The 49,646-nt window shown below is 71.1% G+C and carries 46 protein-coding genes; 33 read left to right on the forward strand and 13 right to left on the reverse strand.

The annotated features are described in order from the left end of the window. Positions 1–6: 6 nt before the first annotated feature. Positions 7–1,557, reverse strand: coding sequence for an FAD-dependent oxidoreductase (locus tag SNA_RS10240; RefSeq protein ID WP_030069155.1), 1,551 nt, complete (start codon positions 1,555–1,557; stop codon positions 7–9). A 72-nt stretch (positions 1,558–1,629) separates the two neighbouring features. Between SNA_RS10240 and SNA_RS10245 the strand changes: the two genes are divergently transcribed. Together SNA_RS10245 and uvrA are read left to right on the forward strand one after the other, a co-directional pair. Next, complete coding sequence (locus SNA_RS10245; RefSeq protein ID WP_030069158.1) at positions 1,630–2,364, forward strand: TetR/AcrR family transcriptional regulator; 735 nt, start codon at positions 1,630–1,632, stop codon at positions 2,362–2,364. Positions 2,365–2,628: 264 nt separating this feature from the next. Continuing rightward, positions 2,629–5,673, forward strand: coding sequence for an excinuclease ABC subunit UvrA (gene uvrA, locus SNA_RS10250; RefSeq protein ID WP_030069160.1), 3,045 nt, complete (start codon positions 2,629–2,631; stop codon positions 5,671–5,673). A 72-nt stretch (positions 5,674–5,745) separates the two neighbouring features. Here the strand turns inward: uvrA and SNA_RS10255 are convergent, their stop codons facing one another. Next, positions 5,746–6,708, reverse strand: coding sequence for a carbohydrate kinase family protein (locus SNA_RS10255; protein ID WP_044364430.1), 963 nt, complete (start codon positions 6,706–6,708; stop codon positions 5,746–5,748). Next, positions 6,705–7,802: a LacI family DNA-binding transcriptional regulator gene (locus SNA_RS10260; protein ID WP_030069163.1), complete on the reverse strand. Its 1,098-nt coding sequence runs from the start codon at positions 7,800–7,802 to the stop codon at positions 6,705–6,707. The genes SNA_RS10255 and SNA_RS10260 overlap by 4 nt, the downstream gene beginning before the upstream one ends. A 280-nt stretch (positions 7,803–8,082) precedes the next feature. Here SNA_RS10260 and SNA_RS10265 point away from each other — a divergent pair, with 280 nt between their 5' ends. After that, positions 8,083–8,496, forward strand: a complete 414-nt coding sequence (locus tag SNA_RS10265; protein ID WP_030069165.1) for a Rieske (2Fe-2S) protein — start codon at positions 8,083–8,085, stop codon at positions 8,494–8,496. 50 nt (positions 8,497–8,546) lie between these two features. Here SNA_RS10265 and SNA_RS10270 read toward each other — a convergent pair whose 3' ends face one another. Then, positions 8,547–9,485 (reverse strand): hypothetical protein, encoded by a 939-nt coding sequence (locus tag SNA_RS10270; RefSeq protein ID WP_030069166.1) that lies wholly within the window; start codon positions 9,483–9,485, stop codon positions 8,547–8,549. Between the two features lie 242 nt (positions 9,486–9,727). Here SNA_RS10270 and SNA_RS10275 point away from each other — a divergent pair, with 242 nt between their 5' ends. The 12 genes from SNA_RS10275 (at position 9,728) to pgi (ending at position 22,437) form a co-directional block, all read left to right on the forward strand. Continuing rightward, a complete protein-coding gene (locus SNA_RS10275) occupies positions 9,728–10,351 on the forward strand; it encodes a papain-like cysteine protease family protein (protein ID WP_030069168.1) in 624 nt (207 codons plus the stop codon). 4 nt (positions 10,352–10,355) lie between these two features. Further along, positions 10,356–11,243 (forward strand): hypothetical protein, encoded by an 888-nt coding sequence (locus SNA_RS10280; RefSeq protein WP_030069170.1) that lies wholly within the window; start codon positions 10,356–10,358, stop codon positions 11,241–11,243. Positions 11,244–11,364: 121 nt separating this feature from the next. Then, the gene (gene uvrC / locus SNA_RS10285; RefSeq protein WP_044364433.1) at positions 11,365–13,416 is read left to right on the forward strand and encodes an excinuclease ABC subunit UvrC; all 2,052 of its coding nucleotides are present in this window, start codon (positions 11,365–11,367) and stop codon (positions 13,414–13,416) included. Continuing rightward, the gene (rapZ, locus tag SNA_RS10290; protein WP_078969815.1) at positions 13,413–14,357 is read left to right on the forward strand and encodes an RNase adapter RapZ; all 945 of its coding nucleotides are present in this window, start codon (positions 13,413–13,415) and stop codon (positions 14,355–14,357) included. The genes uvrC and rapZ overlap by 4 nt, the downstream gene beginning before the upstream one ends. Then, positions 14,354–15,418: a gluconeogenesis factor YvcK family protein gene (locus SNA_RS10295; RefSeq protein ID WP_030069177.1), complete on the forward strand. Its 1,065-nt coding sequence runs from the start codon at positions 14,354–14,356 to the stop codon at positions 15,416–15,418. Before rapZ ends, SNA_RS10295 begins: the two co-directional genes overlap by 4 nt. Further along, entirely contained in the window at positions 15,409–16,398 is a 990-nt protein-coding gene (whiA, locus tag SNA_RS10300; RefSeq protein ID WP_018091880.1) for a DNA-binding protein WhiA, read from the forward strand. Before SNA_RS10295 ends, whiA begins: the two co-directional genes overlap by 10 nt. A gap of 246 nt (positions 16,399–16,644) precedes the next feature. Further along, the gene (gene gap, locus SNA_RS10305) at positions 16,645–17,649 is read left to right on the forward strand and encodes a type I glyceraldehyde-3-phosphate dehydrogenase (RefSeq protein WP_030069182.1); all 1,005 of its coding nucleotides are present in this window, start codon (positions 16,645–16,647) and stop codon (positions 17,647–17,649) included. A gap of 116 nt (positions 17,650–17,765) precedes the next feature. Next, positions 17,766–18,977 (forward strand): phosphoglycerate kinase, encoded by a 1,212-nt coding sequence (locus SNA_RS10310; RefSeq protein ID WP_030069184.1) that lies wholly within the window; start codon positions 17,766–17,768, stop codon positions 18,975–18,977. A 6-nt stretch (positions 18,978–18,983) separates the two neighbouring features. Then, entirely contained in the window at positions 18,984–19,760 is a 777-nt protein-coding gene (gene tpiA, locus SNA_RS10315; RefSeq protein WP_030069185.1) for a triose-phosphate isomerase, read from the forward strand. 112 nt (positions 19,761–19,872) lie between these two features. Continuing rightward, a complete protein-coding gene (gene secG / locus SNA_RS10320; RefSeq protein ID WP_030069187.1) occupies positions 19,873–20,109 on the forward strand; it encodes a preprotein translocase subunit SecG in 237 nt (78 codons plus the stop codon). 156 nt (positions 20,110–20,265) lie between these two features. Further along, positions 20,266–20,601, forward strand: coding sequence for an RNA polymerase-binding protein RbpA (locus SNA_RS10325; protein ID WP_016578660.1), 336 nt, complete (start codon positions 20,266–20,268; stop codon positions 20,599–20,601). 183 nt (positions 20,602–20,784) lie between these two features. After that, complete coding sequence (pgi, locus tag SNA_RS10330) at positions 20,785–22,437, forward strand: glucose-6-phosphate isomerase (protein WP_030069191.1); 1,653 nt, start codon at positions 20,785–20,787, stop codon at positions 22,435–22,437. 64 nt (positions 22,438–22,501) lie between these two features. On the opposite strand, the gene pgl is transcribed toward pgi, so the two are convergent. Genes pgl through tkt form a run of 5 tightly spaced genes read right to left on the reverse strand, consistent with a single transcriptional unit; the run spans position 22,502 to position 29,130 of the window. Next, on the reverse strand, positions 22,502–23,284 hold the full coding sequence (pgl, locus tag SNA_RS10335) for a 6-phosphogluconolactonase (protein ID WP_044364455.1): 783 nt from the start codon (positions 23,282–23,284) through the stop codon (positions 22,502–22,504). Further along, a complete protein-coding gene (gene opcA / locus SNA_RS10340; RefSeq protein WP_030069196.1) occupies positions 23,281–24,321 on the reverse strand; it encodes a glucose-6-phosphate dehydrogenase assembly protein OpcA in 1,041 nt (346 codons plus the stop codon). Before opcA ends, pgl begins: the two co-directional genes overlap by 4 nt. After that, positions 24,318–25,850, reverse strand: coding sequence for a glucose-6-phosphate dehydrogenase (zwf, locus tag SNA_RS10345; protein ID WP_030069197.1), 1,533 nt, complete (start codon positions 25,848–25,850; stop codon positions 24,318–24,320). Before zwf ends, opcA begins: the two co-directional genes overlap by 4 nt. Before the next feature lie 6 nt (positions 25,851–25,856). Continuing rightward, a complete protein-coding gene (gene tal, locus SNA_RS10350) occupies positions 25,857–26,999 on the reverse strand; it encodes a transaldolase (RefSeq protein ID WP_030069199.1) in 1,143 nt (380 codons plus the stop codon). Positions 27,000–27,033: 34 nt separating this feature from the next. Next, entirely contained in the window at positions 27,034–29,130 is a 2,097-nt protein-coding gene (gene tkt / locus SNA_RS10355; protein ID WP_030069200.1) for a transketolase, read from the reverse strand. 576 nt (positions 29,131–29,706) lie between these two features. On the opposite strand from tkt, the gene SNA_RS10360 reads away from it, so the two are divergent. The 3 genes from SNA_RS10360 (at position 29,707) to SNA_RS10370 (ending at position 32,207) form a co-directional block, all read left to right on the forward strand. Then, complete coding sequence (locus tag SNA_RS10360) at positions 29,707–30,564, forward strand: heme o synthase (protein ID WP_030069202.1); 858 nt, start codon at positions 29,707–29,709, stop codon at positions 30,562–30,564. 57 nt (positions 30,565–30,621) lie between these two features. Beyond that, positions 30,622–31,005 carry a hypothetical protein gene (locus SNA_RS10365; RefSeq protein ID WP_030069204.1) on the forward strand — a complete coding sequence of 128 codons (384 nt, stop codon included), beginning with the start codon at positions 30,622–30,624 and terminating at the stop codon, positions 31,003–31,005. Positions 31,006–31,139: 134 nt separating this feature from the next. Next, entirely contained in the window at positions 31,140–32,207 is a 1,068-nt protein-coding gene (locus SNA_RS10370; RefSeq protein WP_241779598.1) for an amidohydrolase, read from the forward strand. Here SNA_RS10370 and SNA_RS10375 read toward each other — a convergent pair. The 3 genes from SNA_RS10375 to SNA_RS10385 all read right to left on the reverse strand — a co-directional run bounded on the left by SNA_RS10375 (position 32,177) and on the right by SNA_RS10385 (position 35,109). Further along, positions 32,177–33,169, reverse strand: a complete 993-nt coding sequence (locus tag SNA_RS10375) for a COX15/CtaA family protein (RefSeq protein ID WP_030069208.1) — start codon at positions 33,167–33,169, stop codon at positions 32,177–32,179. The two genes, SNA_RS10370 and SNA_RS10375, sit on opposite strands and share 31 nt — an antisense overlap. Before the next feature lie 112 nt (positions 33,170–33,281). After that, positions 33,282–34,094 (reverse strand): ABC transporter permease, encoded by an 813-nt coding sequence (locus SNA_RS10380; protein ID WP_044364457.1) that lies wholly within the window; start codon positions 34,092–34,094, stop codon positions 33,282–33,284. 88 nt (positions 34,095–34,182) lie between these two features. Continuing rightward, positions 34,183–35,109 carry an ABC transporter ATP-binding protein gene (locus tag SNA_RS10385; RefSeq protein WP_044364458.1) on the reverse strand — a complete coding sequence of 309 codons (927 nt, stop codon included), beginning with the start codon at positions 35,107–35,109 and terminating at the stop codon, positions 34,183–34,185. A 179-nt stretch (positions 35,110–35,288) separates the two neighbouring features. On the opposite strand from SNA_RS10385, the gene SNA_RS10390 reads away from it, so the two are divergent. The 14 genes from SNA_RS10390 (at position 35,289) to SNA_RS10455 (ending at position 45,987) form a co-directional block, all read left to right on the forward strand. Then, positions 35,289–36,155, forward strand: coding sequence for a helix-turn-helix transcriptional regulator (locus tag SNA_RS10390; protein WP_030069217.1), 867 nt, complete (start codon positions 35,289–35,291; stop codon positions 36,153–36,155). After that, on the forward strand, positions 36,152–37,573 hold the full coding sequence (gene sufB, locus SNA_RS10395; RefSeq protein WP_030069218.1) for a Fe-S cluster assembly protein SufB: 1,422 nt from the start codon (positions 36,152–36,154) through the stop codon (positions 37,571–37,573). The genes SNA_RS10390 and sufB overlap by 4 nt, the downstream gene beginning before the upstream one ends. 87 nt (positions 37,574–37,660) lie before the next feature. After that, positions 37,661–38,845, forward strand: coding sequence for a Fe-S cluster assembly protein SufD (gene sufD / locus SNA_RS10400; RefSeq protein ID WP_030069220.1), 1,185 nt, complete (start codon positions 37,661–37,663; stop codon positions 38,843–38,845). Continuing rightward, a complete protein-coding gene (locus SNA_RS10405; RefSeq protein WP_030069221.1) occupies positions 38,842–39,159 on the forward strand; it encodes a non-heme iron oxygenase ferredoxin subunit in 318 nt (105 codons plus the stop codon). The genes sufD and SNA_RS10405 overlap by 4 nt, the downstream gene beginning before the upstream one ends. Before the next feature lie 7 nt (positions 39,160–39,166). After that, on the forward strand, positions 39,167–39,931 hold the full coding sequence (sufC, locus tag SNA_RS10410) for a Fe-S cluster assembly ATPase SufC (protein ID WP_030069223.1): 765 nt from the start codon (positions 39,167–39,169) through the stop codon (positions 39,929–39,931). Further along, entirely contained in the window at positions 39,928–41,184 is a 1,257-nt protein-coding gene (locus SNA_RS10415; protein ID WP_030069225.1) for a cysteine desulfurase, read from the forward strand. Before sufC ends, SNA_RS10415 begins: the two co-directional genes overlap by 4 nt. A gap of 53 nt (positions 41,185–41,237) precedes the next feature. Beyond that, entirely contained in the window at positions 41,238–41,696 is a 459-nt protein-coding gene (sufU, locus tag SNA_RS10420) for a Fe-S cluster assembly sulfur transfer protein SufU (RefSeq protein WP_030069227.1), read from the forward strand. Continuing rightward, positions 41,693–42,022: a metal-sulfur cluster assembly factor gene (locus SNA_RS10425; RefSeq protein WP_030069228.1), complete on the forward strand. Its 330-nt coding sequence runs from the start codon at positions 41,693–41,695 to the stop codon at positions 42,020–42,022. The genes sufU and SNA_RS10425 overlap by 4 nt, the downstream gene beginning before the upstream one ends. A 129-nt stretch (positions 42,023–42,151) precedes the next feature. After that, positions 42,152–42,472: a DMT family transporter gene (locus tag SNA_RS10430; RefSeq protein ID WP_030069230.1), complete on the forward strand. Its 321-nt coding sequence runs from the start codon at positions 42,152–42,154 to the stop codon at positions 42,470–42,472. Continuing rightward, positions 42,472–43,014, forward strand: coding sequence for a TetR/AcrR family transcriptional regulator (locus SNA_RS10435; RefSeq protein WP_030069231.1), 543 nt, complete (start codon positions 42,472–42,474; stop codon positions 43,012–43,014). Before SNA_RS10430 ends, SNA_RS10435 begins: the two co-directional genes overlap by 1 nt. Before the next feature lie 159 nt (positions 43,015–43,173). Next, the gene (dapD, locus tag SNA_RS10440; protein WP_030069233.1) at positions 43,174–44,178 is read left to right on the forward strand and encodes a 2,3,4,5-tetrahydropyridine-2,6-dicarboxylate N-succinyltransferase; all 1,005 of its coding nucleotides are present in this window, start codon (positions 43,174–43,176) and stop codon (positions 44,176–44,178) included. Between the two features lie 231 nt (positions 44,179–44,409). Further along, positions 44,410–44,592 (forward strand): hypothetical protein, encoded by a 183-nt coding sequence (locus SNA_RS10445; RefSeq protein ID WP_030069235.1) that lies wholly within the window; start codon positions 44,410–44,412, stop codon positions 44,590–44,592. After that, positions 44,589–45,188, forward strand: coding sequence for a hypothetical protein (locus tag SNA_RS10450; RefSeq protein WP_052808895.1), 600 nt, complete (start codon positions 44,589–44,591; stop codon positions 45,186–45,188). The genes SNA_RS10445 and SNA_RS10450 overlap by 4 nt, the downstream gene beginning before the upstream one ends. A gap of 10 nt (positions 45,189–45,198) precedes the next feature. Further along, the gene (locus SNA_RS10455) at positions 45,199–45,987 is read left to right on the forward strand and encodes an EI24 domain-containing protein (protein ID WP_044364460.1); all 789 of its coding nucleotides are present in this window, start codon (positions 45,199–45,201) and stop codon (positions 45,985–45,987) included. A gap of 76 nt (positions 45,988–46,063) precedes the next feature. Here SNA_RS10455 and SNA_RS10460 read toward each other — a convergent pair whose 3' ends face one another. Beyond that, positions 46,064–47,902 carry an endonuclease/exonuclease/phosphatase family protein gene (locus tag SNA_RS10460; RefSeq protein ID WP_044364462.1) on the reverse strand — a complete coding sequence of 613 codons (1,839 nt, stop codon included), beginning with the start codon at positions 47,900–47,902 and terminating at the stop codon, positions 46,064–46,066. Positions 47,903–48,122: 220 nt separating this feature from the next. Between SNA_RS10460 and SNA_RS10465 the strand changes: the two genes are divergently transcribed. After that, positions 48,123–49,604 (forward strand): hypothetical protein, encoded by a 1,482-nt coding sequence (locus tag SNA_RS10465; RefSeq protein WP_030069244.1) that lies wholly within the window; start codon positions 48,123–48,125, stop codon positions 49,602–49,604. Positions 49,605–49,646 lie beyond the last annotated feature (42 nt).

The raw sequence follows: 49,646 nt of genomic DNA on the forward strand, positions 1-49,646 counted from the left end.
CCCAGGTCAGACGGCCGTCCCGTCGGGCGCCCCGAACCACCGGTGCAGCGCGGCGTCCAGCCCGTCCGGCGTCTCCCCGGTGTCGGCCGCCCAGGCGGCGGTGCCGTCCGGGCGCACCAGCAGCGCCGCCAGGCCGGGCCGGTCCGGGCAGGCGGCGGTGTGCACCGCCACCCGGCCGTCGTAGCCGTCGGCGCGTTTGCGCAGCTCGGGGTCGTCGGCGAGATCGAGCAGCAGCGCCCGCCCGCCGTGCAGGTGGTCCGCGAGCCGGGTGCCGTCGGACAGCTCCAGGTCGGGCGCGCTGCGGCCGGTCAGCGGATGGTCGCCGGGCAGGTCGTAGCGCTGCCGGACGCCGGAGATCTTCTTGACGAAGAAGGTCGTGGCGTCGGGCGTCCCGGACAGTTCGGCGATCACCTCGCGCAGCGCCTGGGCATGCGACTCCGGCCGCATCAGCGCCACTTGGGCCCGCGTCCACTCCAGCACCCAGGCGCCGATGGGGTGCCGCTCGGCGGTGTACGTGTCGAGCAGGCCCTCGGGGGCCCGGCCCTTGACCGTGGCCGCCAGCTTCCAGCCCAGGTTCATCGCATCACCCAGGCCGAGGTTGAGCCCCTGGCCGCCGAACGGGGAGTGCACATGTGCCGCATCGCCGGCCAGCAGGACACGTCCCGAGCGGTAGTCGGGCACCTGGCGGGCGTTGTCGGTGAAGCGGGTGGCCGTGTGGACCTTGGTGATCGTCACGTCCGGCACGCCGGAGACCCGGCGCAGCGAGGTCTGCAACTCCTCGGCGGTGATGGGGGCTTCGCGGTCCTTGGGCGGGCCGTCGAACTCCACGGTGAGGATCCGGCCGGGCATCGGCCCGTGGACGTACGTCCCGGTCTTCGTCCAGTTCCAGCCCGCCCCCAGGGCCTTTGAGCCGGTCATCTCCACGAGGGCCTGGTGGCCGGTGATCCCCGGATCGGTGCCGGGGAACGGGAATCCGGCGAGCCGGCGCACCGTACTGCGGCCGCCGTCGCAGCCCACCAGCCAGCCGGTGCGCAGCGATCCCCGGGAGGTGTGGACGTCGACGCCCTCGTCGTCGGCGTCGAGGCCGGTCACGGTCACCCCGCGGCGCAGGGAGACGCCGAGTTCGGCGGCGCGGGCGGCGAGCACCCGTTCCAGGGCCTCCTGGGGGATGAGGCCGAGTTCGGCGGCCGGGCCGCTGGTGCCGAAGTCCGGGTCCGACTCGTCCAGGAGGTCGCCGCGGAGCATGATGCCCGCGAAGTGCCCGGCGAACCTCGGCGCCGCCTTGATGCCCGAGGCGCCGGCGGCCTGCCGCTGCCGCATGAACGAGCTGAACCGCTCCGCGGCGGCGCGCTGCACCTCCATCAGGGCGGGCAGCATCCCGCGCCGGTAAAGGGCCTCCGCGCTGGGGGAGTTGATCGCTCCCGCCTTGATCGTCGTGTCCACCTCGGCCAGCCGCTCCAGGACGACGACCGTTACGTCTGCCAGGGCGAGTTCGCAGGCGAGCATCAGCCCCACCGGGCCGCCCCCTGCCACTACTACGTCTGCGTCATGACTCATGTGCGGAACTATAGTCACTAAAAATTTGTGGCGAGTAAAAATTAATGCCCGGAGGTGCCTAAGATCCCGGGTATGGCGAAAAGGGAGCGCACAGGCCGCGAGGAGACCGGGTCGGCGGAGGAGGCCGGGTATGCGGCGGGGGCGGGGCATGCGGAGGACGACGGACGGCTGACGCTGCGCGAGCGCAAGAAGCTGCGGACCCGGCAGCGGATCTCCGGCGAGGCCACGCTGCTCTTCATGGAGCGCGGCTTCGACAACGTCACGGTCGCCGAGGTCGCCCGCGCCGCCGAGGTGTCCACGATGACCGTCTTCAACTACTTCCCGCGGAAGGAAGATCTCTTCCTCGACCGGATCCCCGAGGGGCACGAGCTGATCACCCGGGCCGTACGGGACCGCGGGGCGGACGAGACGCCGCTGGCCGCGCTGCGCCGGCTGACCCTGGAGCTGCTGGCGCAGGGGCATCCGCTGGGCGGGGTGGGGGAGGGGTTCGAGCACTTCTGGCGTACGGTGCTGGACTCGCCGGCGCTGCGGGCGCGGGCGCGCGAGGCGGTCGAGGAGATCGAGCACACGCTGGCCGGGCTGCTGGCCGAGGCCGCGGGCGAAGAGGCGGGGCGCCCCGGTCGCGGCTCCCGGCTGGCCGCGGCGCTGATCATCGCCGGGATCCGGGCGGCCCATGTCGAGGCCGCGGGCCGGCAGCTCGCGGGCGACCCGGCGGGTGAGGTGGCGGCGGGGCAGGAGGAGGTCCTGCGGCGGACCTTCGACGCGCTGGAGCGGGCGCTGCCGGACGGGGGGCTGGGCGGGAGCTGACGGGGACCCGGGTGGCGTCATCGCTGGTCGGCGGGGGTGGGAAGGTTTCGGGGCCGCCACACGTTTGGGTGAACTGGGCTTGCGCATGCCGTAAATCGAATGCACGTGCTATACGCTCGTTATGGCATCACAAAGACAGTGCCGCGGCGGTCCCCATACCCTGGGGCGGGGGCTCCGCTCCGCGCCAGCCGCCTCTGCTCCATCACCGTGCGGCGGACGCAGAGCCGCGGCTTCCGCCCCTCTCCAAGAAAGGTGCCGACCGGCGTGGCCGACCGTCTCATCGTCCGTGGCGCTCGCGAGCACAACCTCCGCAACGTCTCGCTCGACCTCCCCCGCGACTCCCTGATCGTCTTCACGGGGCTCTCCGGGTCGGGCAAGTCCTCGCTCGCCTTCGACACGATCTTCGCCGAGGGGCAGCGGCGCTATGTCGAGTCGCTCTCCTCCTACGCCCGGCAGTTCCTCGGGCAGATGGACAAGCCCGATGTGGACTTCATCGAGGGGCTGTCCCCGGCCGTCTCGATCGACCAGAAGTCGACGTCCCGCAACCCCCGCTCCACCGTCGGCACCATCACCGAGGTCTACGACTACCTCCGCCTGCTGTTCGCCCGGATCGGCAGACCTCACTGCCCCGAGTGCCGGCGGCCCATCGCCCGGCAGTCGCCGCAGGCCATTGTCGACAAGGTGCTGGAGCTGCCGGAGGGCAGCCGCTTCCAGGTGCTCTCCCCGCTGGCGCGCGAGCGCAAGGGCGAGTTCGTCGACCTCTTCTCCGACCTCCAGACCAAGGGCTACAGCCGGGCCCGCGTGGACGGCGAGACCATCCAGCTCTCCGAGCCGCCCAAGCTGAAGAAGCAGGAGAAGCACACCATCGAGGTGGTCGTCGACCGCCTTACCGTCAAGGAGAGCGCCAAGCGCCGGCTGACCGACTCCGTCGAGACCGCCCTGGGTCTGTCCGGCGGCATGGTCATCCTCGACTTCGTCGACCTCGATCCGGACGACCCGCAGCGCGAGCGGATGTACTCCGAGCATCTGTACTGCGCCTACGACGACCTCTCCTTCGAAGAGCTCGAACCGCGCTCCTTCTCCTTCAACTCCCCCTTCGGCGCCTGCCCCGACTGCACCGGCATCGGCACGCGGATGGAGGTGGACCCCGAGCTGATCATCCCCGACGAGGAGCGCTCGCTGGACGAGGGTGCCATCCACCCCTGGTCCGGCGGACACACCAAGGAATACTTCGGCCGCCTGGTCGACGCCCTGGCCGACGCCCTCGGATTCCGTACGGACATCCCCTGGGCCGGCCTTCCCGCCCGCGCCAAGAAGGCCCTGCTGCACGGCCACAAGACCCGTATCGAGGTGCGCTACCGCAACCGCTACGGGCGTCAGCGGGCCTATACCACGCCCTTCGAGGGCGCGGTGCCGTTCGTCAAGCGGCGCCACAGCGAGGCCGAGAGCGACAGCAGCCGGGAGCGCTTCGAGGGCTATATGCGCGAGGTGCCCTGCCCCACCTGCGAAGGCACCCGACTCAAGCCGATAGTGCTCGCCGTCACGGTCCAGGAGCGCTCCATCGCCGACGTCGCCGCCATGTCGATCAGCGACTGCGCCGACTTCCTGCGGCAGCTCACGCTCAACGCCCGCGAGAAGAAGATCGCCGAGCGGGTCCTCAAGGAGGTCAACGAACGGCTGAGGTTCCTGGTCGACGTCGGCCTGGACTACCTCTCGCTGAACCGCGCGGCCGGCACCCTCTCCGGCGGCGAGGCCCAGCGCATCCGGCTCGCCACCCAGATCGGCTCCGGCCTGGTGGGCGTGCTCTACGTCCTGGACGAGCCCTCCATCGGCCTGCACCAGCGCGACAACCACCGGCTGATCGAGACCCTGGTACGGCTGCGCGACCTCGGCAACACCCTGATCGTGGTCGAGCACGACGAGGACACCATCAAGACCTCCGACTGGGTCGTCGACATCGGCCCCGGCGCGGGCGAGCACGGCGGCAAGGTCGTGCACAGCGGCCCGTTGAAGCAGCTGCTGACCAACAAGGAGTCGATCACCGGGCAGTACCTGTCCGGCAAGCGCGCCATCGCCACGCCCGACGTCCGCCGGCCCGCCGACCCGGCCCGCCGGCTGACGGTGCACGGCGCGAAGGAGAACAACCTCCAGGACATCGACGTCTCCTTCCCGCTCGGTGTGCTGACCGCCGTCACCGGCGTCTCCGGCTCCGGCAAGTCGACGCTGGTCAACGACATCCTCTACACCCACCTGGCGCGCGAGCTGAACGGCGCCAAGTCGGTCCCCGGGCGGCACACCCGCGTCGACGGCGACGACCTCGTCGACAAGGTCGTCCATGTCGACCAGTCGCCCATCGGCCGTACGCCGCGCTCCAACCCGGCGACCTACACCGGCGTCTTCGACCACGTCCGCAAGCTGTTCGCGGAGACGATGGAGGCCAAGGTCCGCGGCTATCTGCCGGGGCGCTTCTCCTTCAACGTCAAGGGCGGCCGCTGCGAGAACTGCTCCGGCGACGGCACCATCAAGATCGAAATGAACTTCCTGCCGGATGTGTACGTCCCGTGCGAGGTCTGCCACGGTGCGCGCTACAACCGCGAGACGCTGGAGGTCCACTACAAGGGCAAGTCCATCGCCGAGGTCCTGGACATGCCCATCGAGGAGGCGCTGGACTTCTTCGAGGCGGTGCCCACCATCTCCCGGCATCTGAGGACGCTGCACGAGGTCGGCCTCGGCTATGTCCGCCTCGGCCAGTCCGCGCCGACCCTCTCCGGCGGTGAGGCCCAGCGGGTGAAGCTGGCCAGCGAGCTCCAGAAGCGTTCGACGGGCCGTACGGTCTACGTCCTGGACGAGCCGACCACCGGTCTGCACTTCGAGGACATCAGCAAGCTGATCACCGTGCTGTCCGGGCTGGTCGACAAGGGCAACTCCGTGATCGTCATCGAGCACAACCTCGATGTGATCAAGACCGCCGACTGGGTCATCGACATGGGTCCCGAGGGCGGCAGCGGCGGCGGACTGGTCGTCGCCGAGGGCAGCCCGGAGCAGATCGCCTCGGTCCCCGCCAGCCACACCGGCAAGTTCCTGCGGGAGATCCTCGGCGACCGGGTCAGCGATGCCGCGACCTCGGGGACGCCGCCGAAGAGGGCGGCCACGAAGAAGGCGACCGCGAAGAAGGCGGTGGCCAAGGCGAATTCGACCGAGGTCGACGCGGCCAAGGCCACCACGACCAAGGTCACCGCCGCCAAGACGGCCGCCGCGAAGAAGGCGGCGGCCAAGAAGGCGGCGGCGAAGGCCCGTCGGCTCACCTGAGGCCGAGCGGGGGAGGTACGGCCGGCAGCGGCCGTACCTCCCCCGGCCCGAGGCCGCCGCCCTCGCCGCGCCTCAGTCGAGTTCCGTCGCATACGGCGGCTGCGCGCCCGCGCGGGAGCAGGTGACGGCGGCGGCGCGGGCGGCGAAGCCGAGGATGTCGCGCCAGTCGTCGGGGCCGAGCGCGGCGACGGCCTCGCGGGAGAGGGCGTCATGGGCGTCCAGCCGGTGCAGCAGCGCGGCATTGACGGTGTCGCCCGCACCGATCGTGTCGACCACCTCGACCCGCTGCCCCGGCACGCTCACCTCCCCGCCGCCCGGCGTCAGCACCGTGAGCCCCTCGCCGCCCCGGGTGAGCACGATCGCCGCGGGCCCGGCGTCCAGCCACTCCCGGGCCGCGACGGCAACGGCGTTCCGGCACCCGTCCGCTCCGTCCGCCGCCCCCGCCAGCCACCCGGCGTCCTCCTCCGACAGCTTCAGCAGGGCCACGGACGGCAGCCAGGAACGAAAGCGCGCCCGGTAGGCGTCGGCGTCCGGGATCAGTCCGGGCCGGACATTGGGGTCGAGCGCGGTGAACACGCCGCGTGCGGCCTCGCGCCGCAGCAGGTCCTCGTAGGCGCTCGCACCCGGCTCCAGGACCAGCGAACAGGTCCCCAGCGAGAGGGCGCGCACCCCGTCGGGCAGCGCGGGCGGCAGGGCGAAGAGGCGGTCGGCCGTGCCCTCCACATAGAAGCCGTAGCCGGCCGAGCCGTCCGCTCCGATGTCCGCCACCGCGAGCGTGGTCGGCTCCTCGCCGCGCTGCACCAGCGCGAGGTCCACCCCGCCGGCCCGCAGCCCGTCCAGCAGCGCCTCGCCGAAGGCGTCGGCCGAAACCCGCGAGCAGAAGGCGGTGGGCGAACCCAGCCGCCCCAGGGCGACCGCCGTGTTGTAGGGACCGCCGCCGCGCCGGGGGAGCAGCGCGGGCAACTGGCCGTTCACGCAAGGGGCTTGGGGGCTGGGGACGAGGTCGATCAGCGCCTCGCCGGCGACGACGATCACGGGGTGCGGTTCCTTTCCTCGGCGGCCGGGGAGGCGGCCGCGGCGGTGGGCGGGACGGTGCGGGGCAGGGGCGCCGGGGCGGGCTCGGGACAGCCGCACGACGTGCGGTGCCGCACTGTGCACGGCAGCCGGACCGTACGGGGCGCCCGGTCCGGCTCCTCCAGGCGTTCCAGCAGCAGGCGCACGGCCGTGGCCCCGATCTCCCTGCTGGGCTGGGCGACCGCGGTCAGCCGGGGCGTGAACAGATCGGCCCAGGAGAAGTCGTCGAAGCAGGCCAGCGCGAGATCGCGGGGAACCTCCAGGCCACGCTCGCGCAGTGCCCGCAGGGCGCCGATGGTCATGGCGTTGTTGGCGGTGACGATCGCGGTGGGCGGCGCGGGCGCGGCGAGCAGCCGCCCGGTGGCGTCGCGGGCGCCGTCCGCCGCGGAGTTGCCGCCCGCCACCAGTTCCGGGACGAACGGCAGCCCCCGGGCGCGCAGCCCCTCGCGATAGCCCTGGAGGCGTTCGGTGGTCGTACTCAGGCCGGGCAGTCCGGCCACCAGGCCGATCCGGCTGTGCCCCAACGCCGCCAGATGCTCGACCAGATGCCGCATCGGCCCGGTGTTCTCGGCGCACACCTGGTCATGGCGTGCCCCCTCCGGCGCCGGGCCGACGAGCCGGTCCAGGAAGACGGCGGGCACCGTGCGGCGGGCCAGATAGCCGACCATCTTCGCGGGCTCCGCGGACGGTGCGACGATCACGCCGTCCACCCGCCGCTCGTGCAGCAGCTGGACGACCGTGCGCTCATGGCGCGGATCGTCGTGCGGATCGGCGATCAGCAGGCCGTAGCCGGCTTCCAGGGCGCTCGCCTCGACGCCCTGGAGGATCTCGGTGAAGTACGGGTTGCTGATCGCGGAGACCGCTAGGCCGATGGAGCGGGTACGGGCGGTGACCAGCGAGCGGGCGAGGGTGTTGGGGGTGTAGCCCAGCTCGTCGACGGCGCCGAGCACCGCGGCGCGGGTGTCCGGGCGCACCGGGCGGGTCGCGTTGAGCACATGCGAGACCGTGGCCACGGAGACACCCGCCCGCCGCGCAACGTCCACCATCGTCGTCATCCGCCTCATCCTCCCCGGGGTCCCGGCCCCGCGACGCCCCTCACAGTACGAGCCCGAGAGCCCGACGTAAACGCTTGCGCAAGCGTTTACGCACCGCGCCCGCGCAAGGCGTCTGCGTGCACACCCCGCTGCGGAGGTGACCGAGCGCGAGCCGCCGCCGGGGCGAGGCCGGGGACCGGCCCCGGAGCGGAAGAACCTGCCCCGGTATCGTCGGGGGCCGTCGGCCGGTGGCTCCGTGTCTCTCCGGCCCCCCGCCTCCCTGACCCCTCCTGGAGCAGCCATGAGCCAGTCCCCCGACCGCCGGACCGTACTGCGGGGCGCCGCGCTCGCCGGTGCCGCCGGCTTCGGGCTGACGGCCTGCTCGCCGGGGGACTCCGGCAGCCACGCCTCGGCGGTGCCCGACAAGCCGGTCGAGCTGGGGCCCGCCGCCGACGTCCCGGTCGGCGGCGCCAAGCTCTACCGCGAGGACCGGCTCGTCGTCTCGCAGCCCGCCAAGGGCGAATTCCGGTGCTTCGGCGCCATGTGCACCCACCGCGGCTGCGTCCTGGCCGAGGTCGAGAAGAAGGAGGGCACCTGCTCCTGCCACGGCAGCCGCTTCGACGTCACCACCGGCCAGGTCCTCCAGGGCCCGGCGGCCGAGCCGTTGCCGAAGGTGCCGGTCAAAACCAAGGACGGCAAGCTGATCGCGGGCTGACGCGCCACGGCCGCCGCCCGCGGTCCCGAGCCGGGCCCCGTGGCCGGGCCCTATCCCCAGTCCCAGTCGATCCCCAGTATCCCGGGCCGCACGTTCTGCTCCACCAGATGGACGGCCCGGTGCGTACCGCTGAGCGTCAGCTCCTGGCGGCCGCTGCGCGGGGCGCCCGCCGAGACCTGGGCGAAGCGGCGGCAGCGCACCGGCAGCGCCGCCTCGTCGAAGCGCACCTGAAGGACGTAGTGGCCGCCCGCGAAGCTGAAGCCGCGTACGTACTCGGTGCTGGGGCCGCCGCTGCCGTCCTCGAAGGCGTACCCGAAGACATGGGTGTCGCCGGCCCGCAGCCGGGCGTCGAAGAGCAGCTCGGCGACCACCACCCCGCTCTCCGCGTCCCCGCGGACCCGGCCCAGCCGGCAGTTCTCCGCCGCCCGGACCCGCACCCGGGACGGCGCACAGCCCGTATCGCCCCGGTGGATGGCGACATAGCGGTCCACGCCGTCCCGGTGGGCGCGGACGACCTGATGCGAGGTACGGGCGCTGAGCTCGCGGCGCGGCCCGATCAGGACCCGTTCGTGATGGCCCAGGGTGTGCACGCCGCCGTCCGCCGGGGTCTCCAGCTCGGCGAACAGCTGCTGGAGCGCGCCGGCCGGTGCGACCAGGGAGCGGTACGAGCGCGCGGCGGGGCGTTCGGCCTCGAGGCGGGCGCCGCCCTCGGGGACCAGGAGGCGCAGCAGCGAGTGCGCGGGCAGCTCCAGGACCTCCTCCAGGGCGCGCACCGCCCGGAGCGATTCGGGCCGCTGCGGCCGCCGGGCGCCCTGCTGCCAGTAGCTCAGGCTGGTCACGCCGACCTTGATGCCGCGCTGGGCGAGCTTGTGCTGGACGCGGGTGAGCGCGAGGCCGCGGGCGGTGAGCGCGCAGCGCAGGGCGAGATGGAACGGTCCGGTCCGCAGCAGGTGCGCCAGCTCGGCCGACTCGGGAGTGTTCTGTGCCATTGCCTCGATCCTCCGGCGCGCGGGTGAAAGTTCACAACCGGCTTGCACGCCGCATGCTCTTACTGCCTGTTCACTGCAGTACGCCGGACCCCGGCCGTTCACATCCGGGCCCGTCCGTCCACACCCCCATGTCACCTCGCATTGAAGCGTGTTGACCTGCGTGCGACAACACCCGATGCTCCACATCAGCATCCGGATGCGCTCCTCTCACTCCCTCACCCCCCTCATCAGGGAGGAACGCCATGACCCGTGCTCCCCACGCACGTCGTGCGCGCCGTAGACGGCTGTCGGCAGCAGCGCTCACCGTCACTGCACTCACGGCGCTCACCACGCTTCCAGGGGCGACCGCCTCGGCTGCCACGCCCCCAGCGCACGCTGTCGCGGCCGCCGCCAACCGGCTCGACATAACGATGCAGGCCCAGCAGAAGTCCAACTGGTGCTGGGCCGGCTCCGGCAACACCATCGCGTCCTGGTACGGCAGGAACTACAGCCAGAACCAGTTCTGCAACGCCGCCTTCGGGCGCCAGCAGGGCACCACCTGCCCCAACAACCAGGCGACGCTCGGCAATGTGCAGAACGCCCTCGACTGGATGGGCATCGCTCCCGGCTCCTATGTGACCGGCTATCTGCGCTACGGCACCGTGCAGAACGAGATCAACGCCAACCGGCCCATCGAGACGCGCATCGAGTGGTCCTCCGGCGGCGGTCATATGCATGTCCTCTACGGCTTCGACACCGACCGGAACTGGGTCTACTGGGGCGACCCGTGGGCCTCCAACAGCCGCTACAACTGGGGTGACTACGACTACTACGTGAACGGCAGCTCCTTCTCCTGGACGCACTCCCTCTACCGGATAGGAGCCTGAGGCCATGCCGAAGCGCACCGTGCGCACCACCCTGCGCGCCGCCGCCACCGGGGCGTTCGTTCTCGCCCTGACCGGCCTGGCCCCGTACGCCTCCGAGGCGGCCGAGGCCCCGGTGGCTCCCCAGGCCCCGACCCGTGCGGGCCTCGCCGCCGCCCACGACGCGGCAACCGCCCCCGCCACCCTGGACACGCTCGCCCGGTTCTTCGCCGCCGAGCCCGGGGCGGCCCGGGAGTCCGGAGCGGCCCGCCGCCCCGGTGGCGCCGCCCCGAAGGGGGCCCCGCACATCGAGGGCGCCGCCGTCCCGGTGTACGTCCTGTCCCCGGACTTCGTCCGCGGCCGGGCCGGTGCCCCCGTCGCCCGGCTGGAGTTCCTCGCCAGCAAGGCGGTCGCCGCCGACGGCCGGACGGCCTCGGTGTGGACGGTGCGGCGGGGTGCCGCCTGGAAGGTCGTCAACATCGCCGGCGGGGACGACGAGACCCGTTACGCAAAGGCCGTGGGCGCCGGGACGGTCTTCCACGAGCCGCAGATCGACGCCTGGTACGTGCAGCGCGGCGAGCGCATCGAGCCCTTGGACGCGCACGCCAGGAAGGCGGTCGGCACCCGCGGCACCACCCTCGCCGCCTATCGGGAGCGGGTGACGAAGGCGTACGGCGACAAGCTCCCCGGATCCGCGTACGACAAGCGCGGCGAGGCCGGGGGGTACGGGCCCGGGTCCGCGGCCCCGAAGGACGCGCCTGCGCCGGCGGCCCCGGGCAAGGAGGCCGCCGTGGCCGAGGCGCCCGGGGGCGACAGCATCCCGGTGACGGCCGCCTCCGCCGTCGCGGGCGCCGCCGCCCTCCTCGCGCTCGGCCTCTGCGGCACGGCCGCGATACGGAGACGGCGCAGCGGCTGACGGGGGACGGGGGCGGGGGTGGGGCCGGGTCCGCGGCCTCACCCCCGCCCCCGGCCCGTCCTCCCCGCCCCGCTCGCTCGGCCCGCCGTGATTGTCGGTGGCGGTCAGTAGGGTGGTGGGCATGGCAGACCCCAGCAGCTACCGACCCAAGCCGGGACAGATCCCCGACTCGCCGGGGGTCTATAGGTTCCGCGACGAGCACGGCCGGGTCATCTACGTCGGCAAGGCGAAAAGCCTGCGCCAGCGCCTGGCGAACTACTTCCAGGACCTGGCGGGGCTCCATCCGCGCACGCGCACGATGGTCACCACCGCCGCCTCCGTGGAGTGGACGGTGGTCTCCACGGAGGTCGAGGCGCTCCAGCTGGAATACAGCTGGATCAAGGAGTTCGACCCGCGATTCAACGTCAAGTACCGGGACGACAAGAGCTATCCGTATCTGGCGGTGACGCTCAACGAGGAGTTTCCGCGGGTCCAGGTGATGCGCGGCGCCAAGAAGAAGGGCGTGCGCTATTTCGGTCCGTACGGGCACGCCTGGGCGATCCGCGAGACCGTCGACCTGATGCTGCGGGTCTTCCCGGTGCGTACGTGCTCCGCGGGCGTCTTCAAGCGTTCCGCCCAGATCGGCCGCCCCTGTCTGCTCGGTTACATCGGCAAGTGCTCGGCGCCCTGCGTGGGCCGCATTCCGGCCGAGGACCATCGCGAACTGGCCGAGGAGTTCTGCGACTTCATGGCCGGCCGTACGGGTGCCTACATCCGTCGCCTGGAGCGGCAGATGCAGGACGCGGCGGAGGAGATGGAGTACGAGCGCGCGGCCCGGCTGCGCGACGACATAGGCGCGCTCCGGCGGGCGATGGAGAAGAGCGCGGTGGTCCTGGCCGATGCCACCGACGCGGATCTGATCGCCGTGGCCGAGGACGAACTCGAAGCCGCCGTGCAGATCTTCCACGTCCGCGGCGGCCGGGTGCGCGGCCAGCGGGGCTGGGTCACGGACAAGGTGGAGGCCGTCTCCACCGCCGGTCTGGTCGAGCACGCCCTCCAGCAGCTCTACGGGGAGGAGCGGGGCGACGCCGTCCCCAAGGAGGTCCTGGTCCCGGCGCTGCCGGAGCCCGTCGAGCCGGTCCAGCAGTGGCTCGCCGAGCGCCGTGGCTCGCAGGTCTCGCTGCGGATTCCGCAGCGCGGCGACAAGAAGGACCTGATGGCGACGGTGGAGCGCAACGCCCAGCAGGCGCTGGCCCTGCACAAGACCAAGCGCGCCTCGGATCTGACGACCCGCTCCCGCGCCCTGGAGGAGATCGCCCGCGCCCTGGACCTGGAGACCGTGCCGCTGCGTATCGAGTGCTTCGACATCTCCCACCTCCAGGGCGAGGACGTCGTCGCCTCGATGGTGGTCTTCGAGGACGGTCTCGCCCGGAAGAGCGAATACCGCCGTTTCCAGATCAAGACCTTCGAGGGCCAGGACGATGTCCGGTCCATGCACGAGGTCATCGGCCGCCGCTTCAAGCGCTATCTCCAGGAGAAGCAGCGGTCGGGGGAGTGGACGGAGGAGCCGGCCGGCGAGGCCCCCGTGGAGGACGACGGGGTGCCGGACGCCATGGCGGGGCGGCCCACGGACGACGACGGCCGGCCGAAGCGCTTTGCCTATCCGCCGCAGCTGGTGGTCGTCGACGGCGGTGCCCCCCAGGTGGCCGCCGCCCGCCGGGCGCTGGACGAGCTGGGCATCGACGATGTCGCCGTCTGCGGGCTGGCCAAGCGCCTGGAGGAGGTCTGGCTGCCCGAGGAGGACGATCCGGTGGTCCTGCCGCGGACGAGCGAGGGTCTCTACCTCCTCCAGCGGGTGCGTGACGAGGCCCACCGCTTCGCCCTCACCTACCAGCGCAGCAAGCGCACCAAGCGGCTGAGGTCCTCGCCGCTGGATGCCGTCGCGGGCCTGGGGGAGAGCCGCCGCCAGGCGCTGCTGAAGCATTTCGGTTCGGTCAAGAGGCTGCGGGCCGCCACTGTCGAGGAGATCTGCGAGGTGTCGGGCATCGGCCGGAAGACGGCCGAGTCCGTCGCGGCGGCGCTGGCGGGGGCGGCGCCGTCCGCCCCGGCGGTGAACACCGCCACAGGAGAGATCATTGAGGATGACGGGGTCCCCTCGGCCGCGTTGTCAGCAGAACGGGGGCAGGACCGATGAGCACAGAGCATGCCGCACAGGAAACCGACAGAGACGGGGCACAGGTGAGTACGGGCACGACCGACCAGGGCGAGGGCGCCGCGATCCCCGAGCTGGTGATCATCTCCGGCATGTCGGGGGCCGGCCGCAGTACGGCCGCCAAGTGCCTGGAGGACCTCGGCTGGTTCGTCGTCGACAACATCCCGCCCGAGCTGATCCCGCCGATGGTCGAGCTGGGGGCCCGGTCCCAGGGCAATGTCGCCAAGATCGCCGTGGTGGTCGATGTCCGCGGGCGCCGCTTCTTCGCCAATCTGAAGGAGTCCCTGGCCACCCTGGACGCGCAGAACGTCAAGCGCCGGATCGTTTTTCTGGAGTCCTCGGACGACGCCCTGGTGCGCCGTTTCGAGTCGGTGCGCCGTCCGCATCCGCTCCAGGGCGACGGCCGGATCGTCGACGGCATCGCCGCCGAGCGGGATCTGCTGCGCGAGCTGCGCGGCGACGCCGACCTGGTGATCGACACCTCCAGCCTGAACGTCCATGAGCTGCGCGCCAAGCTGGACGCCCAGTTCGCCGGCGAGGAGGTGCCCGAGCTGCGGGCCACGGTCATGTCCTTCGGCTTCAAGTACGGCCTGCCGGTGGACGCCGATATGGTCATCGACTGCCGTTTCATCCCCAATCCGCACTGGGTCCCGGAGCTGCGCCCCTTCACGGGCCTGAACGACGAGGTCTCGCAGTACGTCTTCAGCCAGCCCGGTTCCAAGGAGTTCCTGGACGGCTACGCCGAGCTGCTGCGCATCGTCGCGGAGGGCTACCGCCGCGAGGGCAAGCGCTATGTGACCATCGCGGTCGGCTGTACGGGCGGTAAGCACCGCAGCGTGGCGATGTCGGAGAAGCTCGCCCGCCGTCTGGTGACCGAAGGCGTCGAAACGGTTGTCGTCCACCGGGACATGGGGCGCGAATGACCGGCCGTACGCCGCGGCTGCGCCGGGTCCGCAGATTCGTTCCCGGAGGCCGTACGACGAAGAAGGGCGCCACCCCCAAGGTGGTGGCGCTCGGCGGAGGCATGGGGCTGTCCGCCTCGCTGGCGGCGCTGCGCCGGATCACCGGCGATCTGACGGCCGTGGTCACGGTCGCCGACGACGGGGGCTCCAGCGGCCGGCTCCGTGACGAGCTGGGCGTGCTGCCGCCGGGCGATCTGCGCAAGGCGCTGGCCGCGCTGTGCGGCGACGACGACTGGGGCCAGACCTGGGCCCGGGTGATCCAGCACCGCTTCCAGTCGGAGGGCGAGCTGCACGACCATGCGGTGGGCAATCTGCTGATCGTCGCCCTGTGGGAACAGCTGGGCGACCATGTCCAGGCGCTCGACCTGGTCGGCAGGCTGCTCGGCGCGCACGGCCGGGTGCTGCCCATGTCCGCGGTGCCGCTGGAGCTCCAGGCACAGGTCAGGGGCCATGACGCGGCCCGTCCGGACGTGGTCACCACGGTGCGCGGCCAGGCGACGGTCGCGCTCACCCCGGGCGAGGTGCTGTCGGTCCATGTGGTGCCCGAGGATCCGCCGGCGGTGCCGGAGGTGGTCGCCGCGGTGCGCGACGCCGACTGGGTGGTGCTGGGCCCCGGCTCGTGGTTCTCGTCCGTCATTCCGCATCTGCTGGTGCCCGAGCTGCGCGAAGCGCTGGAGGAGACCAAGGCCCGGAAGGTCCTTTCGCTCAACCTTGCGCCCCAGCCGGGCGAAACCGATGGCTTCTCACCGCAGCGTCATTTGGAGGTTTTGGCCCGACACGCCCCTAAACTCGCCTTCGACGTGGTGCTGGCCGACAAGGCCGCCGTGCCCGACATCGAAGGTCTGACGGTTGCCGCCAAGCAACTGGTGGGCAGCGAGGTCGAGCTGGCTGCGGTCGCCGCCCAAGGAGACGACGCCCGGCCAGGTGCCGGGCCGGCCCCCGACCGGCACGACCCGGAGCTGCTGGCAGCCGCGTACGACCGTATTTTTCGGATGCATGGAAGGATCGGCCCATGGCGATGACGGCTGCGGTGAAGGATGAAATCTCCCGGCTCCCCGTCACCCGGACCTGCTGCCGGAAGTCGGAGGTCTCGTCGATCCTGCGGTTCGCGGGTGGTCTGCACCTGGTCAGCGGCCGCATTGTGATCGAGGCGGAGCTGGACACGGGCATCGCCGCCCGGCGGCTGCGCAAGGACATCCTGGAGATCTTCGGGCACAGCTCCGACCTGGTGGTGATGGCCCCGGGCGGGCTGCGCCGCGGCAGCCGCTATGTCGTACGGGTGGTCGCCGGCGGCGATCAGCTGGCGCGGCAGACGGGTCTGGTCGACGGCCGCGGCCGGCCGATCCGCGGGCTGCCACCACAGGTGGTCTCCGGCGCGACATGTGACGCCGAGGCGGCCTGGCGCGGCGCGTTCCTGGCCCACGGCTCGCTGACCGAGCCCGGCCGTTCGTCCTCGCTGGAGGTCACCTGCCCCGGTCCCGAGGCGGCCCTCGCGCTGGTCGGCGCGGCCCGCCGGCTGGGCATCGGCGCCAAGGCCCGCGAAGTGCGCGGCGTGGACCGCGTCGTCGTCCGTGACGGTGACGCGATCGGCGCGCTGCTGACGCGGCTCGGTGCGCACGAGTCGGTGCTCGCGTGGGAGGAGCGGCGGATGCGCCGCGAGGTCCGCGCCACCGCCAACCGCCTCGCCAACTTCGACGACGCCAATCTGCGCCGCTCGGCGCGCGCCGCGGTCGCCGCGGGCGCCCGGGTGCAGCGGGCCCTGGAGATCCTGGGCGAGGAGGTCCCCGAGCACCTCGCCGCGGCCGGCCGGCTGCGCATGGAGCACAAGCAGGCGTCCCTGGAGGAGCTGGGCGCCCTGGCCGATCCGCCGCTGACCAAGGACGCGGTCGCCGGCCGGATCCGCCGCCTGCTGGCGATGGCCGACAAGCGCGCACAGGACCTGGGTATTCCGGGCACGGAGTCCAACCTCACCGAGGAGCTCGCCGAGGGCATGGTCGGCTGACCGCCCGCGCGCCGCGTACGCACCTCGTATCCCCCTCGTATCACCCCGTCACATCCACATCGCCCCCGGTCGGGGGCGGTGTGATCAGCCGCGGAAAGAGCAGGCCGCGGTGCTCGTTTGAGGGGCTGGAAGCGCTTTTGTCAATGTCACGTACGTCTCCTTTAGGGGGTAGGGTCGGAGGCGGTCGGGGACATCCCATACAGCTCGCCGGTGACTGCGCCGGCGTACCAACGAGGAGATCGGTTCGTGACGATCCGCGTAGGCATCAACGGATTCGGCCGCATTGGTCGTAACTACTTCCGCGCGCTCCTGGAGCAGGGTGCGGACATCGAGATCGTCGGTGTCAACGACCTGACCGACAACGCCACCCTGGTCCACCTGCTCAAGTACGACACCATCCTGGGCCGTCTCAAGCAGGACGTCAGCCACACCGACGACACCATCACGGTCGGCGGCCAGACCTTCAAGACGATGGCCGAGCGCGACCCGGCGCAGCTCCCCTGGGGCGAGCTCGGCGCCGACATCGTCATCGAGTCGACCGGCATCTTCACCAAGAAGGCCGACGCCGAGAAGCACATCCAGGCCGGTGCCAAGAAGGTCCTGATCTCCGCGCCCGCCAAGGACGAGGACATCACGATCGTGATGGGCGTCAACCAGGACAAGTACGACGCGGCCAACCACCACGTCATCTCCAACGCCTCGTGCACCACCAACTGTGTGGCGCCGATGGCGAAGGTGCTCGACGAGAGCTTCGGCATCGTCAAGGGCCTGATGACCACGGTCCACGCGTACACCAACGACCAGCGCATCCTGGACTTCCCGCACAAGGACCTGCGCCGCGCCCGCGCCGCCGCGGAGAACATCATCCCGACCTCGACGGGCGCCGCCAAGGCCACCGCCCTGGTCCTGCCGCAGCTCAAGGGCAAGCTCGACGGCATCGCGATGCGCGTGCCGGTCCCCACCGGCTCGGTCACCGACCTGGTCCTGGAGCTCGACCGCGAGGTCAGCAAGGACGAGATCAACGCCGCCTTCCAGAAGGCCGCCGAGGGCCAGCTCAAGGGCATTCTCGAGTACACCGAGGACCCGATCGTCTCCTCGGACATCGTGAACTTCCCGGCCTCCTGCACCTTCGACTCCTCCCTGACGATGGCGCAGGGCAAGCAGGTCAAGGTCGTCGGCTGGTACGACAACGAGTGGGGCTACTCCAACCGTCTGGTGGACCTGACCGTCTTCGTCGGCGGCCAGCTCTGACCGGTGTCTGACCACTAAGTCACCGCAGATGTAAGGACGGGGCTCGTACGACGCGATGAAGCGTCGTACGGGCCCCGTGCTATGACTGACTTTCCGAACAGAGTCACGGAGTCACCATGAAGACGATCGACGACCTCGCCACCGAAGGCGTCGCAGGCAAGCGGATCTTCGTCCGCGCCGACCTGAACGTGCCGCTGGACGGCACCACGATCACCGACGACGGCCGTATCCGCGCCGTCCAGCCGACGATCGCCAAGCTCGCCGCGCTCGGCGCCAAGGTGATCGTCGCCTCGCACCTGGGCCGTCCCAAGGGCGCCCCGGACCCGGCCTTCTCGCTCGCCCCCGCCGCCAGGCGCCTGGGCGAACTCCTCGGACAGGACGTGGCGTTCGCCACCGACACGGTCGGCGAGTCCGCGCAGGCCGTGGTCGCGTCCCTGGCCGACGGCCAGGTGGCCGTGCTGGAGAACCTCCGCTTCAACGCGGGCGAGACCAGCAAGGACGACGCCGAGCGTGGGGCCTTCGCCGACCAGCTCGCCGCCCTGGCGGAGCTTTACGTGGGTGACGGCTTCGGCGCCGTGCACCGCAAGCACGCCTCGGTCTACGACCTGCCCAAGCGCCTTCCGCACGCCGCCGGCGGTCTGATCGCCACCGAGGTCGGCGTGCTGAAGAAGCTCACCGAGGACGTCAAGCGCCCGTACGTGGTCGTGCTCGGCGGCGCCAAGGTCTCCGACAAGCTCGCGGTCATCGACCAGCTGCTGGAGAAGGCCGACCGCATCCTCGTCGGCGGCGGCATGGCGTACACCTTCCTCAAGGCCAAGGGCCACGAGGTGGGCATCTCGCTGCTCCAGGAAGACCAGGTTCCGGTCTGCCTGAGGTACCTGGCGGAGGCCGAGAAGCGCGGTGTGGAGTTCGTTCTGCCCGTCGACGTCCTGGTTTCGCCCGAATTCCCGGACCTGAAGGGCAAGACGCCCGCCAACCCCACCACCGTCGCCTCGGACGCCATCCCCGCCGACCAGGAGGGCCTGGACATCGGCCCCAAGACCCGCGAGCTGTACGCTGCGAAGCTCGCCGACGCGGGCACGGTCTTCTGGAACGGCCCGATGGGCGTCTTCGAGCACCCCGACTTCGCGAACGGCACCAAGGCCGTCGCGCAGGGGCTGCTGGACTCGCCGGCCTTCACCGTCGTCGGCGGCGGCGACAGCGCTGCCGCGGTCCGGCTGCTCGGCTTCGACGAGAATGCTTTCGGCCACATCTCGACCGGCGGCGGCGCCAGCCTCGAATACCTCGAGGGCAAGACGCTCCCCGGCCTCGCCGCTCTGGAGGACTGAACAACCGTGACGGACCGCACTCCGCTGATGGCGGGCAACTGGAAGATGAACCTCAACCACCTTGAGGCCATCGCCCATGTCCAGAAGCTCGCCTTCGCCCTCAACGACAAGGACTTCGACGCCGTAGAGGTCGCCGTCCTGCCGCCCTTCACCGATCTGCGCTCCGTGCAGACCCTGGTCGACGGCGACAAGCTCAAGATCAAGTACGGCGCCCAGGACGTCTCGGCGCACGACTCCGGCGCCTACACCGGTGAGATCTCCGGTGCGATGCTCGCCAAGCTGAAGTGCACGTATGTGGCCATCGGTCACAGCGAGCGCCGCCAGTACCACGGCGAGGGCGAAGAGATCTGCAACGCCAAGGTCAAGGCCGCCTTCAAGCACGGCCTGACCCCGATCCTGTGCGTCGGCGAGGGCCTGGACGTCCGCAAGGCGGGCAACCAGGTCGCGCACACCCTTGCGCAGGTCGACGGCGGCCTCAAGGACGTCCCGGCCGAGCAGGCCGAGACGATCGTGATCGCCTACGAGCCGGTCTGGGCCATCGGCACCGGCGAGGTCGCCACCCCCGAGGACGCGCAGGAGGTCTGCGGTGCCATCCGCGGCCGCCTCGCCGAGCTCTACAGCCAGGAGCTGGCCGACAAGGTCCGCATCCAGTACGGCGGCTCGGTCAAGTCCGGCAACGTCGCGGCGATCATGGCGCAGCCGGACGTCGACGGCGCGCTGATCGGCGGCGCGGCGCTGGACGCGGACGAATTCGTCAAGATCGTCCGCTTCCGCGACCAGTAGCAGCTATGACGACGGGCCCGGCCCGTCGTACCCTGTCGGGGCCGGGTCCGGTGTTCACTGCGCCGTCCGGCCCCGCACCATTTTCAACCAGTCCCAGAGAGTTGGTCCAGCCGTGGTCATCGGGTTCTCGATCGCCCTCATCCTCTTCAGCATGCTGCTGATGATGCTGGTGCTCATGCACAAGGGAAAGGGTGGCGGCCTGTCCGACATGTTCGGTGGCGGCATGCAGTCCTCGGTGGGCGGCTCCTCGGTCGCCGAGCGCAACCTGGACCGCATCACCATTGTGGTCGGTCTGCTGTGGTTCGCGTGCATCGTGGTCCTCGGCGTCCTGATGAAGCTCGGCAACTGACATCCCGTCGAAGGCGCGGCCTATCATTGGGGGCGGCGTCCTGGGCGGGGTGTAACTCCTGTCACTGGACGCGCGTTGGGCCTTTCATAGACTGGAGCGCCCGCAGCGCAGCTGCTGTTCATGCTTTGCGGCACCATCACGCAGGGAGTTACGACCGTGGCAAGTGGCAACGCGATCCGAGGAAGTCGGGTCGGGGCGGGGCCGATGGGGGAGGCCGAGCGCGGCGAGTCCGCGCCGCGCATCCGCATCTCCTTCTGGTGCTCCAACGGGCACGAGACGCAGCCCAGCTTCGCCGGCGACGCACAGGTCCCGGACACCTGGGACTGCCCGCGCTGTGGTTTTCCGGCCGGCAAGGACCGGGACAGCCCGCCGGACCCGCCGCGCACCGAGCCGTACAAGACCCACCTCGCCTACGTCCGGGAGCGCCGCAGCGACGCCGACGGTGAGGCGATCCTCGCGGAGGCGCTGGCCAAGCTCCGCGGCGAGATCTGACACACCGGCAGCCGTAGCACCGGCCCGGCCGGAGGGACGACCCCTCCGGCCGGGCCGCCGTGCGTTTACGCGCCCGTCAGCCCGCCGTCCCCCGCAGGACGGATGCCTCCTACCGAGCCCTGATCAATTAGGTTGGGTTCCGGCGGGGTGCCGGTATCGAGACGAAGAAGGCTGATGTCCGAGATGAACGCAGAAAGCCGCAGCAGGCTCGACCAGATGCCTGAGTGGACCGCGTTGAACAAGCACCGCGAGCAGCTGGGGGAGGTGCACCTGCGCGAGCTGTTCGACCGCGATCCGGGCCGCGCCGGGCGCTACACCCTCCAGGTCGGCGATCTGTTCCTGGACTACTCCAAGCACCTGGTCACCGATGAGACGCTGCGGCTGCTGGGCGAACTGGCCGAGGCGACCGGCGTCGCCCGGCTGCGCGACGCGATGTTCCGCGGCGAGAAGATCAACGTCACCGAGGGCCGCGCCGTCCTGCACACCGCGCTGCGCGCGCCCGGCTCCGCCGTCATCGAGGTCGACCGGGAGAACGTGGTCCCGGCCGTGCACGCCGTGCTCACGAAGATGGCGACCTTCGCCGAGCGGGTCCGCTCCGGCGCCTGGAAGGGCCACACGGGCAAGCGCATCAAGACCGTCGTCAACATCGGCATCGGCGGTTCGGACCTGGGCCCGGCGATGGCGTACGAGGCGCTGCGCGCCTACACCCACCGGGACATGCAGTTCCGCTTCGTGTCCAACGTGGACGGCGCCGATCTGCACGAGGCCGTACGGGATCTGGACCCGGCCGAGACGCTGTTCGTCATCGCTTCCAAGACGTTCACCACCATCGAGACGATCACCAACGCGACCTCGGCGCGCGACTGGCTGCTGACCGGCCTCAGGGCTGGCGAAGAAGCCGTGGCCAAGCACTTCGTCGCGCTGTCGACCAACGCCGAGAAGGTGGCGGAGTTCGGCATCGACACGACCAATATGTTCGAGTTCTGGGACTGGGTCGGCGGCCGTTACTCCTACGACTCCGCCATCGGCCTCTCGTTGATGATCGCGATCGGCCCGGAGCACTTCCGCGAGATGCTGGCCGGTTTCCATCTCGTCGACGAGCACTTCCGCACGGCCCCGCCGCAGGAGAACGCCCCGCTGCTGCTGGGCCTGTTGGGCATCTGGTACGGCAACTTCTGGGATGCTCAGTCGCATGCGGTGCTGCCGTACAGTCACTACCTCTCCCGGTTCACCGCGTACTTGCAGCAGCTGGACATGGAGTCCAACGGCAAGTCCGTGGACCGCGAGGGCAATCCGGTCGGCTGGCAGACCGGCCCGGTCGTCTGGGGTACGCCCGGTACGAACGGCCAGCACGCCTACTACCAGCTGCTGCACCAGGGCACCAAGATGATCCCGGCCGATTTCCTCGGCTTCGCGGAGCCGGTCGCCGACCTCCGGCCGGGCCTGGTCGCCCAGCACGATCTGCTGATGGCCAACCTCTTCGCCCAGACCCAGGCGCTGGCCTTCGGCAAGACGCCCGAGGAGGTACGCGCCGAGGGCGTGGCCGAGGACCTGGTCCCGCACAAGACCTTCCGCGGCAACCACCCCACCACCACGATCCTGGCGACCGAGCTCAGCCCGTCCGTGCTGGGCCAGCTGATCGCGCTCTATGAGCACAAGGTGTTCGTCCAGGGCGCGGTGTGGAACATCGACTCCTTCGACCAGTGGGGCGTCGAACTGGGCAAGGTCCTGGCCAAGCGGGTCGAACCGGCGCTGACGGAAGGGGCCGAGGTGCCGGGGCTGGATGCGTCGACGGCCGGTCTGGTCGCCAAGTACCGGGCGCTGCGGGGGCGTTGAGCACATGACCGAGGGCTCCCGTACCGGGAAGGTACGGGAGCCCTCGTCGTGTGATGCGGTGTGCTCAGGCCGAAGCCGGCGGATACAGATCCCGCGGCAGCTGGGCCGCGGCCGCCTCGTCCAGGAGCCACAGGGTGCGGCTGCGGCCGCGGGCACCCGCGGCCGGTGCCTGGACCTCGCCCGCGCCCGACAGGGCGATGGCGGCGGCATTGGCCTTGTCCTCGCCGGCCGCCAGCAGCCACACCTCCCGGGCCGCGCGGATCGCCGGCAGGGTCAGCGAGACGCGGGTGGGCGGCGGCTTGGGCGCGCCGTGCACGCCGACGACCGTGCGCTCCTGCTCGTAGACGCCGGGCAGCTCCGGGAAGAGCGAGGCGACATGGGTGTCCGGGCCGACGCCCAGCAGCAGGACGTCGAAGGACGGCACCGCGGCGTGGTCCTCGGGACCGGCCGCGGCGGCCAGTTCGAGGGCGTACTCCTCGGCCGCCGCGTCCGCGTCGTTGCCGAAGCGGCCACCGGCCGGCTCCATCGGGTGCACCCGCGCCGGGTCCAGCGGCACGCTGTCCAGCAGCGCCTCGCGCGCCTGGGTGTGGTTGCGCTCCGGGTCACCCTCGGGCAGGAAGCGCTCATCGCCCCACCACAGGTCCAGCCGGTGCCAGTCCACCGCGTCGCGCGCGGGTGACTCGGCGAGGGCGGCGAGCAGGCCGTTGCCGTTGCGGCCGCCGGTCAGGACGACCGAGGCGGAGCCGCGGGCGGCCTGGGCATCGACGATCTTGGTGATCAGCCGGGCCGCCGCGGCCTTGGCCATCAGCTCCTTGTCGCGGTGGACGACGACCTGCGGAGCGCTCACTTGGCGGCCGCCTTCTTGCCCGGCGCCTTCTTCGCCGCGGGCTTGGCCGGGGCCTCGTCCGGAGCCACGTCCGGGGCCACGGACGGCTCAGGCGCGGCGGGCCGTGCGCCGTCCTCGGCGAGCTTGTCCACGCCGTACTTGAGCGCGGCGGCGTAGATGTCGTCCGGGTCGAGCCGGCGCAGCTCCTCGGCGAGCAGCTCGGAGGTCTCCCGCCGCTTGAGCGCCACCGCCCGGTCGGGCTGGCCGCGCATGGAGAGCGTGGCCAGCGAACCGTCGGGGCGGTCCAGCACGATCGTGCCGCCGCTGGACTCCAGCCGTACGGCGGTCAGCCCGGGGCCGGCCGACACCTTGCGGGTGACCGGGACGTTCAGCCGGCCGGCGAGCCACATGGCCAGCAGCTCACAGCTGGGGTTGAACTCCTCGCCCTCGACCTCGGCCGAGGTGACCGTGCACGGCGCCTGGTCCAGCGCCGCCGCGAGCATCGAGCGCCAGGGGGTGATGCGGGTCCAGGACAGATCGGTGTCGCCGGGGGTGTAGGTCGCGGCGCGTCCGGACAGCTCCTGGACGGGCTGCTCGGCGGCGTAGGCGTCGGTGACCCTGCGCTGCGCCAGCGCGCCCAGCGGGTCCTTGGCCGGGTCCAGCGGGGCGTTGACCGCCCACCAGACCACCACCGGGGCGTCCGGCAACAGCAGCGGCAGCACCACGGACTGGGCGTGGTCGATGGCCTCGCCGTACAGCCGCAGCACCACCGTCTCGCCGGTGCCCGCGTCCGTGCCGACCCGGACCTCGGCGTCCAGGCGGGCCTTGGCGCGGTCGCGCGGCGACCGGCTGACCCGCTTGATGACGACGAGGGTGCGCGAGGGGTGCTCGCGGGATGCCTCGTTGGCCGCCTTGAGGGCGTCGTAGGCGTTCTCCTCGTCGGTGACGATGACGAGGGTGAGCACCATGCCGATGGCCGGGGTGCCCACCGCGCGACGGCCCTCCACCAGCGCCTTGTTGATTTTGCTGGCCGTGGTTTCCGTCAGATCTATTTTCATGGCCGACGCCAGCTCCGTCCGTCTCGTGCGAGCATTTCGTCCGCCTCGGCCGGGCCCCAGGTGCCCGCCGGGTACTGCGCGGGCCTGCCGTTCCGGTCCCAGTACTCCTCGATGGGGTCGAGGATCCGCCAGGACTGCTCGACCTCCTCCAGCCGCGGGAAGAGGTTGGCGTCGCCCAGCAGGACGTCCAGGATCAGCCGCTCGTACGCCTCGGGGCTGGACTCGGTGAAGGACTCGCCGTACGCGAAGTCCATCGACACGTCCCGGACCTCCATCGAGGTGCCGGGCACCTTGGAGCCGAAGCGGACCGTGACGCCCTCGTCCGGCTGGACGCGGATGACCAGCGCGTTCTGGCCCAGCTCCTCCGTCGCCGTGTGGTCGAAGGGGGAGTGCGGGGCGCGCTGGAAGACCACCGCGATCTCGGTGACCCGGCGGCCCAGCCGCTTGCCGGTGCGCAGGTAGAACGGGACGCCCGCCCAGCGGCGGTTGTCGACCTGGAGCTTGATGGCGGCGTAGGTGTCGGTCTTCGACTTGGCGTCGATGCCGTCTTCCTGGAGATAGCCGACGGCCTTCTCGCCGCCCTGCCAGCCCTCGGTGTACTGCGCGCGGACGGTCTCCCGGCCGAGGTCCTTGGGCAGCCGTACGGCGCCGAGCACCTTGGTCTTCTCGGCGACCAGCGCGTCCGCGTCGAAGGAGGAGGGCTCCTCCATGGCGGTCAGCGCGAGCAGCTGGAGGAGGTGGTTCTGGATGACGTCACGGGCGGCGCCGATGCCGTCGTAGTAGCCGGCCCGTCCGCCGATGCCGATGTCCTCGGCCATGGTGATCTGGACATGGTCGACGAACGAGCGGTTCCACAGCGGCTCGAACATCGTGTTGGCGAAGCGCAGCGCCAGGATGTTCTGGACCGTCTCCTTGCCCAGGTAGTGGTCGATCCGGAAGACCTCGTGGGGCGGGAAGACCTCGTGGACGATGCGGTTGAGCTCCTGGGCGCTTTCGAGGTTGTGCCCGAAGGGCTTCTCGATGACCGCGCGGCGCCAGGAGTCCTCCTTCTGATCCGCCAGTCCGTGCTTCTTGAGCTGCTGGACGACCTTGGGGAAGAACTTCGGCGGTACGGAGAGGTAGAAGGCGAAGTTGCCGCCGGTCCCCTGGGCCTTGTCCAGCTCTTCTATCGTCGTCTTGAGCGTGTCGAAGGCGTCGTCGTCGTCGAAGTTGCCCTGCACGAAGCGGCAGCCCTGGACCAGCTGCTGCCAGACCTCCTCGCGGAACGGCGTCCGCGAGTGCTGCTTGACCGCCTCGTAGACCTCCTGCGCGAAGTCCTCGTGCTCCCACTCGCGGCGGGCGAAGCCGATGAGCGAGAAGCCCGGCGGCAGCAGACCGCGGTTGGCCAGGTCGTAGACCGCAGGCATCAGCTTTTTACGGGACAAATCGCCCGTGACGCCGAAGATGACCAGGCCCGACGGCCCCGCGATACGCGGGAGCCGTCGGTCCAGTGCGTCACGAAGCGGGTTGGCTCCGTGGGATGCAGTCAAGGGAGATCAGCCCTCCGAGGGAGCGAGGCGCTTGAGCTCCGCCTCCGTGGACTTGAGGAGGTCGTTCCAGGCCGTCTCGAACTTGTCGACGCCCTCGTCCTCCAGGAGCTGGACGACCTCGTCGTAGGAGATCCCCAGCTTGGCCACCGCGTCGAGCTCGGCGCGGGCCGCCTGGTAGGTGCCGCGCACCGTGTCGCCCGTGATCTGTCCGCGGGCGGCGGTGGCCACCAGGGTGGCCTCCGGCATGGTGTTGACGGTGCCCGGGGCCACCAGCTCGTCGACGTACAGCGTGTCCTTGAAGGCCGGGTCCTTGACGCCGGTCGAGGCCCACAGCGGACGCTGCTTGTTGGCACCGGCCTTGTCCAGCGCGGCCCAGCGGTCCGAGGACTGCGTCGAGTTGTCGGCAGAGCCGAACACCGCCTCGAACGCCTCGTACGCCAGGCGGGCGTTGGCCAGCGCGGCCTTGCCCTTGAGCGCCTTGGCCTCGTCCGTGCCGATGACCTCCAGGCGCTTGTCGATCTCGGTGTCCACGCGGGAGACGAAGAACGAGGCGACCGAACGGATCAGGGACAGGTCCAGGCCCGCGGCCTTGGCCTTCTCCAGGCCCGCGAGGTAGGCGTCCATCACCTCGCGGTAGCGCTCCAGCGAGAAGATCAGCGTGACGTTGACGCTGATGCCCAGGCCGATCACCTCGGTGATGGCCGGCAGACCCGCCTTGGTGGCCGGGATCTTGATCAGGGTGTTGGGGCGGTCCACCAGCCACGCCAGCTGCTTGGCCTCGGCGATGGTCGCCGCGGTGTTGTGGGCCAGGCGCGGGTCGACCTCGATGGAGACCCGGCCGTCCTGGCCACCGGTGGCGTCGAAGACCGGCCGCAGGATGTCGGCGGCGTCGCGCACGTCCGCCGTGGTGATCATGCGGATGGCTTCCTCGACGGTGACCTTGCGGGCCGCGAGGTCGGCGACCTGCTGGTCGTAGCCGTGGCCGTCCGAGATCGCCTTCTGGAAGATCGACGGGTTGGTGGTGACACCGACGACGTGCTGCTGGTCGATCAGCTCGGCGAGATTGCCGGACGTGATGCGCTGGCGCGACAGGTCGTCCAGCCAGATCGCGACGCCTTCATCGGAGAGGCGCTTGAGTGCGTCTGTCATGGGTTAAGCATCTCCTACTTGTCGTGTACGGGCGTCAGCGCGCGGTGGCTTCCAGCGATTCCCGGGCGGCGGCCGCCACCGCGTCGGCGGTGAAGCCGAACTCGCGGAAGAGGACCTTGCCGTCGGCCGAGGCACCGAAGTGCTCCAGCGAGACGATGCGCCCGGCGTCCCCGACGTAGCGGTGCCAGGTCAGGCCGATGCCGGCTTCCACCGCGACCCGGGCCTTGACGGACGGCGGCAGCACGCTGTCGCGGTAGGCCCGGTCCTGCTCCTCGAACCACTCGACCGACGGCATCGACACGACCCGCGTCGCGATGCCCGCGGCCTGGAGCTGCTCGCGCGCCTCGACGGCGAGCTGTACCTCGGAGCCGGTGCCGATCAGGACGACCTGCGGCTCGACGGTCTTCCCGTCGGCCTCGGCGTCGAACAGGACGTAACCGCCCTTGGCCGTGGCCTCGTTGGCGGGGTAGGTCGGCACGCCCTGACGGGTGAGCGCGAGGCCGTGCGGGGCCCCCGCGCCGAACTTCTTCGTCCAGCGCCGCAGGATCTCGCGCCAGGCGAGGGCGGTCTCGTTGGCGTCGGCCGGGCGCACGATGTTCAGGCCCGGGATGGCGCGCAGCGAGGCCAGGTGCTCGACCGGCTGGTGGGTCGGGCCGTCCTCGCCCAGACCGACGGAGTCGTGCGTCCACACGTACGTCACCGGCAGATGCATCAGCGCGGACAGCCGGACGGCGTTGCGCATGTAGTCGGAGAACACCAGGAAGGTGCCGCCGTAGATGCGGGTGTTGCCGTGCAGCGCGATGCCGTTCATCTCCGCGGCCATGGAGTGCTCGCGGATACCGAAGTGGATCGTGCGGCCGTAGGGGTCGGCCTCCGGCAGCGGGTTGCCCGCCGGCAGGAACGACGACGTCTTGTCGATCGTGGTGTTGTTGGAGCCGGCGAGGTCGGCGGAGCCGCCCCACAGCTCGGGGATGACCGCGCCCAGGGCCTGGAGCACCTTGCCGGAGGCGGCGCGGGTGGCGAGCGCCTTGCCGGTCTCGAACGCCGGGAGGTGCTCCTCCCAGCCCTTGGGCAGCTCGCCCGCGGCGATCCGGTCGAAGTCGGCGGCGCGCTGCGCATTGGCCGTGCGCCAGGCGGCGAAGGACTTCTCCCACTCCTTCTTGGCGTCCCGGCCGCGGTCCGAGGCGCCGCGGGTGTGCGCCAGCACCGCCTCGGCGACCTCGAAGTCCTGCTCGGGGTCGAAGCCCAGCACCCGCTTGGTGGCGGCGACCTCCTCGGCACCCAGTGCCGAGCCGTGCGCGGCCTCGGTGTTCTGGGCGTTGGGGGCCGGCCAGGCGATGATCGAGCGGAAGGCGATGAAGGACGGACGCTCGGTCTCGGCCTTGGCGGCTTCCAGCGCGCGGAAGAGCGCCTCCGGGTCGAGGTCGCCGTTCTCCTTGGCCGCCACGCGCTGGACGTGCCAGCCGTAGGCCTCGTAGCGCTTGCAGGTGTCCTCGGAGATGGCGGTCTCGGTGTCGCCCTCGATCGAGATGTGGTTGTCGTCCCACAGCAGGATCAGGTTGCCGAGCTTCTGGTGGCCGGCCATCGAGGACGCCTCGGCGGAGATGCCCTCCTGGAGGCAGCCGTCACCGGCGATCGCGAAGATGTGGTGGTCGAACGGCGAGGTGCCGGGCGCCGCCTCCGGGTCGAACAGACCGCGCTCGTAGCGGGCCGCCATCGCCATGCCCACGGCGTTGGCGACGCCCTGGCCCAGCGGGCCGGTGGTGGTCTCCACGCCGGTGGTGTGGCCGTACTCCGGGTGGCCGGGGGTCTTCGAGCCCCAGGTGCGGAACGCCTTGAGGTCGTCCAGCTCCAGGCCGTAGCCGGCCAGGTAGAGCTGGATGTAGAGGGTCAGGCTGGAGTGGCCCGCGGAGAGGACGAACCGGTCACGGCCGGTCCAGTCCGCGTCCGCCGGGTCGTGCCGCATCATCTTCTGGAAGAGGACATAGGCGGCGGGAGCCAGGCTCATGGCCGTACCCGGATGGCCGTTACCGACCTTCTGCACGGAATCCATGGCCAGGACGCGGACCGTATCCACGGCCCGCTGGTCCACATCGGTCCACTCGAAATCTGTGGTCGGCTTGGTGCTCACCCTGAGTCAGGGCTCCTCTCCACATGTCGAACGCCGGGACGGTATGTCGGCGGCGGTGCTGCCGAGCCTACCCCCGCCGGTGCATGCGCCTTTTCGACGCTCAGTCGGCGTTTTCGGCGCTCAGTCTGTGCTCAGTCGGTGGCGCCGGCGCTCAGTCGTCGGGCGGTGTCGGGCGGACTCGTCGCTTTGCACGGCCAAGTCAGGACTTCAGGCGTTCCCGACCGGGATGCGGTCCTGGGTAGGGGCCATACGACCAGACTGACGGGCGGCGGTCCCGTTCGCCTCCTGAACCCTGGGCGAACGTCCGGGGAAAGGTCCCTTTTCCGCTGTCCCTTCCCGTGACAGAGGCGGGCCAACACGACCCCACCCCCGCGAAGGGCAAGGTATGGGCAACGTCTAGAGTGGCGTGGTACGCGCGAGTCGTTGCCGGGACTTCACATCCAAGTGGTCTGCTTCGGGGGCTCGCTGGAGTCTCTGTCAGGGGTGTGCGTGACGGCCGTCGAATCCCGTCCAGCGGGAGCGCTGACGAGCAGCAGCCGGGGCCGGCGGCCGTTCGGTGCCCGAGTCAAGGCGTTCGTGGCGCTGACCAAGCCGCGGATCATCGAGCTTCTGCTCATCACCACGGTTCCGGTGATGTTCCTTGCCCAGCAGGGCGTGCCCGACCTGAAGCTGGTGCTGATCACCTGCGTCGGCGGTTACCTCTCTGCGGGCGGCGCCAACGCGCTGAACATGTGGTACGACCGCGACATCGACGCCCTCATGGAGCGCACGTCGCAGCGGCCGCTGGTCACCGGCATGGTGAGCCCGGCCGAATGCCTGGTCTTCGGCATCTCGCTCGCGGTGGTCTCCACCCTCCTGTTCGGCTTCGCGGTCAACTGGCTGTCGGCCTGGCTGTCCCTGGGCGCACTGCTCTTCTACGTGGTCGTCTACACGATGATCCTCAAGCGGCGTACGTCGCAGAACATCGTGTGGGGCGGCATCGCGGGGTGCCTGCCCGTCCTCATCGGCTGGTCGTCGGTCACCGACTCCATGTCGTGGGCGCCGGTCATCCTCTTCCTGGTCATGTTCTTCTGGACGCCGCCGCACTACTGGCCGCTGTCCATGAAGGTCAAGGACGACTATGCGCGCGTGGGCGTGCCGATGCTTCCGGTCATCGCCTCGAACAAGGTGGTCGCGCGGCAGATCGTCCTCTACAGCTGGGTGATGGTCGGGGTCTCGCTGCTGCTGACGCCGCTCGGCTACACCGGCTGGTTCTACACGGCGGTCGCGCTGCTCGCGGGCGGCTTCTGGCTGTGGGAGGCGCACGGTCTCCAGAACCGCGCCAGGGCCGAGGTCACCGGCGGGAAGCTCAAGGAGATGCGGCTGTTCCACTGGTCCATCACCTATGTCTCGCTGCTGTTCGTGGCCGTCGCGGTGGACCCGTTCCTGCGCTGAGCATCACGTTCCCGCGCCGTGTCCGGGCCCTTCCTCAGGTGATTACCGGCGGGTAGCATGCTGTCCATGGCAGACACCCAGCAAGCGGACGAGGCGGCCGAGCCGGCGGCGACGGCGGCGGGCAAGAGCGGGGACCGGCGGGCGGCCCGGCTGGCCCGGCAGATCCGTGCCTTCGCCGCCTCCCACGGCGGCGGCGCCGAGGGCCAGCTCGCCCACATCGGCCGCGGCCGCACCCGGATCGCCCTGGTCGGCGCCAACGGCGAGTGGGGAAACCTCGTCGCGGACAGCTTCGACCAGGCCAAGGACGCCGCGGCCCAGGCGGGCCTGACCCTCCACGACGACTTCGACGGCGACCTCGCCGCCAAGGTCCGCACCGGCCGCTACGAGTGGACCCGTATGGCGGGCCTCCAGCTCGGCGGCCCGGCCAACGCCGGCGCCTGACGCCGCACGGCCGCCGCGCGCCGGAGCGCACGCCGCGCGGGCACAGCCCGCTACCTCACCACCCCCTTGCCCGTTAAGCCCACCGGGCGCGACGTCTCGTTCGCGTCCGGCGGGCTCTTGGGTAGGAGGAGCGGATGGACGGCCTTCCCTCCCTGGCGGATCAGCCACCGCTGATCGATCAGCACAGCCACGGCGCGGTCCACGGCGAACTGGGCCTCGGCTCCTTCGAGGCCCACCTGGCCGCCGCGGCCGGCGCCCACGGCCCCGCCCCCGCGGGCACCAGCTACTTCGACAGCTGGACGGGCCTGGCACTGCGCCGCTGGTGCCCCCCGCTGCTCGGCCTCGAACCGCACTGCCCGCCCGCCCGCTATCTGGCCCGCCGCCGTGAGCTCGGCGCCTTCCGCGCCGGCCGGATGCTGCTGCGCGGCGCCGGTATCGGCACCTTCCTGCTGGAGGCCGGCACCCCCAGCGATCTGACCTCGGCCACCGAGCTGGCCACCGCCGCCGAGGCCCGCGCCCACGAGGTCGTCCGCCTCGAATCCCTCGCCGAACAGGTCGCCGACACCTCCGGCAGCGTCGACTCCTTCATCGGCTACACCGCCGAGGCCCTCTACGCCGCCGCCCAGCACGCCACCGCCTTCGCCTCCGGCGCCGCCTACTGCGACGGCCATGCTCCCCCGGCCGGTGAGGTACGGCGCGCCGCCGACCGCTGGCTGCGCGGCCGCCGCCCCGGGCAGCGGCTCGCCGAGCCCGCCCTCGTCCGCCATCTGCTGTGGAGCGCCATGGCCACCGGGCTGCCCGTACAGCTGCACTGCCCCGATCCGCAGCCGCTGGCGGGCTTTCTGCGCGCCACGGCCGGTATCGGCGCGGATGTCGTCCTGCTGCCCGGCGCGCCGCACCACCGCCGCGCGGCCCAGCTCGCCGCCGCCTTCGCCCATGTCTATGCCGACACCGGCCCGCGCCCCGAGGAGACGCTCGGCCACGCGCCGTTCGGCAAGCTGCTGTTCTCCTCGGGCACGCGCGGGCTGCCCGAGCTCTACGTCACCGGGGCGCGGCTGTTCGTACGGGCCCTGGAGCGGGTCGTACGGGAGTGGACCGAGGAGGGTATGTGCGGCCCCGGCGAGGGGCGGCGGATCGCGCAGATGATCGGCGCCGGGACGGCGCGGCGGGTCTACCGGCTTCCGGCTGCGGCGACCGGCTGAGCCGCCTCGGGCGTCCCGGCGGGCTCCTCGGGATCCGCCGGGAGCGGGCCGCGGTCGCGCAGCGAGAGGGCGAGCCGCAGCGCGCAGATCCACACCAGGGTCGAGCCCAGCATGTGCAGCCCGATGACGATCTCGGGCAGGCCCATGAAGTACTGGACGTAGCCGATGACGCCCTGGAGGGCGAGGCAGGCGAACAGCTCCCCGACCATTCGGCGGGGCGCCGCCGGGGCCTTGACGGCGCGCAGGGTGAACCACAGGGCGGCGGTCAGGCCGACGACGATGTAGACGAAGTCGACGTGCAGCTGGGTGATCTCCTGCCAGTTCACCGGGATGCGGTGGACCTTGTGCGCATCGCCCGCGTGCGGGCCGGCGCCGGTGACCACGGTGCCGATGACGGTGAGCGCGCCGGCCGCCGCGACCAGCAGCCAGGCCAGCTGCCGCACCGGGCGGGCGACCAGGTCGCGCGGCTCCTCGTCGCCCTCGCTCGCCCGCTTCCAGCTCAGTACGGCGACCGTGAGCAGCGCCGTGGCGGCGAGGAAGTGCGAGCCGACGATGTAGGGGTTCAGGCCGGACAGGACCGTGATGCCGCCGATGACGGCGTTGCTCATGACGAGCCAGAACTGCGCCCAGGCGAGCCGGGTGAGCGAGCGGCGCCGCGGGTGGCGGGCGCGGGCGGCGATGATGAACACGCCGACGACCACGCACAGCACATCCGTCAGCATGCGGTTGCTGAACTCGATGATGCCGTTGATGCCCATCGCCGCGGTCGGCGTCAGGCTGTCCGGGGTGCACTTGGGCCAGGTCGAACAGCCCAGTCCGGACTGGGTGAGCCGCACGGCGCCGCCCGTGACGACGATGATCACGGCCATGATGACGGTGGCCAGCGCGGCCCGTCGCACAAAGGCGGCGGACGGCTGCCAGCGGCGGGCGATCAGCTCAAGGGGATTCAGCGTGTTCGGCACGGGGGCCATCGTAGGCGGCGGCTTGTGCGTGTTTTCACGAGGGGGGCGGTTGCGTACGTATCCCCCCACGCATGCCCTTCCGGGGGAAGAACGCCGCCGCTGCTCCCGGCAGTTACTCCCAGCGGAAGAACGCCGCCGCCGCGCCCAGCCCCAGTACCGCCCACGCGGCCAGGATGCCCAGGTCGGCCAGGGGGAGCCCGGCGCCGTGCTGGAGGACGCCCCGCAGCCCGTCCGACAGGGCAGCGATCGGCAGCAGCCCGAGGACGGTCTGCACCGCCTCCGGGAACTTCGTCAGCGGGACGATCACCCCGCCGCCCACCAGGAGCAGCAGGAAGACGAGGTTGGCGGCGGCGAGGGTGGCCTCCGCCTTGAGGGTGCCGGCCATCAGGAGGCCGAGACCGGAGAAGGCGGCGGTGCCCAGGAGGAGCAGCAGCGCCACCCAGAGGGGATTGCCGTGCGGGGACCAGCCCAGGGCGAGGGCGACCGCCGTCAGCAGGGCCACCTGGAGGACCTCGGTGACCAGCACCGCGCAGGTCTTGGCGGTCATCAGCCCCCAGCGCGGCAGCGGCGAGGCGGCCAGCCGCTTGAGGACGCCGTAGCGCCGCTCGAAGCCGGTGGCGATGGCCTGGCCGGTGAAGGCGGTGGACATCACGGCGAGCGCGAGGATGCCGGGCGCCAGGAAATCGACGGCCCGGCCGGAGCCCCCCGCCGTTTCGGTAGGCACCGCGACGATGTCGACGGCGGAGAAGAGCACCAGGAGCAGGGTCGGAATGACGACGGTCAGCAGCAGCTGCTCGCCGTTGCGCAGCAGCATCCTGGTTTCCAGCGCCGCCTGCGCGCGGATCATCCGGGGCAGCGGGGCGGCACCGGGGCGCGGGGTGAACGTCCCGGTGGCGGCCGCGGGATCGGCCTCGGTGGCGGTCATACGCGCAGCTCCTTACCGGTGAGCTCCAGGCTGTGTCTTTCCGGGGGGCAACCCCCGGACCCCCGGCCGGAAGAGGCGTGGCCGAAACTCATACGCGCAGCTCCTTACCGGTGAGCTCCAGGAAGACGTCCTCCAGGGTGTGCCGTTCGACGGCTATCGCGTCGGGCATGACGCCGTTCTGTGCGCACCAGGAGGCGACGGTGGCCAGGAGCTGGGGGCCGACGGTGCCGGTGACGCGGTAGGTGCCCGGCGCCGGCTCGGCAGCGGTGCTGTCCTGGGGCAGCGCCTTGAGGAGGGAGGCGAGGTCCAGCCCGGGGCGGCCGGTGAAGCGCAGGCTGTTCTCCGCCCCGCCGCGGCACAGCTCCTCCGGGCTGCCCTGGGCGATGACCCGGCCGCCGTCGATGATCGCGACATCGTCGGCCAGCTGCTCGGCCTCGTCCATGAAGTGGGTGGTCAGCACGACGCCGACGCCGTCGGAGCGCAGTTCCCGTACGAGGTCCCAGGTGGCGCGCCGGGCCTGCGGGTCCAGGCCGGCGGTGGGCTCGTCGAGGAAGACCAGCTCGGGGCGGCCGACGACGGCCATGGCCAGCGCGAGCCGCTGCTGCTGGCCGCCCGAGAGCCGCCGGTAGGGCGTACGGCCGCAGCCGCCCAGGCCCAGGCGCTCGATCAGCAGGCCGGTATCGAGGGGGTGGGCGTGCAGGGTGGCGGTGTGCCGCAGCATCTCCTCGGCGCGGGCCCCCGCGTAGACGCCGCCGGACTGGAGCATCACGCCGATCCGGGGGCGCAGCGCGGTGGCGTCGGAGACGGGGTCCAGGCCCAGGACGCGGACGGTGCCCCCGTCCGGGCGCAGATAGCCCTCGCAGGTCTCCACGGTGGTGGTCTTGCCGGCGCCGTTGGGGCCGAGCACGGCGGTCACCGTGCCGCGTGCGACGGTCAGGTCGAGCCCGTCCACGGCGGTCTTGGTCCCGTATCGCTTGACCAGGCCGACGACCTCGACGGCAGGCTCGGTACGCATGGCGGGCAGTTTACGGAGCGCGGCCGGACGGGGGACGGGCGGGGCTCGGCTTCGGCCACCGAGGGGGCCGGAATCTACCGGGGGCGCTGGAATTTAGGTGACCCTTAGTGATAGAGGCCACCAGTCCGTGATCCGGACATGGGTTGAATCGCTCTGAGGAATTACGCAACAATGGCGTTGTGAAAAAGCCGAGCGAGGATCGGGAAGCGCCCGCGGTCGAGCCGACCGCCGGGCCGGCTGCCCCCGCGCCCGGGCGCACGGTGCAGCAGAAGGCGACCCCTTCCGCTTCCGCCCCGTCGGCGCACGACGAGGGCCGGGGCACCCGCAATCGCGTCGCCCGCTCCATTCTCGACCACGGTCCGTCCACCGCGGCCGAGCTGGCCCTGCGCCTGGAGCTCACCCAGGCGGCGGTGCGCCGCCATCTGGATGCGCTGGTCGCCGAGGGCGTCGTCGAGCCCCGCGAGCAGCGGATCTACGGCGCGCGGGGCCGCGGCCGACCTGCCAAGTCCTTCGCGCTGACCGACTGCGGCCGGGACGCCTTCGACCAGGCCTACGACCAGCTCGCCACCGATGCGCTGCGCTGGATCGCGCAGAGCGCGGGCGGCGGGGCGATGGGCGAGGCGGCGGTCGCCGCGTTCGCCCGCGCCCGGTTCGCGGCCCAGGCCCAGGGCTACCGCGCGGCGGTCGAGGCCGCCGGTCCCGAGGGCCGTACCGAGGCCCTGGCGGAGGCGTTGACCGCGGACGGGTACGCTGCTACGGCGCGCAGCGCCCCCAACCCCCAGCTCGGTGAACAGCTCTGCCAGCACCACTGCCCGGTCGCCCATGTGGCCGAGCAGTACCCGCAGCTGTGCGAGGCGGAGACCGAAGTCTTCTCCCGATTGCTCGGGACCCACGTACAGCGCCTTGCCACCATCGCCCACGGCGACGGGGTGTGCACGACCTTCGTTCCGAAGGCCGGTGCCGGCAAGGCGGCTCACCCCACCGGTGGGCGCACCACACAGACCACCACAGCATCTGCACGCACGGCCGGGAGGAACCCCGCATGACGCTCCCCACGGAGACTGCTCACCCTGAGCTCGAGGGTCTGGGCAACTACGAATACGGCTGGGCCGACTCCGACGTGGCCGGCGCTTCGGCGAAGCGCGGCCTCTCCGAGGACGTCGTCCGGGACATCTCGGCGAAGAAGAACGAGCCGGAGTGGATGCTCAAGCTCCGCCTCAAGGGCCTGAAGCTGTTCGGCAAGAAGCCCATGCCGCAGTGGGGCTCGGACCTGTCGGGCATCGACTTCGACAACATCAAGTACTTCGTCCGCTCCACCGAGCAGCAGGCCGCCTCCTGGGAGGAGCTGCCCGAGGACATCAAGAACACCTACGACAAGCTGGGCATCCCCGAGGCGGAGAAGCAGCGCCTGGTCGCCGGCGTCGCCGCCCAGTACGAGTCGGAGGTCGTCTACCACCAGATCCGCGAGGACCTGGAGGAGCAGGGCGTCATCTTCCTGGACACCGACACGGCGCTCAAGGAGCACCCGGAGCTCTTCCAGGAGTACTTCGGCACGGTCATCCCGGTCGGTGACAACAAGTTCGCGTCGCTGAACACCGCGGTGTGGTCCGGCGGCTCGTTCATCTACGTCCCCAAGGGTGTCCACGTCGACATCCCGCTCCAGGCCTACTTCCGGATCAACACCGAGAACATGGGCCAGTTCGAGCGGACGCTGATCATCGTCGACGAGGACGCCTACGTCCACTACGTCGAGGGCTGCACCGCGCCGATCTACAAGTCGGACTCGCTGCACTCCGCGGTGGTCGAGATCATCGTCAAGAAGGGCGGCCGCTGCCGCTACACGACCATCCAGAACTGGTCGAACAACGTCTACAACCTGGTCACCAAGCGCGCCGTCGCCTACGAGGGCGCGACCATGGAGTGGGTCGACGGCAACCTCGGCTCCAAGGTGACGATGAAGTACCCGGCCGTCTACCTGATGGGCGAGCACGCCAAGGGCGAGACCCTCTCGATCGCCTTCGCGGGCGAGGGCCAGCACCAGGACGCCGGCTCCAAGATGGTCCACATGGCGCCGAACACCTCCTCCAACATCGTCTCCAAGTCGGTGGCGCGAGGCGGCGGCCGCACCTCCTACCGCGGTCTGGTCGAGATCGGCGAGGGCGCCGCGGGCTCCAAGTCCAACGTGCTGTGCGACGCGCTGCTGGTGGACACCATCTCCCGCTCGGACACCTACCCCTACGTCGACGTCCGCGAGGACGACGTCTCCATGGGGCACGAGGCGACGGTCTCCAAGGTCAGCGAGGACCAGCTCTTCTACCTGATGGCCCGCGGCCTGACGGAGTTCGAGGCCATGGCCATGATCGTGCGCGGCTTCGTCGAGCCGATCGCCCGTGAGCTGCCGATGGAGTACGCGCTGGAGCTCAACCGGCTGATCGAGCTGCAGATGGAAGGCGCGGTCGGCTGACGGCCACGGCACACTCAACGACCGACGCGGCGGCCGTCCTGCGGGCAGGCCGCGGATCGCAACCAGAAAGCGAGCATCACGACAGCCATGGCTGAGGCTCAGAACATCCCCTCGGGTTCCACGACCACCGGCTCCATTGCGGTGGCCGCGGAGTCCACCGTCGCCACCAGGATGAGCGCCCCGCCGTCCTATGACGTGGCGGACTTCCCGGTGCCGCACGGCCGCGAGGAGGAGTGGCGCTTCACGCCGCTCGCGCGCCTGAAGGGCCTGCACGACGGCAGTGCCGCGGCCGGCGGTCCCGACCTGAAGATCGACATCTCCGCGCCCGAGGGTGTCACCCACGAGCTGGTCGACCGCGCCGACCCCCGCGTCGGCAAGGCCGGCAAGCCCGTCGACCGCGTCGCCGCCCAGGCGTACAGCACCTTCGAGAAGGCGTCGGTCGTCACGGTCCCCAAGGAGACCGTGCTGACCGAGCCGATCCGCATCGCCGTGCACGGCGAGGGCGGCACCGCCTTCGGCCACCAGGTCATCGAGCTCGGTGCCTTCGCCGAAGCGGTCGTCGTCATCGACCACACCGGTGACGCGGTGCTCGCCGCCAACGTCGACTACCTCCTCGGCGACGGCGCCAAGCTGACCGTCGTCTCCGTCCAGGACTGGGACAAGACCGCCGTCCACACCGGACAGCACAACGCCCTGGTCGGCCGGGACGCGACCTTCAAGTCCGTCGTCGTCACCTTCGGCGGCGACCTCGTCCGCCTCCACCCGCGGGTGACGTACGCGGGCCCCGGCGGCGAGGCCGAGTTCTACGGCCTGTACTTCACCGAGCAGGGCCAGCACCACGAGCACCGCCTCTTCGTCGACCACGAGGCGGCCAACTGCCGCTCCAACGTCGTCTACAAGGGCGCGCTCCAGGGCGAGGACGCCCACGCCGTCTGGATCGGCGACGTCCTCATCCAGGCGTCCGCCACCGGCACGGACACCTACGAGCTCAACCGCAACCTCGTCCTGACCGACGGCGCGCGGGTCGACTCGGTGCCCAACCTGGAGATCGAGACCGGCGAGATCGTCGGCGCCGGCCACGCCTCGGCCACCGGCCGCTTCGACGACGAGCAGCTCTTCTACCTGATGGCCCGCGGCATCCCGGCCGACGAGGCCCGCCGGCTGGTCGTGCGCGGCTTCTTCGCCGAGCTGGTCCAGCAGATCGGTCTCCCGGACGTCGAAGAGCGCCTGATGAGCAAGATCGAGGCCGAGCTGGAAGCGTCCTCGGTATGAGCTACGTACGCGCAGCGGCGCTCAGCGAGCTGGAGGAGGACACCCCCAAGCGGGTCGAGATCGACGGCACCCCCGTCTCCCTCGTCCGCACGGAGGGCGAGGTGTTCGCCATCAACGACATCTGCTCGCACGCCAATGTCTCCCTCTCGGAGGGCGAGGTCGAGGACTGCTCGATCGAATGCTGGCTGCACGGTTCGAGCTTCGACCTGCGCACCGGCAAGCCCAGCGGCCTTCCCGCGACGCGCCCCGTCCCCGTATACCCCGTAAAGATCGAAGGGGACGACGTGCTCGTCTCCGTCACCCAGGAGCCCTGAGTCACCCATGGCAACGCTTGAGATCCACGACCTGCACGTCTCCGTCGAGGCCGAGAACGGCCCGCGCGAGATCCTGAAGGGCGTCGACCTGACCGTGAAGCAGGGCGAGACGCACGCCATCATGGGCCCCAACGGCTCCGGCAAGTCGACCCTCGCCTACTCGCTGGCGGGTCACCCCAAGTACACGATCACCGGCGGCACCGTCACCCTCGACGGCGAGGACGTCCTGGAGATGTCCGTCGACGAGCGCGCCCGCGCCGGCGTCTTCCTCGCCATGCAGTACCCGGTCGAGGTCCCCGGCGTCTCCGTCTCCAACTTCCTGCGCACCTCCGCGACCGCGATCCGCGGCGAGGCCCCCAAGCTGCGGCTGTGGGTCAAGGAGGTCAAGGAGGCCATGGAGCGCCTCCAGATGGACCCCTCGTTCGCCGAGCGCAACGTCAACGAGGGCTTCTCCGGCGGTGAGAAGAAGCGCCACGAGATCCTCCAGCTGGAGCTGCTCAAGCCGGCCATCGCGATCCTCGACGAGACCGACTCCGGCCTGGACGTCGACGCGCTGCGCACCGTCTCCGAGGGCGTCAACCGCGTCCGCGAGACCGGCCAGGTCGGCACCCTGCTGATCACCCACTACACGCGCATCCTGCGCTACATCAAGCCCGACCAGGTCCACGTGTTCGCGAACGGCCGCATCGCCGAGTCCGGCGGCGCCGAGCTCGCCGACAAGCTGGAGGCCGAGGGCTACGAGGCATACACGAAGGGTGGCGCAACCGCGTGACACAGCTGCCGGGCCTCCTCGACACCGAGGCGATCCGTAAGGACTTCCCCATCCTGGACCGCCAGATCCACGACGGGAAGAAGGTCGTCTACCTGGACAACGCGGCGACTTCGCAGAAGCCGCGCCAGGTCCTCGACGCCCTGAACGCCTACTACGAACGGCATAACGCCAACGTCCACCGCGGCGTGCATGTGCTCGCCGAGGAGGCCACGGCGCTGTACGAAGGCGCCCGCGACAAGGTCGCGGCCTTCATCAACGCGCCGAGCCGCGACGAGGTGATCTTCACCAAGAACGCCTCGGAATCGCTCAACCTCGTCGCCAACATGCTCGGCTGGGCCGATGAGCCCTACCGCGTGGACCGCGAGACCGAGATCGTCATCACGGAGATGGAGCACCACTCCAACATCGTCCCGTGGCAGCTGCTCGCGCAGCGCACCGGCGCGAAGCTGAGGTGGTTCGGCATCACCGACGACGGGCGCCTGGACCTGTCCAACATCGACGAGATCATCACGGAGCAGACGAAGATCGTCTCCTTCACGCTGGTCTCCAACATCATGGGCACCATCAACCCGGTCGAGACGATCGTCCGCCGGGCCCAGGAAGTCGGCGCGCTGGTCTGCATCGACGCCTCCCAGGCCGCCCCGCACATGGTGCTGGACGTCCAGGCGCTCCAGGCCGACTTCGTCGCCTTCACCGGCCACAAGATGTGCGGCCCGACCGGCATCGGCGTCCTGTGGGGCCGCCAGGAGCTGCTGGAGGACCTTCCGCCGTTCCTCGGCGGCGGCGAAATGATCGAGACGGTGTCCATGCACTCCTCGACCTACGCGCCCGCCCCGCACAAGTTCGAGGCCGGTACGCCCCCGATCGCCCAGGCCGTCGGCCTCGGCGCGGCCGTGGACTACCTCACCTCGATCGGTATGGACAAGATCGCCGCGCATGAGCACGCGATCACCGAGTACGCCGTCCAGCGGCTGCTGGAGGTCCCCGACCTGCGCATCGTCGGCCCCAGCACGGCCGAGGACCGCGGGGCGACGATCTCCTTCACGCTCGGCGACATCCACCCGCACGACGTCGGCCAGGTGCTGGACGAGCAGGGCATCGCGGTCCGGGTGGGTCACCACTGCGCGCGTCCGGTCTGCCTGCGCTACGGAATTCCTGCGACCACGCGAGCGTCGTTCTATCTGTACTCCACCCCCGGCGAGGTCGACGCCCTGGTCGAGGGACTGGAGCACGTCCGCAACTTCTTCGGTTAAAGAAGCACAGCCGGTTATCAAGCACAGCGGATGAGGCGAGGACTGACAAAGCCGTGAAGCTGGATTCCATGTACCAGGACGTCATCCTGGACCACTACAAGCACCCCCATGGGCGCGGTCTTCGGGACGGCGACGCCGAGGTGCACCATGTCAACCCGACCTGCGGCGACGAGATCACGCTGCGCGTCCGCCTGGACGGCGCGACGATCGAGGACGTGTCGTACGAGGGGCAGGGCTGCTCCATCAGCCAGGCCAGTGCGTCCGTCCTCAACGACCTGCTCGTCGGCAAGCAGCTGGGCGAGGCGCAGAAGATCCAGGAGACCTTCCTGGAGCTGATGCAGTCCAAGGGCCAGATGGAGCCGGATGACGCGATGGAGGAGGTGCTGGAGGACGCCGTTGCCTTCGCCGGCGTCTCCAAGTACCCGGCGCGCGTGAAGTGCGCCCTGCTCAGCTGGATGGCCTGGAAAGACGCCACGGCCAAGGCCCTCTCCGAGGAGGCGAAGACCGCATGACCGAAACGACCACCAAGCCGGCCTCGGAGGAAGAGGTCCGCGAGGCCCTCTACGACGTCGTCGACCCCGAGCTGGGCATCGATGTCGTCAACCTCGGCCTGATCTACGGCATTCACATCGACGACGCCAACATCGCCACCATCGACATGACGCTGACGTCCGCGGCCTGCCCGCTGACCGACGTCATCGAGGACCAGGCGAAGTCGGCCACCGACGGCATCGTCAACGAGCTGAAGATCAACTGGGTCTGGATGCCCCCGTGGGGCCCGGACAAGATCACCGACGACGGCCGCGAGCAGCTGCGCGCGCTGGGCTTCAACGTCTGAGGCGACCGCCTCCGCCGCGCCGATACGGCCGCGTTCACCGGGACCTCCCGGCGGGCGCGGCCGTTTCGCCGTTCACGGGCGACCAAGCGTTATGTACGACCGTACACAACGTTGTGTACGCTCGTACGCATGGGCTATGTGACGCTGGCCGGGGCGATAGTCTCCGAGATCCTCGCGACCACTTCGATGAAATACAGCGACGGCTTCACCCGACTGTGGCCGTCCGTGGGCACCACCGTTGGCTATCTGCTGGCCTTTGCGCTGCTGGCGCAGACGCTGAAGACGATGAGCGTGGGCACCGCGTACGCCATCTGGGCCGGGTCCGGGACGGCCGTCATCGCCGCGATCGGGATGGTGTTCCTGGGGGAGAGCACCAGCCTGCTGAGGATCCTGGGAGTGCTGCTGGTGATCGCCGGGGTCGTGGTGCTGAATCTGGGCGGGGCGCACTGATGGGACGGCGGCGCTACGACCCGGAAAGACGGCAGCGGATCATCGATGCGGCGATCGAGGTGGTCGGCGAGCGGGGGATCGCGGGGCTCAGCCACCGCGCCGTGGCCGCCGCTGCCCAGGTGCCGCTGGGGTCGACGACGTACCACTTCGCGAGTCTGGACGATCTGCTGGTCGCCGCGCTGCGGCAGGTCAACGGGGTGTGCCTGGCCGACTTCGCGCGCTGGGTGGAGCGGATCGACCCCACGGTGCCGCTCGCGGAGCAGGTGGCCGAGCTGATCGGGGAGACGCTGGCCGGGGACCGGTCGCGGGTGGAGCTGGAGTACGAGCTGTATCTGACGGCGCTGCGGCGCGAGGCGGTGCGGCCGATCGCCGCGGAATGCCTGGACGAGATGGTGCGGCTGCTCGGCCGCCGGATCGGCGACGAGCACACTGCGCGGGCCGTGGTGGCCTTCCTGGACGGGGTGCTGCTCCAGCATCTGCTCACCGGGCAGCCCTTCGAACCCGCCGCGGTACGGGCCGGGCTGGCCGGGGTGCTGGCCTGAGCGCGGCGCCGGGCGGGACGGTGATCCGGCTCGTGCGGCCCCACGGACCTGCGATCTGGCTCGTGCGCCCCTACGAACCCGGTTGTGCGACCGTACGGTCCCGGGCCGGTCACTGAGACCGGTTCGCCTCGGCCGGGGCCCTCCGGTTAGGTTTCGAGCATGACCGATGCTGCTTCCTCTCCCCGTACCACCGGCGCCGTCGCCGCCGGCCTCGCCACCCTCGCCTCCGACGGCACCGTCCTCGACACCTGGTACCCGGCGCCCCAGCTGGTGCCCGCCGGCGCCGAGAGCCCCGGCCCGGCCGGCACCGAGCGGCTGGAGGGCGACCGCGCCACCGAGCTGCTCGGCGACGCCGTGCTCAAGGCGATCGGCCCCGACCCGGTCCGTGAGGTGGAGGTCGTGGCCGTCCGTACGGTCATCTCCTCGCTGGACGACAAGCCGCTGGACGCCCACGACGCCTACCTCCGCCTGCACCTGCTCAGCCACCGCCTGGTCAAGCCGCACGGCCAGAACCTGGAGGGCATCTTCGGCCTGCTGGCGAACGTCGCCTGGACCTCGCTGGGCCCGGTGCCCGTCGACCGGCTGGAGACGGCGCGCCTCAACGCCCGCGCCGAGGGGCTGCACCTGATGGTCACCAGCGTCGACAAGTTCCCGCGGATGACCGACTACGTCGCCCCCGCCGGCGTGCGCATCGGCGACGCCGACCGGGTGCGGCTGGGCGCCCACCTCGCGGCCGGTACCACCGTCATGCACGAGGGCTTCGTCAACTTCAACGCCGGGACGCTGGGCACCTCCATGGTCGAGGGCCGGATCAGCGCGGGCGTCGTCATCGGCGACGGCACCGACATCGGCGGCGGCGCCTCGACCATGGGCACCCTCTCCGGCGGCGGCAAGCAGATCATCTCGATCGGCGAACGCTGCCTGCTGGGCGCCGAGTCCGGCATCGGTATCGCGCTGGGCGACGAATGCGTCGTGGAAGCCGGTCTGTACCTGACCGCGGGCACCCGGGTCACCATGCCGGACGGACAGATCGTCAAGGCCCTGGAGCTGTCGGGCGGCGACAACATCCTCTTCCGTCGCAACTCCACCACCGGCACCGTCGAGGCCCGCCCGAACAAGGCGGCCTGGGGCGGTCTCAACGAGATCCTGCACAGCCACAACTGACGCCACCGGCACAGCGTAGAACGGCCCGGCGGGGGATCCCGCCGGGCCGTCGCATGCGGCGGACGGGGCCGGTGAGTGGCGTGTGGGGGGTGGTGTCCGGGCCGTGCGCGGGCGCGGGACAGCGTATGCACCCGGCGCGGGGCCCGGGGCCGCAGTGCGCTGCTGTCGGCGGGGCCGGGGCTGGGCCACCATGGCGGAAACGGTGTACTACGGACCGCGCCGGGAGGCTCCATGAGGCTGGGCAAACCGCTCGCTGTCGGCGTCGCGGAGGAAGTGGGACCAGAGGCCGGCGAGGTGCTGGCCGAGGAGTGGGGGGCCGGGGCCTGGGCGGCCGTCGTGCCGCTGGACGAGCTGGCGGTGGCCGGCTCCGGGAAGGCGGCCGGGCCGTTCGTCGGGGCGCTGGTCGGCCGATGATGCGGCGCCTGCCGCGGGAACGCCCCGCCGAACCGCCCCGGGGATACCAGCTCGCCCACCCGGTGCTGGCGGAGGACTGCGGCCGGATCGGATTCGCCGGGATCACCACCGGCGGGGCCCAGCCCTACGGGGTGGTCGACGAGGCGCGCTGCCAGTACGGGCGGCGGCACCGCGCTCCGGCGCTGCGCTGCGACTGCGGCTTCTCCTGTCTGCACACCTTCGCCCAGGCGCTGGCCCTGGCCCGCTCCGGTACGCACCGCCGGGCGGCGATCCTGGAGATCGCGGTGCTCGGCCCCTACATCCGCTTCGAACGCGGGATGCGCCATGCCCGGCAGCGGGTACGGGTGGCACGGATCGCGCCGTGCGGCTGCGGGCGGCCGCCGGAGATCTTCGTGGACGCCGGCTGGGGACGGACCGGCTGGCGGGTGCTGTCCGGGTCCTGCGGCGACTGCGCGGCCGGGCACGGCCAGGTGAGCTTCGAGGACTTCGTACGGATCGGCGGCGGCCGGCTGCGGGTGCTGCCCGGCCACCGCGACACCGAACCGGCTCATCCCGGTCCGGAGGCCGTGGGCGGGCGCCGCGACGCACGCCGATAGGCTTGGCCGCATGCGCGATCTTGCAGCGGGGATACGGTACTTGGGTCAGGGACAGCGCTGGGTCGCCCGGCACGGCCGGTGGTGGGGATTCGGACTGATTCCCGCGCTGATCGCCCTGGTGCTCTACGGGGCGGTGCTCACCGTGCTCGCCCTGTTCTCCGGCGCTATCGCCGCCTGGGCGACGCCGTTCGCCGACGGCTGGGGCGCGCCCTGGCAGGGCCTGCTGCGCGGGCTCTTCGTCGCGCTGCTGTTCGCGGGCGCGCTGCTGCTGTCCGTACTGACCTTCACCGCCGTCACGCTGGTGATCGGCGACCCCTTCTACGAGTCGCTGTCCGAGCAGGTGGAGAAGGACGAGGGCGGCTGCCCCGAGGGGCCCGGCCGGCCGCTGTGGCGGGAGATCTGGATCGCGCTGTGCGACAGCGTGCATGTCCTGCTGCGGGCGGCCGGGTTCGGGATCCTGCTGTTCGCGCTGGGCTTCGTGCCGTTCCTCGGGCAGACGGTGATCCCGGTCGTCGGCTTCTGCGTCAACGGCTTCTTCCTCGCCGTCGAGCTGACGTCGGTGGCGATGCAGCGCCGGGACGTCCCGGTCCGCGAGCGGCTGCGGCTGCTGCGCGGCCGCAAGGCGCTCGCCGTCGGCTTCGGCACCCCGGTGGTGCTGCTGTTCCTGATCCCGTTCGTGGCGGTGGTGCTGATGCCGGGCGCGGTCGCGGGCGCGACGCTGCTGGTGCGGGACCTGCTGCCGGCCGACGAGCAGGAGCCCGAGGAGGCTCGGGTCCAGGCGCCCCAGCAGGGGTACTGACCCTGGGCAGCGACGCGGCCGCCGCACCCCTGGGGTGCGGCGGCCGCGTCGTGCCGTGACCGGCGGGCGGCGGAGCCTACGGCCGGATGCGCAGCACCTGCGGATCGTGGTCGCTGGCCTGGTCGGCGTACTCGGCGTTGACGTGGACGATGTCGTAGTCGGGCCCGGCGAGCGCCTTGGTGGTGAGCATGTGGTCCAGGACCTGGGAGTTGCCCTGGTAGACGTAGCCGTAGCGCTCGGCCCGGGGCAGCCGGCCCACCTGGTCGGTGAGCACCCCGCCGGCGGTGAGGTCCTTCAGGGCGGGGGAGAACTGGTAGTCGTTGAGGTCGCCGGCGACGACCACCTCGGCCTTGGGGTCCTTGGCCAGCAGATCCTTGACGAATCCGTTGACCAGCTTCGCCTGCGCGGTGCGCTGGATCTCCGAGCTGCGGGCCGGCGGCTGGAAGCGGCTGTCGAGGCCCTGGTCGCCGCCCTTGGAGTCGAAGTGGTTGGCGACCACGAACACCCGGCTGCCCGGACGGCTCTTGAGCGAGAACTGCCCGACCAGCGGCTTGCGGCTGGTCTTCCACGCCGGGTCGGTGGGCGCGATACGGCCCGGGGACGCGGACAGCGTGGCCTTGCCGTGGTCGGAGACGACCTTCACCGGCGTGGTGGCGTTGCCGCCCTTGATGTCGGTGAACCCCACCCGCTGGGGGTTGAAGAGGAACGCGACCCGGATGTTGCCGCCGGGCTGCCCGCCGTCCTGGTCGTTGACCGGGTCGATCTGCCGCGCCTCGTAGGCCGGACCGCCCGCCGCCTTGATCGCGTCGGTGAGCTTCTTCAGCGTGGTCCCGGCGGTGACCGTTCCGTCGTCCTTCGGGCCGCTGTCGTCCTGGACCTCCTCCAGTGCCACCACGTCCGGCGAGGACAGGTTCTTCACCAGCGCCTTCGCCAGCCGGTCGAACTTGGCCTGCGGGGTCGCGGGGGAGAGGTTCTCGACGTTGTACGTGGCCACGGCCAGCTCGTCGGCCTTCTGCCGGCGGGTGGTCTCCGGGGCCGGACCGTGGCCGGTCAGCGAACCCAGCGTGGTGGCCTGGACGGTGTAGCCGCCGAAGTTGTCGTAGTCCAGCGGCCCGGCGGTGGTCCCGGCCAGTTGGTCGCCGACATCGGCCTTGGGGAACGGGTGCTGGGAGAAGGGGACCAGCGACTGGACCTTGACCCGGCCGCCGTTGGGGTCCGCGTACGAGCCGTAGAGCACCCCGCCGCGGGCGGTGCGGTCGTGGTCCGGATCGGCGGTGACCCACAGCTCGTTATGGGTGTTGGTGGGGCCGACGACGGGCGAGTTGACGACCGCGACCCGCATGCCCTCCAGGGACTCGTAGCGGTCCAGGGCGTACTTGCCGGGCCGCAGGGCGAGCGATTCGATGCTCTTGCCGCCCGCGTCGGGAGCGTAAGTGTGCGGTATGGAGGACGCGTTGAGCTTGAACGGAGCCGGCAGCGGGGCCTTGGCGGCGGTGACCTTCCAGGTGGCGCCGGTGATTTCGGTGACGGACTGGAGGCCGGCGTCCTTGCCGCCGGGGTAGTACTCGCTGACCGTACCGCTGACGGTGAGCGCGTTGCCGACCTTCACATCCGGCGTCTGTTTGCCGGTGTAGACGAAGACGGCCTCGCTGGTGGCGTCGTTGGAGTCGGGGTGCGGGTCCTGTAGCCAGAAGCCCCGCGCCGAGCCGAACGAGCGGACCGCGGTGACCGTGCCCGGTACGTCGCTGACCTGCTTTCCGGCGAGCGGGGATGTGCGGGTGGTGCCCTGGATGTCGTGGATCCGGGCGCCGGCCGCAGTGGCGGACTGGGTGGCCGTGATCAGGCCGCCGGCGAGGGCGGCCGCGGCCACCGCGCCGATGGCGGCGGGCCTGCGGAGCGAACGACCAGATGGCATGCTGTGCCTCCGAGGGAGTGTGGGGGATGGAGCAGCAGTGCGTGCGAGCGTGCGGGACCGGCGCTGTGCTACGCGCGTCAATCTCCGTTCTGCGCAAGGGAGTTGTCAAGGTTTTCCGGGTGTCCGGCGGCCTACGGGAGGGTGAACCGCCCGAGATGCGGCGAATTCCGTCTACGCTGGGCGGCGCACTCGCACGTCGTCCCCGAGGAGCTGACCCTTCATGTCCGCTGAGCGCCCGACCCTGCCGCCGGTGCGGCTGCACTCCGAAGCGGAGCTGGCCCGGGAGGCGCTCGGCGCCCCGCTGATGGCCCGCGCCGCCGAGCTCGCCCGCTGGGCCGAGCGGGGCGTGCCCGTCGGTGCGGGCGGCGAGATCCTCCAGGAGGCGCTGGGCGAGGCCACCGTCCTCCTGGGGCTGGCGGACGACGAGGACGGCCCCGCCCACACCGCCGAGGCATGGCAGCTGGCGGTGGACACCGGGCTGGTGGAGATCACGGAGCACCCCGGCGAGGAGGACGGCGCCGAGGACGCGGTGTCGGGCACCGCCCGCCCCGGCGAGGAGCTGGGCCTGCTCACTTCCGGCAGCCCGCACGACATCCTCGACATCTGGCTCGAGGGCATGGAAACGGTGCTCGCCGACGCGGCCGCCCCCGACCTCGCCGATATCGCCGACCAGATCGCCGAGGGCGGCGAGCTGGACCTGGACGCGATCGACTGGAACCCGGAGGAGGAGGCCGAGCTGCTCGACGGCATCCTCGGCAACCTCTATCTGCTCACCGCCCTCGCCGAGAGCCCCGACCAGAGCGTTCCGCTGCCCGCCCTGGCCGCGTCCATGATCGTCCCGGACGATATGGACGAGCCCACCGACGACGTCCTCGAAGAGGTCTCCGAGGCGATGATGCGGCTGGACGACCAGTTCCGGGTGCTGGAGCCGATCGGGCTGGTGGCCTACCGGCCGGTCGACGAGGCGCTGATCGAGGAGCTGGACGAGCAGGGCGAGACGGTCAGCGCGGCCGAGCCGCTCACCGACGAGGACGTCTCCCGCTACGGCATGGTCCGCCTGACCCCGCTCGGCGTGTATGCGGTGCGCGCCCGGATGCTGGACGCGGGGGTGCACGCCCCGGCCGTCGGCGACCTCAGCGACAAGGGCGCCGACGTCCTGCTGGACGCGCTGCCGGAGTACCCCGAGACGCTCGCCCAGTCCGAGTCCGAGCTGTGGCTCGCCGCCCGCAGTCCGCTGGAGGCGGCCCGCGATCTGCTCGCGGCCGCCCGCGGTGACGACGACCGCGCCCCCGGCCGCCGGCTCGCCGCCCAGCAGACCCTCTCCCTGGTCGCGCCGGAGGCCGAGACCGCGCTGCGCGAGGTGCTCGACGACCGGCAGCTGGGCGGACTGGCCCGGGTCTGGCTCGCCGAGCGGGCGCTGCCCGGGATCCCCGAGCCGACCCAGGACATGATCTTCTGGCTGACGGTGGACACCATCGCCGCCCAGCTGGAGAGCGCGGACGACGAGGCGGCGGCCGAGCTGCGCGATCTGGTGGCGGGCCTGACCGAACAGCACAGCGGGTTCTTCGAGGCGGCCTGGCGGGTGGACCACCCGGCGACCGCGGACGTCCTGGAGGCGATGGGGCGGCTGCACCCGGACAAGAAGGCCGCCAAGGAGGCCCGTAAGGCGGCGTTCAAGGCACGCTCGCGCCGGACGGCCTGAGCCCCGGGCGGATTGTTGTCGGTGTGCGGCGGGGGGGCCGGG

It is taken from the genome of Streptomyces natalensis ATCC 27448 (assembly GCF_000935125.1).
Taxonomy (GTDB): domain Bacteria; phylum Actinomycetota; class Actinomycetes; order Streptomycetales; family Streptomycetaceae; genus Streptomyces; species Streptomyces natalensis.

What these genes read in the sequence shown, in the direction of transcription:
- SNA_RS10240 (WP_030069155.1), bottom strand. Translation starts at nt 1,557, where the DNA reads ATGAGTCATGACGCAGACGTAGTAGTGGCAGGGGGCGGCCCGGTGGGG.
- SNA_RS10245 (WP_030069158.1), top strand. Translation starts at nt 1,630, where the DNA reads ATGGCGAAAAGGGAGCGCACAGGCCGCGAGGAGACCGGGTCGGCGGAG.
- SNA_RS10260 (WP_030069163.1), bottom strand. Translation starts at nt 7,802, where the DNA reads ATGACGACGATGGTGGACGTTGCGCGGCGGGCGGGTGTCTCCGTGGCC.
- SNA_RS10265 (WP_030069165.1), top strand. Translation starts at nt 8,083, where the DNA reads ATGAGCCAGTCCCCCGACCGCCGGACCGTACTGCGGGGCGCCGCGCTC.
- SNA_RS10270 (WP_030069166.1), bottom strand. Translation starts at nt 9,485, where the DNA reads ATGGCACAGAACACTCCCGAGTCGGCCGAGCTGGCGCACCTGCTGCGG.
- SNA_RS10275 (WP_030069168.1), top strand. Translation starts at nt 9,728, where the DNA reads ATGACCCGTGCTCCCCACGCACGTCGTGCGCGCCGTAGACGGCTGTCG.
- SNA_RS10280 (WP_030069170.1), top strand. Translation starts at nt 10,356, where the DNA reads ATGCCGAAGCGCACCGTGCGCACCACCCTGCGCGCCGCCGCCACCGGG.
- uvrC (WP_044364433.1), top strand. Translation starts at nt 11,365, where the DNA reads ATGGCAGACCCCAGCAGCTACCGACCCAAGCCGGGACAGATCCCCGAC.
- rapZ (WP_078969815.1), top strand. Translation starts at nt 13,413, where the DNA reads ATGAGCACAGAGCATGCCGCACAGGAAACCGACAGAGACGGGGCACAG.
- SNA_RS10295 (WP_030069177.1), top strand. Translation starts at nt 14,354, where the DNA reads ATGACCGGCCGTACGCCGCGGCTGCGCCGGGTCCGCAGATTCGTTCCC.
- whiA (WP_018091880.1), top strand. Translation starts at nt 15,409, where the DNA reads ATGGCGATGACGGCTGCGGTGAAGGATGAAATCTCCCGGCTCCCCGTC.
- SNA_RS10310 (WP_030069184.1), top strand. Translation starts at nt 17,766, where the DNA reads ATGAAGACGATCGACGACCTCGCCACCGAAGGCGTCGCAGGCAAGCGG.
- pgi (WP_030069191.1), top strand. Translation starts at nt 20,785, where the DNA reads ATGAACGCAGAAAGCCGCAGCAGGCTCGACCAGATGCCTGAGTGGACC.
- opcA (WP_030069196.1), bottom strand. Translation starts at nt 24,321, where the DNA reads ATGAAAATAGATCTGACGGAAACCACGGCCAGCAAAATCAACAAGGCG.
- tal (WP_030069199.1), bottom strand. Translation starts at nt 26,999, where the DNA reads ATGACAGACGCACTCAAGCGCCTCTCCGATGAAGGCGTCGCGATCTGG.
- SNA_RS10365 (WP_030069204.1), top strand. Translation starts at nt 30,622, where the DNA reads ATGCTGTCCATGGCAGACACCCAGCAAGCGGACGAGGCGGCCGAGCCG.
- SNA_RS10370 (WP_241779598.1), top strand. Translation starts at nt 31,140, where the DNA reads ATGGACGGCCTTCCCTCCCTGGCGGATCAGCCACCGCTGATCGATCAG.
- SNA_RS10380 (WP_044364457.1), bottom strand. Translation starts at nt 34,094, where the DNA reads ATGACCGCCACCGAGGCCGATCCCGCGGCCGCCACCGGGACGTTCACC.
- SNA_RS10385 (WP_044364458.1), bottom strand. Translation starts at nt 35,109, where the DNA reads ATGCGTACCGAGCCTGCCGTCGAGGTCGTCGGCCTGGTCAAGCGATAC.
- sufB (WP_030069218.1), top strand. Translation starts at nt 36,152, where the DNA reads ATGACGCTCCCCACGGAGACTGCTCACCCTGAGCTCGAGGGTCTGGGC.
- sufD (WP_030069220.1), top strand. Translation starts at nt 37,661, where the DNA reads ATGGCTGAGGCTCAGAACATCCCCTCGGGTTCCACGACCACCGGCTCC.
- SNA_RS10405 (WP_030069221.1), top strand. Translation starts at nt 38,842, where the DNA reads ATGAGCTACGTACGCGCAGCGGCGCTCAGCGAGCTGGAGGAGGACACC.
- sufC (WP_030069223.1), top strand. Translation starts at nt 39,167, where the DNA reads ATGGCAACGCTTGAGATCCACGACCTGCACGTCTCCGTCGAGGCCGAG.
- SNA_RS10425 (WP_030069228.1), top strand. Translation starts at nt 41,693, where the DNA reads ATGACCGAAACGACCACCAAGCCGGCCTCGGAGGAAGAGGTCCGCGAG.
- SNA_RS10430 (WP_030069230.1), top strand. Translation starts at nt 42,152, where the DNA reads ATGGGCTATGTGACGCTGGCCGGGGCGATAGTCTCCGAGATCCTCGCG.
- SNA_RS10435 (WP_030069231.1), top strand. Translation starts at nt 42,472, where the DNA reads ATGGGACGGCGGCGCTACGACCCGGAAAGACGGCAGCGGATCATCGAT.
- dapD (WP_030069233.1), top strand. Translation starts at nt 43,174, where the DNA reads ATGACCGATGCTGCTTCCTCTCCCCGTACCACCGGCGCCGTCGCCGCC.
- SNA_RS10445 (WP_030069235.1), top strand. Translation starts at nt 44,410, where the DNA reads ATGAGGCTGGGCAAACCGCTCGCTGTCGGCGTCGCGGAGGAAGTGGGA.
- SNA_RS10450 (WP_052808895.1), top strand. Translation starts at nt 44,589, where the DNA reads ATGATGCGGCGCCTGCCGCGGGAACGCCCCGCCGAACCGCCCCGGGGA.
- SNA_RS10455 (WP_044364460.1), top strand. Translation starts at nt 45,199, where the DNA reads ATGCGCGATCTTGCAGCGGGGATACGGTACTTGGGTCAGGGACAGCGC.
- SNA_RS10460 (WP_044364462.1), bottom strand. Translation starts at nt 47,902, where the DNA reads ATGCCATCTGGTCGTTCGCTCCGCAGGCCCGCCGCCATCGGCGCGGTG.
- SNA_RS10465 (WP_030069244.1), top strand. Translation starts at nt 48,123, where the DNA reads ATGTCCGCTGAGCGCCCGACCCTGCCGCCGGTGCGGCTGCACTCCGAA.